Source organism: Candidatus Eisenbacteria bacterium (assembly GCA_005893275.1).
GTDB lineage: Bacteria > Eisenbacteria > RBG-16-71-46 > SZUA-252 > SZUA-252 > WS-7.
In genome coordinates this window covers 1-55,155 of the sequence record VBOW01000070.1, presented here as the reverse complement: position 1 = coordinate 55,155, position 55,155 = coordinate 1, and the positions used below count along the sequence as shown (strand labels likewise).

The following is a 55,155-nucleotide window of genomic DNA, read 5'->3' as shown; positions in this document are numbered from 1 at the left end:
TCTTAAAGTACGTCTACGAATATCCGAGTTAGGTAGACCCAGACCTACGAGGAGTGTTTGGCCGAATAGTCCATTGACGCCCTCCACCAATCCCCTACCCTAACGACTAGGAACCGAACCGTTCGGGATCCGAGCCCCCTTTATGTTGACGGCGAGCGCACCCTCTCCGTTAGGGTCGCAGCGAGCCCCAACCACACCCTAATCACAGGAGGTAAAACGTGCCGGAGAAGAGGCCAGCAACTAAGTGGGAGAAGCCGGGAGCATCCAAGACACCCTGGAAGAAGCCCGAGGCCCCACAGACGCCCGGGAAGAAGCGGGATCCGAAGAATCCGGCAGCACCGAAGCAGTCGTAACTCGCAGCGCGGGGCCGGCCAAAGCGCCGGCCCCTCTCCGTTTGACCGCTCCCGCTACTCCTCGGTGCTCTCCGGAGTCTCCGGATTCAATTCTTCCGTTTCGGCGCGGTACCGGTACAGCACGTTGCCCTTGAGCGCTTCCTCGAGCGCGACGTTCGTCACCTTGGCGCCGAGGCTGAGCCCCGTCTGGCGGCTGAGCTCATTGAGGCGGCGCGCCTCCTTGGCGGCCACGACGATCAGCTCGTACTTGTTGGGGATGTTGCTTGACCGAAGCACGCCCTTTTCGTCCGACACAGGTTCCTCCTAATGCATCGAGATTCGCGTAGATAGTTCGCTGCCGAGCGGGGTCGACGTACCGCGGGCGCCCGTGCGGCCCTCCCTCACCGCCTCCTCGGTTTGCTCGCCTTCTTGATCAAGTTGGTCGCGATCTGGGCTTCCTCCTCCGTCTCGAACCCGAAGACGGCTGAATACCTCCGTCCAACGACCTGGGCGACCATGAAGCTGATGTTGATCCCGGCCCCCGCAATCGCCTCCGCGATCTCGCTCCCGAGCCCCGGCCGATCATCTCCCATAGCCAGCAGCGTTGGAATGGACGAGCGGTCGAGGCCTGCTGTCTGCGCCGCCGCTTGCGACTTCTTTCCCGGCCCCGGCGCGTCCGTCATCCGACAACCGTCGGCGATCCGACGCCCGGAAAGAGGACCGCCCCACAGGCCTGGGAACCGGAGTATCCTGGCCCTGTCCCTCCGGGGTTCGCTCCTTGCAGCTCAGAAACCCGCCATGCCTCCCCCATGGAAGGGGCGCGGACCCCGCGGGCGAAATGGAAGGGTGGCCCAAACATCGGCCACCCTTCTCGCAAGTTCCTCCCGGCGAGGACCGATATGCGGGTCGCGTTTGCGACATTGGTGATCCTGCTGTTGCTGCCATCCGTGGCGTGCGCTCATCGGGACGATTATCTGGACGAGACTTTTGTTTACGTCACCCTCGGCCGCCACGAGGTCGAAATCGAGGGGTGGGCAGAGGCCCGCCGCGACACGGACCACCGGACGGTCGGCTGGTATACGGGCGCATTCGAGTATGGGATCTCATCGCACTGGATGGCGGATGGGGCCGCACAGATCCTCCACCGGGGTGACGAGTTTCAGTTCGGGCGGCTGCGCCTCGAAACCCGCGCTCGATTCGCCGAGGAGGGAAGGTGGCCACTGGACGTCGCCGCATCCACGGAGTTTGAGCACGAGACGCGTGCTTCCACAGGGGGAGAGAGCGAAGATGTCCTCACCCCCCGCCTCGTACTCTCGCGCGACGTGTCGCGTGAACTCAACACTACCCTGAACCTCGATTTTCCCGTCAGGCTCTCAGGCGCCCGAGAAGCCACGTTCGCCTACGCCCTGGGCGTTCGCTACCCGGCGGAGACCGTCGTGCGCGTCGGCACCGAGCTCAAGGGTGATCCCTCCGAGCACAGGGCAACGGTCTTCCCTCAGGCCTGGTTCGCTCTTCCTAAGGGGCTGACGCTGAAGTTCGGCACTGGGATCGGCCTCACGTCCCGGACCGACCGTTGGGTCGCGCGCGCCGTGGCCGAGATCGAATTGTAGGTCGGACGTGTCGGAGCGCCGACCGTGTCGGACTTGAGGGTATAGAAGCGCTCCAAAGCCCCGGCCGCTATCTACAGCCTTCGCTTGGCGAAGGCTCTCTCTTGCTGGCTCCCCGAACGTACCCCTGTCGCTGTCAGACGTTGCCTGACACAAAATTCCGATATGCGCCGATGTGACTCCGCAGGCACTCCTTCGTAGGATTCTCGCCCAGATCTCGGTCATGCTTCCGGAATTCGGCATGGTGGTCGCCGACTTCATCGGGAACCCGGGCGGTGGCCAGGCGGCGGTCCAGACACCTTGACGTTCCACAACGCCCCGCGAGCGGTTCTCGTTGGTTGCGCGCTGGAAGTTGGTAACGCACCCCGGCGGAAACATCTCTCCAGCTCGCGCATTTATGGCGTACTGGAAAGGAGGTGAACAAGGAGGGCACCCGTGTGAAGTGATGCGCAAGAGCGCATCGGGCCGTTGTCACAACGCGAGCCACGACACCTCGAAAGGTCGACCTGTGACGCTGACAGATTACCGTGAGGAGGTTCCCCATGTCGAGAATGCTCGGACTGTTCACGTTTGCGGCTCTCTCTGGAACGCTTTTCATCGCTGCAGGCCCTGCGAACGCCACCCACTCTTGGAACGGCTATCACTGGAGTCGGGCCAGCAACCCGTTCACCGTCACGCTTGGCGATAACCTCTCAGCCAACTGGACCCCCTATCTGGCCACGGCGGCGTCGGATTGGAGCATCACGTCCGGGGCCTGCAATAACCCACAGAATCCAATACGGTGCACCGTCGCGGCGGGCGGCAGTCATGGCAAGAGGTGTAGGCCTACCGCGGGACGGGTTGAGGTGTGCAACGGGAGCTACGGCAACAACGGATGGCTCGGCATCGCCCAGATCTGGATCAGTGGTGTTCACATCACGCAGGGCACGGTCAGAGTGAACGACACTTATTTCGACACGCCTCAGTACAATACACCCGCCTGGCACAGCTTCGTGATGGACCAGGAAGTCGGGCACGAGTTCGGTCTCGCCCACCAGGACGAGGACTTCAACAACGCCGATTTGCTTGACGCCTGCGGTAGAGGCTCGTGCATGGACTATTCGGCGGACCCCAGCAACAACACCATGCCGAACCAGCACGACTACGACGAGCTAGTAATTATCTACAGTCACTCGGACGGTGCCGCCGCCGTCGCCAGCGCCCCCGTCTCGTCGGGCCAGGATCTGGATGAGGACATGGGAGGTCCCAATGCCTGGGGGAACCCCGTCCATTTTGAGAACGGTCGTGCGGATGTTTACGAGCGAGATCTCGGCAGTGGAAACAAGGTGCTCACGCGCGTGATTTGGGCGCAGTAGCGCAAGTAGAATCAAATTTGGCTCGCGTTCGGGGGGCTCCGATTCAAAAGTCGGAGCCTTCCGTGTCTTCGAGCGTATTCGGCACTTCATCCCGGCGAGGTTCAGATGAAGGGCGCGTTTGCGGTAGTGGTAACTCTCCTGTTGTTCCCGTCCGTGACCTTCGCTCATCGGGACGACTATCTGGACGAGACCTTCGTCTACCTCACCCTCGGCCGCCACGAGGTCGAAATCGAGGGATGGGCAGAAGCTCGCCGCGACACGGACCACCGGACGGCCGGCTGGTATACGGGCGCATTCGAGTACGGGATCTCATCCCACTGGATGGCGGATGGGGCCGCACAGATCTTCCACCGGGGTGACGGTCTCCAGTTCGGACGGCTGCGCATCGAAACCCGCGCTCGATTCGCCGAGGAGGGAAGGTGGCCGCTGGACGTCGCCGCATCCACGGAGTACGAGCACGAGACGCGGGCTTCCACGGGGGTAGAGAACGAGGACGTGCTCACCCCTCGCCTCGTACTCTCACGCGATGTCTCGCGCGATCTCAACACCACCCTGAACCTCGATTTCCCCGTCAGGCTCTCAGGCGAGCGGGATATCACATTCGCCTACGCTCTGGGCGTCCGCTACCCGGCCGAGACCGTCGTGCGCGTGGGCACCGAGCTCAAGGGCGATCCATCCGAGCACACCGCCATCGTGTTTCCTCAAGTCTGGTTCGCCCTTCCCAAAGAGCTGACGCTCAAGTTCGGCACCGGAATCGGCCTCACGCCCCGGACCGACCGTTGGGTGGCGCGGGCCGTGGCCGAGATCGAATTGTAGGTCGGACGTGTCGGAGCGCCGAAACCGCGTCGGACGTCTGAAGCCGGCCCGCGGCGAGGTCGAGTGATTTCTACGAACTGGAGGAGAGATGCGAGACCAATCTTCGAGGCCGCACGTGGGCGTGGCTGGGATGAGACCTGGCCTTTCGGTGTTGTACGCTGCTGTGGCCCGTGCGGTCATCTGCCTCGCACTCCTCGGCGTCCCCTGCAGAGCCCGAGGCCAAAGCGATGCCCCGATGCAATCGGTGCATCCCGAACTTCGGTTGCGGGTCGAAGCGCCGCTCCTCGCGGCCGGCGCGACGCTCCTCGTTGTAGGGAAGAATTTGAGCATCGCCCGCAGGTCCGTCCCGCCCGGGGGCCTCGATCCCAGCGACATCCGCTGGTCTTTCGACCGGGGGGTCATCGGCGAGCGCAGCACGCGCGCCGATACACAGAGCGACTATTTCCGCGACGCGGCCCTGGCCTATCCCATGGCGCTTGCGTTCGCCTCCCAGCCTTCCGGGACGCGCGTGATCAGTACTCTGCGGCGTTCGCTCCTGTACGCGGAGGCGCTCTTCGTCGCGGAGGGATTATCCAAGGTCATGAAAGGGGCCATCGATCGCCCGCGGCCCTTCACTTATCTACCCGCCAATCAGCGGCCGAACAATCCCGCGTACGATGTCAGCGCCGATCATGCCTTCCAATCGATGCCTTCGGGGCATGCAATCAGTACGTTCTGCTCGGCCGGCTTCGCGATGGCCGATCACCTCATCTCACGGCCAGATGCGAGTTGGAAAGAGCGTGTCGGGAGTGCATTTGTCGGTGGCTTCCTGGCGGGCACGACGGCGGGCTTGCGCATTGAGGCAGGGCAGCACTTCCCCTCCGACACGATCGCCGGCGGGCTCATCGGCACCGCTACGGGCGTGGCGGTACCACTCGTGCATTATTACATCGGTCCCGCGGACCGACGGACCGCGCTGCCGTCGGGGCGTGCCTGGCGGCAGGCCATACTTGGCGAAACCGTCGGAATCGCCGTCGGTATCCTCGTCGCGGAAACATACTGATCGCACGCGGGCCGTCGCCGCGGATATCAGGCCCAGAGCCCGCATCGAGACCACCTGCTGGGGTATAGAGCCTGGGACCGAACTCTCATTCATTCCCTTGACTCCCCCGAACACAGAGGGAACATGGGCCTGCCGAAAAGGGGCCGCATGTACCCGAAGTTCGCCACACCCAAGACGCTCACCAAGGCCGAGCAGCGGCGCCTTCTACGCGCAGTTCGTGCCCACGGCTCCCCTAGAGACCGGGCGCTCCTGTCGCTGGCCCTCAGCACCGGGCTCAGGCTCCGTGAGCTCGCAGGCCTCAATGTGGGCGACGTCAGCGTCGGGAAGGCGGGGACCGCTTGGAGGATCCAGTTCGTGTTTCGGGAGTGGCAGGCAGCGGCGAGATTCGAGTCCGTCTATCCCTTCCATGCGCTCCGGCATTCGGCGATCACGAACGTCTACCGGGCCACGCGTGACCTTTATCTGACCCAGCGCTTCGCTCGCCACTCTAGTCCGCTCACGACCACCATTTACACTCATCCTTCTGACGAGGAGCTCTACGCGGCGCTCCGCGGGATCAAGACGTGATCCGTCGCTGGGAGCCGATGCGCGCTTGTGCCTGAGGCTCGCGAGACGTACGATCGTTGCCGCTTGATTCTGAGCCAGGGAGGGGGTGGTAGCCGTGACGCGGATCATTTCCGCGCTGGTAGATCCATCCCCGACGCTGCAATCCTGACCGGCCACGTTTTTCGGTTGTCGTGCGTACGAGCACTTCGCGCGGGGTTGGGAATTGCGAGGCTCGGACCGGTCACCGAGGCGGCAGCATCAGATCCAAGGATCTGAGGCCCATGACATGGACTGGCGTGGAAACGAGTTGAACAACCGGAAGGCGCCCATCCCGCAATGGGGTGGGCGTCCCACTTTTCCTAGCGCTCCAATTCGGAGCCACCTCAATACTCTCGCAACCCTTGTGACGCTCCTTTCCCTGGCCAGTCTTGATGCCTATGGAGGAATTCGACATGCTCCGTTTGACCCCAAGGCTTATGCACCGTATGTGTCTCGAGGTACGGCCCGCATATCGGGCCAAGGATTCGCGAGAACCAAGGGTGGCGACATCAAAAGCGCGGCGGGATGCAAAGTCCTCTTAACGCCATTGACGTCCACTTCTCAGGCCTGGCTCGAGTCAATTGCTGAGGGTGGATTCGATTTGGATCTGCTGGGACCTCGTGTTCTCCACTACAGCTTGCTTACTACAGCTGACGCTGAAGGGCGATTCAAGTTTTCGCGGCTTGCAGGTGGATCCTATCTGATCGTCACCAGCATTTCTTGGCAATACGGACTAGGCGATAAAGAGAGCGTCGAGGTTATCTTGGCGGGTCGGGTAAGGGTGGCTCGAGCAGAACACGCCGACGGGATCGTGCTGGAACCGGTCGGCTCGCGCACCGGGGTCCTTGCCGAATGACCCGGTTCGCAGAGGTACGTTAGGCCCGCTGGAAAGGATCTCCCTCTTCATCTCGAGAAAGCTCTCTTGAGTTCATTCGACCTGGCCGCCAACGAAACGCCAAGACGCTACGTGGCTTTTCTAGACATTCTTGGATGGTCAAGCCACGTTCTGAGTGATTTCGAATCGGCTCGCGGCACTTACGATTCCATGCTCGAATTCTTTCGGCTCGGCACAGATAGCTTCGCAGGGGTGGATGCGGTGAGGATCGTCTCTGACTCCATCCTCGTCGTTGCACCAAAGCCCTGGCCTTTGCTGCGCGCGGTGAATGTCCTGCACCACGCTACTTTGATTAACGATTGCCTATTGCGGGGCGGTATTGCCTTCGGACGTCATGCCGAGCTTGGACAGCTCCCCGAGAGCCGCATTGTGAGTGAGCCGCTGATTGTCGCGGCGCGCCTTGAGAAAACCATACGGCACCCATGTGTCGCCATCGATTCATCTGCTCTGCCCGAGGTAGACTGTAAGGAGCTCTTGGCTGCCGATGTCTTCCTTCGCCCATTGCTATTCTACGAGGGACGCTGGATTGTCAAACCATTCAACATCATGTGGGGATTCTCTGCCGCCACCAGAGTCACACAACTACGCGAGAAATATCCAGAGCACACCCCGAAGTACGACTGGTTCCTGCGCCTGTATGAGGCCGTCAAGAGCCGCCAACCTCTTGTCCCCTAGGTATCCTTGTCCCGCTAGAACTCCCGGTCCCGCCGCGGCGGCCACTCAATGCCCTCGTTCCGCATCGCGCGGATATACGGCCACATAATGGGCCGCATGGAATCATCATCCTCGTCGAAGACGTTGATGAAGCAGTCCCCGCATGATCTTCGCTCCTGCTCCGAGGCGAGCCAATCGTAGGTGAATGCTAGGGAATAGTGATTCGTACCCGTACGGGATGTACCGATAGGACTTCGCCCCGGTCTCCTCGTCCTCGATCAGCTTCTTCGCGTCGGAGGCCAGGTGCTCTGCGAAGGTATCGAGGAGCGGCACCCACCTCGCCGGCGTTCTGCCAGGGCAGCGTGACCCCCACCACGACCGCCGCGGGGCCGCCTAGGGCCTCAATATCGCATACCAAGGGCCAAAGCACTGGACCCCGGCAGCTCTCGGCACCGGGGCCACCTATCTCGACCGCGAACCGGAAAGTTCCCGTTTCAGTGATCTGGGGTTCTCTCAGTAGATGTAGCTGACCCCAACCTGAGTCTGCAGATGTTCCACGACTCCAAGCTGCACGTACGGGTCCAGGTGCCCCCACAGGGCGAGGCTCGCCCCGCATATAGCGCCGAGGTTGTTACTGGACGCGAGTGCGGATTCAGGATAGATGCCGCGATGTTCGGATGTGCGGTCCCTCAGGTATGCAGGCGCGACCCAAACGAGTGCATTCAGTAATCTCCTCTTGAATCCTCGTTCGACCTGCAGGGCAACTGAGGTGCCCTCGGCCGCCTTGTCGAAGTGCTGTATGGACTGATCGAGCCAGGTGTGCCGATACCACCTGAAGCTGGCCCCGATGCGATAAGCGCCCGCGATGACGGGGTAGAAGGTAGCACCTCCACCGATCCCTAGCCCTTGGTAGATCCTGCCGGGATAGCGCGAATCCGTATACGGGCGTTCATAACTGCCCGTCGCCATGAATACGACACGGTGCGCAACCGTCGCATGAACGAGTAGGCCATTACGGGTCCAGCGTGCACTCCACCGGTCTCCATTCGACAGCTTGAAATCCCGATAAGTCCGGTGGGCGAAGACACCGACCCCGGCCGAACCCACGTCGGGTACGGCTATCGGCTGGGCGCTGGCATGAGTCGGCGCCAGGGTCAACCCGATGACCAAGAGTGCGAGTCTATTCACCCTACCTCCGATCGCGCTCCGGTCCGCGCACCCACCCACTCAGGTGACGAGAGAGCCAGAGATCAAGAGAGCCGCATTGTGGCGGATGGGCCCTTCCGGTAGCAAGTCCCCGAGGCTGCATCGGAACGCCGTTTCGCGGCCAACAAACCCACTCGTGCCGCTACACTGCGCCAAGCCGCGCCCTGACGCGTAGATACGTGAAGGCCCCGATGCGTTCCCGCGCCGGGGCCCCTATCTCCACCGCGAACCCAAGAGTTCGCGTTTCAGTGATCTGGCTCCCCGAACGTAACCCTCTTCAAACTCGCTTACTCGGGCTTGAGGCTCTGCCGTCCGCCGACTTTCCTTGAGGGACCATCCACAGATCGGACCCCATCGGATTGAGGGGCAGGTATTGCGCTATTTCAGAACTACACACCTCCCTTGTTTCATCCCCTCCGAGGTCTCGATCCTGTAGAAGTACACGCCGGAACCAAGACGCTTTCCTTGTCTATTCAGCCCGTCGATGCGCACCGATTGAGTACCCTGGCCGAGATCCTGCCTGTCCAGAAGTGTCCTCACGAGACGTCCGTTCGTGTCGAAGAGAGTAACACGTGCGAATCCAGGGAGCTTCATCGTAAATGTGATCCACCCTTGCGGGTTTAGTGGGTTTGGCGAGACTCCATCGGGGTGCGGTGCTTGGCTTTGGGAACTCGATTCCAAGCCGGACGCGAGTGCCGCGCCGGCAGGAGCGTTCGTGCCGTCAGCCCCGGTCCAGTCGCCAGCGACCTCCTGGGGAGCAACGCCCACCTGTGACGGATCATCCGTATACTTGAGCGTGTGGTCGCCGTCCTTCCCGATGCACAACGATCCGAATGAGGTGTGGAGGTCGGGGCGGATCGACGTCGTTGATGCAAACGAGAGGCGGGGGTCACCTGAGGCGGCCGTCACTGTTAGGGTCCCGAGCTGGTGCTTCCCGGGCGGCAGCGGTGTCAGGCCCCCGTGCCCGGTGTAGAAATCGGTGGCGTTGCTGAATTCTCCAAATCCGTCCCCCATGGTGGCGATGAGATTGGTATACGCGCCCCATTTGACCGTCCCGCCGGCCGCATGAAGGATGAATTCATAGGAGAACATCGTCAGCGGTTGAGATGGGGAACGCGCGTACACGGCTTTGGATCCGTCCTTGTTCGTATCGGTTCTAAGCCAAATCGAGACCCTTGTCGGGCCGGTCGCGTTTAGCCGGTCGCTCGCCGTAGAGAGGCCATCGCCGTTGCTATCGACGTACAGATACTGCGCTTTGGCTGGGTTCTGCGCAGTGACCATGACGATCACCGCACAAGCTAGGAATAACACCGATGTCTTCCTCATAGTAGGTTACCTCCCGCAAACATCGTTCCAGTCGCGATTCGTTCGTTCATGGGTTGTTCGGAACGTCACACTTGTGATTCGCGTGCGCGTTCACGAAATTGAGGTCGATTGAGTTTACAAACCCACTATTGTCAAAGTCGCGCCACCAGTTTAATGGGTCTGCAGAATCTGGCTCATTATAAATAGCATGGGAGGCGACATCGTTGTAATCCAGGCTATTAACGACTTCACCTTGATTTGCAAGGGTTGTAAGCCCGGCGACGAGGTCTGCGTTCTTCATCGACAGTTTGTAAGACCCGTTTGCAGAGCCGCTCGTGAGCCTTCCCTGGAGCTTCACACCGCGCACATATACCGGAATCTCAGAATCGTAGTGGCCCCACTTGCGCTGGGGGTCGCGCAAGCCAACGCCAGGGCTTCCGGGGGCGCTACCGATCAGGGTGATGTATGCGTTCCCGCTCGCGTCTGTTGCGGCATCTGCGCTGATTGTTCGCAGGTCCGGGCAAGCGGCCAGGGGATTGTACTGGGAATTGGCTATCACGGAGTCGGACCCGGCGCCCGAAAACCCCTGAGCCGCCGTCCCGCCATTAAGGAGAGCAAATATCTCTGCAGGATCGATCCCCGCGATTCCGGCACCCAGCGAATCGCGCACGACGATGTGGAGACGGGCGCTGTGATTAGAGACGTCCACGTTGGGGCATGTATAGAAATACTTAAGAGCATTGGTGCCCACTGTCGGGTTGGCTACGGCATCGGCCTCCGGAACAAAGAAGGACTGAGAGGCGTTCGGCGCGGTCAGGGTGGGCGCTGCCACAACTGGGGAATACCCGCCCCACCGGAACACAACCTGTGACGGCTGACAAGGATACCAGCCAATCCACTCTAGCAGGGTTGTGTACACCTCATAGACGTATGTACGCAACGTGACGGTGGTCGGACCATAGGCGGCCGGCTCACACCACCCGGTGTTGTACAGGGCCCGCTGCGAAGCCGGAAGCACCTGGTCGGCAATCGGCCACCCTTGCGTTGTCTCCAGACCCCAAACGTGCGCTTGACCCATGTTGACTGTCTTCTGTACCTCGTGCCGTCGGACTGCGTAGGTTCCAGGAGCGAGACCGGGGACATTATGGATCACGCAGGTGTAGGGACTCGGCGGGCCACCTAGGTCAGTACCGCCCACAGCTTCGTATCGTTGAAAATACGCATTCGTGAACTCCTTCAGCAGCCGACGCGCGTTCAGCCTGCCGTACCCGGTCGCTTGGTCAAATCCAGACGCCCCGATGTCATCAGCTCCGCTGATCCTAAGATACGCTCGGACATCGGTGCCGTAGATATCACCTGGGGCCCAGCCCTGTTGATAGGCACGCCCAATCAGAAGCGCTGCTGCCCCCGCCACATGCGGGGCCGCATACGAAGTTCCATTTCCAAAAGCATAGGACCCCGATTGCACTGGAATTGCGTGATAGATGTCGGCGGCTTCCAACCCGGCAATTCGATTACCGCCAGGTGCCATGAGGTCAACGTAGGGTGCCTGGTTTGAATATGTCGCAGCGTTTCCATCGTTGCCGAGGGCGCCGACGTTCAATACCCCCATCTCCTGGAACTTGTTCGGCCATTCACCGTCACGATGAGGCTCCGGCATCGCACAAACTACGAGCACGTGGTTCATGTATGCGTACGCAATCGCATCCCCAAGTAGCGTGTAATAGTTCGTCATTCCCCAGCTGACGTCAATCACCTGGCATCCCAAGTCGACAGCATTGACTATTGCATCATGAACCGTAGCGGCATCAGAGAGGGTTATGACTTCGGAGATAATGGGATTATTCCACACGATACCAGCCATACCCTGAGCGTTGGACCCGGCAGCGGCAGCAATACTGGCTACACCGGTCGCGTGGATATCGGAGCCCGTGGTGCCAGTTACACGGCCTCCGAACTCCGGATGGAGAGGGTCGACGCCCAAGTCGACGACTCCAATCCGGACGAGCGGTGAGCCAGTCGAGTAGGCCCAAGCCTGCTCGACACCGATATCCGCTCCAGGTCTTCCGGACGCCTGACCCGTATTCTTTACAGCCCATTGGAGCTTGAGATCGGGGTCGTTGGGGAGGCTTCGCAGTTCGATACTCTGGTTCGGGTCAGCGAAGACAACGTCCTCAGTAACCCGGAGCTGCTCAATGAGCCGTTCGCGCATGGCTGACGTCGCAACTCGTATCCGATAGACATTAGACATGTCGATCGTCCGCACTGCCCGGCCGTCGCGTGTTACATGGTATGATTCCGACCTCTTTGCATCCGGGCTTACTCGCTCGATCTGCAGCACGTTCGGATGCGCCAACACGTCGCGCAAATCACTTCTGAGACTTGCAAGTTGCGGTGCTACCGCGGCATGCGGGCTCGGAAGACCTACGGCACCATCCCGGACCTGTATTATGATTTCCAAGTTGGGATCACGTTCGGCCGCCGCAGCCGCGCCCGCAAGTACTCCTAGTACTGCGACCGTCACACTGATCAAGGCTGATCGCGAGAACATTGGAACACCTCTCCTCTTTTTGAAACGAACAATCCCGAACCGTCCCGAAGGAATTGGGCGTCCTGCAGTGACTGCGCCAGGATTCAGCCGAGCCAAGGTGCTGATATCGCGGTCGGATGGAGATCGCACGGTGGTTCCCTTGCGCTGTGTTGAATTGTCGAACGTTTCATGCAATGTGACTCTCTTGGCACGGCTAGCATTCTCCGAATGCGCGGCGCGCATGACTTCGTCGGCATGTGGACTGAACTGTCCTTCACAGATGAGAGGGGAAGCTTAACGCCCGGGACGGTGGGGGGGGAAATAGTCCGACAGATGCAATTTGGATCTATGATGGCCGGTGATTCCCTTCTAGACCGGTCTAGACCGTAGTTGCAGCCAAAATACTCACGTCCGCGCCTGCTATTGAACTGAGCTAGAGGAAAGCCGAGAGAGGGGCCGACGCGGAGGAAACGAAGCTGATTAGGGCCTACGATTGAATGTTACTTGGTAGCGATCAAGGGTCATAGGATCGATGAGCCAAATGGTTCCGTTGACGTAGGACGTATCGTTGTCGATGAATCGTACGTAGGCAATGCGAGTGCCGTCCGGGCTCCAGTTGAACTCGGGGGCTACGCTTTCGGTAGTCAGTTGGCGAACTCCTGATCCGTCACGATTCATTAGCCAGAGCTTGTCACGAGTATTGAGGTCACTGCCTCGTGAGAGGAATGCGATGTGGGTGCCGTCCGGTGACCACTTCGGTGAATTAGCATTGGCCTGAATACTCACAGGTTGAACGCCGAATGTGTCGACGACAGCAATGCTCGTCGCGCTCGAGCCGAATCGTACGAATGCGAAAGAACTGTCATTCGGCTGCCAATCTGGTGAGATCCATCCTTCCGACGGACCGACGAAATGGTCTCCTCCGCCCGATGCAGCGCTGATGCGTATGCCTCCTCGCCCAGTGCCAACATAGTAGAGGAGTCGGGTTCCGGAATTGCTGACCGACGGTCCGAACGCCCCCTCGGATGAATTCGTCACCTGCATTTCCGAACCAACAATTAAAGAGTCTGCCTGGACCGTGATTCTCCATACCTGCCCTTGAGCTTCGTAATAGAGGAATTGCCCATCGTGGCTGAGTTCAAGCCCGCCCAGCTGGGCGGGATAGACGCGCCGCATTGTCTCTGAAGCCAAATCGAGAGCACCGATTCCAGCGCCTGTCGAATCTCCGATGTAGTAGTACAGGTGAGAACCAGGAGGAATCTCCTGGATCCGTGCGAGCGGACGATGGTTAAAAAGTAGATGCTGGCCGTCTGCTGCCCAAATGACGCTGCCGTAGGGAGCAAACGACTCTACTACGACGATGGGGAAATCGTGCTGCCGGAAGCGGGACGTCTGATCACATCCAAGGGCCAGAATGAGAGAGAGCGGAGGTAACCATCGTAACCTCATCGGGTTTGCTCCCATCGATGGGCCTGTGGAGTCACACGTCTGTTAACGCTGATAGTAGCAATATACACACGAACGAACCGTGCGGTCCACGTAGTCGAGTGATGGAACGAACCCGGCGCCTTCCACTTACCCCTTCCGGTTATCACGCAATGGAGTGCCGGGATGCATGGCCGCGGCTTCCGACCGGCTCGGGACCTTCAGTTTCGCAAGAACGTGGTGGACATGATTCTTGACAGTCGCAGTTTGGATGAAGAGCCTGTTGGCGATCTCCTTGTTCGAGAGCCCCTCGCTTATTAAGCTCAGCACCTGCTGCTCGCGTCGGGTGAGATGGCCTAGAACTGATCCCCTCGGGCGTCCCCGTGATAGTAACGAAACCCGATGCGCCAATTCTGCCGCTACCTTTGGGGAACACTGCAGCTCCCCATCTAGCGTGTGCCTAATCACAGCTATTAACTCATTGAAGGTTGCATGACGCGGAACGAACGCCGCGACGCCAATCTCAGCAAGTGCCACAATCTGTTCATCACTTCCCTCTAAGCCCAACGCAACGATCCGGGTTGAAGGGGCCCGGCATCGAATCTTGCGTGTAATCCCGGGAAGTTCTGCAAGACCCGTATCAATGATGATCACGTCGGGCGGCTTTCGGGCAAAGAAGTCTTTTGAAGCGCTTTGTTGGTTCGAAAGGTCGGCACAGTCGATATTTAATTTGTGGGATATGGCCGAGAGCAGAATCTCGCGGTACGCACGAACGGGTGAAATGACTCCGAGCGTCGCCCCGTGGGGACTCTTGGCGCCCATGGAACCCCCTGCTGGTCATGTCACATGGTGGACGGCGTTCCAATAGCAAGAGGGGACCAAGCCAAAGTTCCCGAACTAGAGGTTTTTAAGGTGTACAAGTGGGAAGTTCGGCGGCTTATGCGCACATCCTGAGCCAGCTGCGATCGCGAGAGCGGCAGCTAACACTCCCGAGCGCACAACCCTGATCTCCGCAGCCCCGGGCAGGGGCGCTTCCCGAGAGAACGTGACTAACAGTGTAACTCTTCGCGGCTCGAGAATCAAGGTAGAATCGCCCAGTCCGTGCATGGAGTTGCTGCCCGGAGCCGACATTCGTCTTTCGTATAAAAGACGAGCGTTGGGCATCCATCCAGCGTTCTTGGGAACAGTCAAGCTAAGGAACCGGCATCCCAGCGGCAGTTTTGGCGGCTAAAACACGGGCATCCTGGATCGGTGCGAAAACGCGGTCGCGCCTAGTACGCGACGGAACTAGGAATTGCGCCAGTCCGGCGGACACGGCATAGACCTCCCCGCAGGGGAGAAAAGTGCCACATAAACGCCCCCAGGCGCCCAAAACGTGCGGCATTTCTGCACCGGAGAGCGGCAGACGGGGGGTATTTCTGCCCCGGAGCCTCCCAAAACACCAGTATTTCTGCACCGGCGGCGAGCGTCGGAGCTTTGGCGTCTCGAGCCCTCCCGGTCTCGCCGATTCTCAACGGAGCCCACTGATCACTCTCACGGGGTCGATGTGAAGCGAGAACCCATTCCGCTTCACGTCAGCCAGGTAGACGGACTGCGGAACGGTCGCATGGTCGTACTGCACCCCGGCGAGATCCCCAAGGTGGAGGCCGATGCCCCAGCCGAACGTTTGCCCTATGACGGTACTAGTCGGATCATCAACATGGCCTTCCCGATAGGAGAATATGTTGGCGACCGTGATTTCCCAACCACGCCTGTTCACCTCGTCACCGGCAACGGTGCCCCTCAGGTAACGCTGTGAGCGCTCGGACGTGCTGCCATAGGAAACGAGAGGGGTCAGGAGCTCGTAGATCCAGGTCCTCCCCGCTCTATGCCAGCTATTCTCGACGGACAGCGGGAGCGCAATTCCGACGCGAAACGCCCTACCCTGGCGGTGATCCTGGATGACGGGGAGAGTGGTGCCGGTGCTGTACGTCACGACCCTGTCCCCGTCGTTCTGCTCGGCCGCGCCGTAGCTCGCCTCGATTTTCACGCGGAGGATTGATTCGAGCCCCGGAATCATTCCCGGGTAACCGATCGCATCATACGGCGTCACGCGGAGTAGGTAGCCGCGGTCTCTCTCGTTCACGCTTGCCGAGCCGAAGAATGCTGCTGTTCCCTCTTCGTGGTACTTGACCCGCTTCCAGGTATGGCCAAGCGACACGTCCCCGAAGCGGCCAATTGGCGGCAGATGGTGCCCAAGTGCGAGCCCCGCGTTTTCCAGAGCCTGAGCCACGTTCATGCCGACGCCAATCGTATTGTCGTCTTCGGTCGTATGGACTTTCCCCACGTCGTTCCCATTGGCATCAGTCACGACCGTGATCCCGTAGTCGACCTCGTTCCCTCCGACCGCGTCGATCGGCCACCCTGCCATAGCTAGGCCGATTCCCCAGCGGCCCCAAAGCATTCGATTGGTCGTGAAGAAGACGTCCTTCGCCAGATCGGGCACGAGCTGAGTCTTGCTTCGCTCGTATCGGAGTCCGCGGTTATAGGGTAGAAGGGCCGGATTTGCCCAGTCATTCAGATCGCTACCCCACAATACCGCCGTTCCAGTACGCCCCATCCCGGAGAGACGAACAGATGGATCGATGCCGGTAGACTGAGCTGCGGTGAAGCCGAATTGTGCCTCGGACCGCGTCCCGATGAGGGCAATCGGCAGTATCGCAATGAGAAGAAGGATCCGGGCCACGAACGCCTCCTTGAGTGCCCCCCGTTCTTAGGGCCACGAATTATGGCAGGATACTCCGGTCCGAGGAGGGTCCTGCATGCGAAAGAGCCGGTTCAGCGAGGAGCAGATCGTTGCCATCGTGCGTGAGAGCGAGCGGGAGGGGGCGACGGTCGCCCAGGTGGCGAAGAAGCACGGGATCACGGAGACGACGCTGTTTCGCTGGAGGAAGCGGTTCGGGGGTCTGACGCCGAGCCAGGCCGCGGAGCTGCGGCAGCTGCAGCACGAGAACGCCCGCCTGAAGAAGTTAGTGGCCCAGCAGGCGCTGGACATCGATATCCTGAAGGACATCAACGCAAAAAAATGGTGAGCGCACGGGCTCGCCGCGATCAGGTGGACTACGCCGTGGGATTTGGGGCGTCGGTCCGCCGGGCCTGTGCGCTGCTTCAGGTGAGCCGGTCGGCCCTTCGCTACGAGAGCCGGATGCCGGATCGAGACGCGGAGTTGGGGTCGGTGTTAGAGAAGATCTCGGAACGCCATCCTCGGTACGGGCACCGGTTCGCGTGGGCGCTTCTGCGTCGCGAGGGTCGGCGGGTAAACCGTAAGCGAGTGCGGCGGGTGTGGAGAGCGTTGGGGCTTTGCGTTCGGAGAAGGAAGCGTCGGAAGATCCGCACGGGGATCCCGAGGGTCTTGACGCCGACGGGGCCGAACCAGGTATGGGCCTATGATTTTGTGCACGACACCTGCGCGAACGGGCAGACGCTGAAGGCGCTGACGGTGGTGGATGAGTGGACGCGGGAGTGCCTGGCGATCGAGGTGGCGAGTTCCCTGAATGCGTCGCGGGTGATCGCGGTGCTCGAGGGACTGTTCGAGAAGCACGGTGCGCCTTCGGTCTTGAGGAGCGACAATGGGCCGGAGTTCATCGCTCGGGCGCTGAAGATCTGGGTGATGATGAATCACAGCGAGACGGCGACGATCGCGCCGGGGAAACCGTGGCAGAACGGGAGCGTCGAGAGCTTCAACGGGACGTTCCGAGGGGAGAAGCTGGATGCGGAGTGGTTCTCGAATCTCCGAGAGGCAAAGATCGTGATCGAGCAGTGGCGGCGCGAGTACAATGAGCAGCGGCCGCACAGCAGTCTGGGCTACTGGACGCCAGCGGAGATCGGCGCCGAGTCCCGCCATGGGATATCCCGGATGGGCCGAGGAGCGATCGTGGCTCTGAGGGCTTCCCACGAGGTCGAGTTCAAGCGAAGCGAGGCAGAAGTTCACCCCAACACGACGGGGAGCCTGTCATAACCGCTGGTCCGAAGAACGGGGGGCACTCCACTGCCCCTCTGAATCTGGGACCTTAGTTGCTATGTTGTCCGAGTCGACCCAGTTGATGGACAAATCGGAGAATATGATATCGGCTTCCACCCACTCAGCTGCGCGCAAATAGGCAACGGTTTCCGCGTACCTCCCTTTTGTGACCGTGCCCTCCGTAATATTGTTTACAAGGTTACCGCCACCCGGCGCCTCGGTACTAGTCGTCCACGAGAAGCTGAAATTACTAACTGGTACGTTCGTCTTGTCCCAGGAGACGATACCGCTACCTATCCCTGACTGCGTTGATGCGTTTGAGAAGACATTGGAGTCGATCTTGAAGGCGATCGATTTGGTGGGCCATCGCTTATCGGAATACCCGTCAACGTAGCCCGCAGCTTGATCTGAGCAACTGCTGGTAACGAGTAGAGCAAGGAGACCGGAGACCATTCCTCGTATTACGAGCGAATGGTCTTCTCTCAACGTGCGGTTACTTCTGTCTCGCAAAAGCGCGAATGACATCGAGAAACTCCTCCTCCGACATCCGCGTACCTGGGTCCTTGTCATGCCGAACTAGTTCCCTTGGAATGCGACCTTCTTGCATGATTTGACGGAGTAACACAGCTTTGGGATCCGCCCCGCTAGGAGGAGGTGGAAGCATTCCCGTGATCGTGCGCTTCGGACGAGGAGTCGGCTCGGTGGAAGCTGCCTCATCGTTCCTCGGGCTCCACAAAGTATCTTTGCGGGACGACCCTGTTGCTGCATCGAACGTGGTTACGATCGTGGGAGCTCTGAGTTGTCTGGCGGACGGCGGCTCCGTGACAACACCCACGTGGTTGTCACGTACGAAGGCGACCGGACGTCCTTCGGCATCATGCACAACGGGCCTAGATACTTTCTTGTCAACGCGAACCGGAAATACCCCTTGTGATGCGCCGATCACCGGCAGGTAATAGTCGGATGGGGAACCGAGGCCTTCCGTGGTTAACACGATATACCGGTGGTTAATTTCAAATCTCGGCTCTCCGTCCGGAACACTGGTTAGCGACCCTACTGTCCCGCCGAGCATAGTGAGGAACAACTGCCGGTCCGCTCCCATCCCCTTTGCGAAATTCAGATTGGAAAATGTATAGCGCGAGACAATTCCATACTTCGGAATCATCTTAGAAGTTACTTCAGTCACGGTGCCCGCAAAGACGATATCTGCGAGCCTCACGGTTTGCTCCAAATCAAGAGGGATCACCAGCGAAGCGTGTGCCGGGGCCGAGGTGTAGAGGCACAGCACTGCGAGTATTACGGGCCAGCCCAGAAGACCACGGGCTCTTGTTCTCTCGCCTGCTTGGTGCGGGATGGAGGAGGTGCTCTTGAGGGACCCGGAAGGACGTTCTATGCGCTGATGATCGGCGTCAAAATCGTGCCCTAGGAGGTTCAGCTTCGACATGCGCGAGACCTCAGTCTTGGGGGACGCTGGCCATTCTACGCCTGCATCATGCTGGCCGGCATCCCGATTCGCGTCCAGTGTCCGAGCCGTCAGAGTCCGACGCTGACGAAAGGGATCTCGTCGCGCACCTCCTCCGCGGTCGGACGTCAACCATTGGAGCCTAGCAGGGGGCCGTCTCACAGCCGTCTGCAGAACCGTCTTTTTCGATTCTGGAATGCCCAAGCCGTTCGGGTGTCTCCTTGTGACCGATCGCCCCCGAGACGCGAGCGCGTCGGACGTCCGACGCCGTCAGAATTCGACGCTGCCGATGGGTTTGACCTAGGGGAGCTATCACATCGGAGACCTCAGAACGGGCACTTGATCTCGAAGCAATTGATGGTTCCATCCTTGCTCTTATAGCAGTGCCAGCAACGGATTCGCCGAGCGACAGTCCGCCTGTAGAGTTTCGTCTTTACCAGTGCGCCATTCTCATTTCTCACGATCCAACTCGAGACCTTCCCCGACTTGACTAAAGCCGTGACCGTGTAGCCATCTGGAGCAGTGAAGACCGTGTTCTCACCCTCCTTTAGCGTCGTTTTCTCCGCAACCTTGGTCAGATCGGTGATTGAGTGTTTCGCCGGATTCAATTGGGCTCTTGCAGCCAAGGCCGAGGTCGCACCGCAGAGGAAAACCAGGGTTACGACCAGCGGGAGGCTAAGTCTGCTTGCGTTGATTTTCATTCAAGTCCCTCCTTTTTGGGTCCCGAAACCGAACCGTGGTTCCGGTCTAACACTAGATGTCCTCGGTGCTCTGCAAGGGCCGACAACGACGCCGGAGATCTAACCGCTTCCAAGCGCGCATCGCAGACTTCGGCCTCGCCGGGCTCGCGAAGAACATCCGCAGTGCGGAGGTCCGGGCGGGGACCCCTGCCTACATTGGCACCGGAGCAATTCCTCGGCACGGAGGTCACGAAGCGCAGCGACTTGTATTCCCTCGGACTCTTGCTCTACGAGCTGTTTTCTGGACGCCCCGCGTTCGATGCCAAGACCCCCGAAGCCTCGCGATCCTTCGCCAGGAATCGAAAGTCCCGTCATTGCGAACACTCGTGCCCGACGTCGATCCGGTTGTGGATCGCGTCGTTACGTGGTGCCTGGAGAAGGATGGAAGCGCAGCCGGATCGCGCTTCTACCGCACGAAGGTCCACTTGACGCGCGCCGCTTGGCCTGAGTCGGTCACCAGGCGGACCACATACGTCCCTGGACCTATCGAAGCGGGGTCCCATCGGATCGCGTGATATCCGCCCGTCGCGAACGACTCGAACGCGCGCGCCGACCGCAGACGTCCCTGAGCGTCGAAGATCTCCACGCGCACGCCGCCCGCCCGCGAGAGGGTGAACCCGAAGGTTGCTCCCCCCGCGCCTACGCGCGGATTGGGGTACGGTGCCGCCGCCGCGAACTTCGGGGGCGACTGCCCGTCCGCGATGCCGGTCACTTGCGGCGAATCGGTCCCGAGGGCCACGACATTGAGCTGATTGATCGCGCCTACCCATGTCCACGAGGCACCGTTCGAAGAGGCGGCGACTTCGCCCTCCCTCGTGGCCGCCATGAGCTGGGCGTCGAGGTCGACAAGCGCGCTCATGTTCCCCTGCGAAAGTGCCCCCACGGGAGTCCAGCTCACCCCGTAGTTGATGCTTCGATAAATCTCCCCGGTCGAGGCGAGCACAAAGAGCTGAGCGCCGAGCCGCCTAATCGATACCGCGTCGGACGTCCTGATCACTCCAACCGTGGTCCAAGTCGAGCCCTGATTCTGACTCTCCGCGACTTGACCCGTTTTGGTCACGGCATAGAGCCTTCCCAACGGACCCCGCGCCAAGCCCACCCAATCCGACCCGACGAGTGCGGCGATCGCCGTGAACGTAGTCCCCTGGTTACTTGAGGAATAGAGCGTCCCCGTGCGGGTCAGGACCAGCACGTTGCCGAACGGGGAGAGGGTGAACCCTACGACGCCCGAAGCGACGACCGCGCCCACGGCGGTCCAGTTCGACCCCCCGTCGCTTGAGCGATAAACGGTCCCTGACCGTGACGCGAGATAAAGCTCCGAGCTACTGGAGCCAGCTGCGAACCCGACGGCGTCCCGGACCGGGATCGCAGCGACGGCCGACCACGTCGCGCCGTTGTTCGTAGACTTGTAGAGCTCCCCAGTATCAATGAGGCCGAAGAGATTCGTCGCTCCAAGCGGTGCGGCGATTGTAACGAGAAATCCACCGCTCAGAACAAGTGCCGTGATGAAACGAGTCAGGCGTAGCATGGGCGGGGCTACCTCAACGAACAACGACAAACTTGATCGCCCGATCCTCACCCGCTGTCGTAGAGCGCAGGAAGTAAATGCCTGAGGCCGCCCTCCTCCCCTGTAGGTCGCGGCCATCCCAAATCGCGGATTGATAACCCGCGGGGTACTGCCCTCTCGCGATCGTACGCACCAGTCGGCCCGAGACATCGTAGAGCGATACCTCCGCGGAGCCCGGTCCGCCGCCAAGCGCGCCGTGCGTCGCAAACGCGATCGAGAGATTCCCACCGCGATACGGCAACGGCCAAGCGGCGAGCGGGGCTGCAGGGCGGAAAAAGGTTTCGCCTAGTAAGAGCTCCTCGCCGAACCCGTTCACCGCGAAGAGACGATATCGGGTCGCGGGGCCTGAGGAGGGATCCAAATAGCTCGTCTCGCGCGTCAGCGTGACGAGCGTCCGCCACTCGGCGCCGCCCAACGCGTGCTCGAGTCTGTAGCCCGCTAGATCCTCCGGCCCTGGGTCGGTCTGCCAGGAGATTACTGCGCCGCGGGCGCCGTTCGGCGCGGGTGCCGCCAAGAGCGCCAACAACGCCACCGAAGTCTGAATCGTGAAGGTCGAGTCGGACTCGTCCTGGCCGCCCACGGTCGAGAGACTCGGTAGGATTCTGACGCGCGCGAATTTGGTCGGTGAGTGGGGGACGCGAAGCGGGATTGTGTTTTGAGGCGCACCGCCCACGCCGGAGCGGAGAAGATCATAGGTCTTACCGCCGTCCGTGGAGAGCAGGACATCCGCCGGCTCGGCCCCGAGCCACGAAATGCTCTTCGCGGCGCCCACGTTCCACGTCTCGCCCCCATTGGGGGAGAGCACGAAGTAGCGGTTGAGGTCGTAGAGGTACGCTGCGCCCGCGTCGCCCCCCCCGGCATCGTTCTGGTACGCCCCCACGATCACATCGGCATACCCGTCCCCGTTCACGTCCCCAGCCGAGGACACCGAAATGCCGAAGGCATCACCGGCAGCGGCGCCTGTCAGCGTCAGGTCCGCTACTGCGTCCGCCCCCGGACCCCCGTAGTACACGTACGCCCGGCCCGCGTTCGCCCCCCCAGCGTCGTTCGCGTTCGCCCCTACGATCACATCGGCGTACCCGTCCCCATTCACGTCCCCCGCCGAGGACACCCGATAGCCGAACCAGTCAAACGCCGCGGCGCCAGTCAGCGTCAGGTCCGCCACCGCGTCCGCCCCCGGACCCCCGTAGTACACGTAGGCGCGGCCGGCCTGCGCCCCCCCGGCAGAGTTCCCGAACGCTCCCACGATCACGTCGGCGTAGCCATCCCCGTTCACGTCCCCCGCCGAGGACACCGCCCAGCTGAAGCGATCATTAGCCACGGCGCCCGTCAGCGTCAGGTCCGCCACCGCGTCCGCCCCAGGCCCCCCGTAGTACACGTACGCCCGGCCCGCGTCCGCCCCTCCGGCATCATTTAGGTACGCTCCTACGATCACATCGGCGTAACTGTCCCCGTTCACATCTCCCGCCGAGGACACCGAATAGCCGAAGCTATCGCCCGCCGCGGCGCCCGTCAGCGTCAGGTCCGCCACCGCGTCCGCCCCCGGGCCCCCGTAGTAGACGTATGCCCGGCCCGCGTCCGTCCCCCCGGCATCATTTAGGTACGCTCCTACGATCACGTCGGCGTACCCGTCCCCGTTCACGTCCCCGGCCGAGGACACCGAATTGCCGAAGGCATCACCCGCCGCGGCGCCCGTCAGCGTCAGGTCCGCCACCGCGTCCGCCCCCGGACCCCCGTAGAACACGTACGCCCGGCCCGCGCCCGGCCCCCCGGCAGCGTTCAAGTCCGCCCCCACGATCACGTCGGCGTACCCGTCCCCGTTCACGTCCCCAGCCGAGGACACCGAAATGCCGAACTCATCACCCGCCGCGGCGCCCGTCAGCGTCAGGTCCGCCACGGCGTCTGCCCCCGGGCCCCCGTAGTACACGTATGCTCGGCCCGCGTTCGCTCCTCCGGCATCGTTAAAGTACGCCCCGACGATCACATCCGCGTACCCGTCCCCGTTCATGTCCCCCGCCGAGGACACCGACCAGCCGAACCAGTCAGACCCCGCGGCGCCTACGAATGTCCGCTGAAGGCGATATGCCGCCGCCGGAGGCACCACCGGGAGCACGATCCGGAACACCCCGTCGCTCAAATCGGAATTCGAGCGCTTCGAAGCCAGACCAGAGTATGTCAGCCTCACCTTCGCCAGGTCTGTCGCAGGCCCGGGAGCGGTCAGCGTGAACTCGTTCTCCTCGAGCCCGCCGACGCCGCTCGCCATTGTGCTCCACGTTGAGCCTCCATCGGAGGAGACGGCGAGATCGGCAGGGTCATGTCCGAGCCAGCGCACCGTAGACGGATGCCCCGCGACCCACTGCTCTCCTCCGTTGGGGGAGAGAACCTGGTAGGGATAAATGGCTGTGACTTGCGCCCAGCCCGCGCCCAACCCCCCGGTTGCTCCCACGATCACATCGGCGTACTCATCCCCGTTCACGTCCCCCGCCGAGGACACCGAAACGCCGAAGAGATCATTCGCCGCAGCGCCGGTCAGCGTCAGGTCCGCCACCGCGTCCGCACCCGGACCCCCGTAGTACACGTACGCCCGGCCCGCGTGGGACCCCCCGGCATTGTTGAAGTCTGCCCCCACGATCACATCAGCGTACCCGTCCCCATTTACGTCTCCCGCCGAGGACACCGAATTGCCGAAGAGATCACCCGCCGCGGCGCCCGTTAGCGTCAGGTCCGCCACCGCGTCCGCACCCGGACCCCCGTAGTACACGTACGCCCGGCCCGCGTCAGTCCCCCCGGCGTCGTTACGAAGTGCATCGGCGTACCCGTCCCCGGTCACGTCCCCCGCTGACGACACTCGACCACCGAAATTGTCCCCCGCCGCGGTGCCCGTCAGGATCAGGTCCGCCACCGCGTCCGCCCCAGGACCCCCGTAGTACACGTAAGCACGGCCCGCCTCTGCCCCCCCGGTGTCGTTAAAAGGCGCCCCCACGATCACATCGGCGTACCCGTCCCCGTTCACGTCTCCCGCCGAGGACACCGAAGTGCCGAAACGGTCAAACGCCGCGGCGCCCGTCAGCGTCAGGTCCGTCACCGCGTCCGCTCCAGGACCTCCGTAGTACACGTACGCCCGGCCCGCGTCCGGGCCCCCGGCATCGTTGAAGTAGGCCCCCACGATCACGTCGGCGTACCCGTCCCCGTTCACGTCCCCAGCTGAGGACACCGAAGAGCCGAAGCGATCACCCGCCGCCGCGCCCGTCGGCGCGATCAGCGTCCGACTCGAGATGGCGAGAGCATTGCCCGCAAGGACAGCCGAAGAAGCCAGAACTACTGCGGTGATAGCAATCCGGGTCCGAAGATCGGCTTGCATGACCCCCTCCAATGCGCAGCGGCATCACGCCACTGTGCGCGTCAATTCTCAGGACCGCGCAGGCGCGAGCCCTCAAGTGTCGCGACGCCGCCGAGAATCAGCGCCGCTTGAATTCTCCCCACCCAGACGCCGGCAACAAGGCAAGCGTGCTGGAGGAAATCAGAACGGCTGAAGAGACTGACTGAACGTGGATGACTAGATGTTGCGCGACTGCGGAATGAACTCAGCAGGATGAAGCGCATTGACCATGCCTCCCTGTTCGGTCTGCGCCCCGGAGCTTTGAGCTAGACCACTACTGCGCCACCACGACCTTTGCGCTTCTGACTTGCCCCTCGAACTGTAAGCGCAGGAAGTAGACGCCAGAGGCGGCCCAACGCTTCCTGATTAAGGACGTTTAGGTCTCGAAATGACACATACTCGCCCGCGTCCTGCGTCGCCTCGAGCCCGTCCACGAGATCGAGATTCTTGATCCGCAACACATAGGACCCGAGGGCCGACGTGGTTGTTAGACACCCCGACAACGTCACGCCGATCACGGCCACGGGAAGTTCCGAGTCGTAGTGCCCCCACTTTCGGGCGGGATCACGCACGGCCACGCCTGGAACGCCAGGCGCTGTCCCGGCGAAGGTGGCATTCGAGCCCGCTGACGACCACGATCTATACCCATGTATCCGATGAGGAGCTCTATGAGGGGATTCGGCGACTGCGGGGCTAGCTCCCCTTCCCCGTTTCGACGCTCCTATTGGGTGCAGGCGCTTTATTTACCGAACGACAACCATCTTCCGAGTGCGGGTGACTTTTTGGTTCGGGAAGCGGAGACTCTCTGTATCCAGCTTCACGAAATAGACCCCGCTCGAAAACCTAATAGAGGGAAACCTGACGGAGTGCCTACCAGCTGGGTACGCTCGACTTGTCAGAAGGCGAACGACCAGACGTCCGGATACATCGTGTACAGCGAGTGAGACTCGGGCGTCGAATGAGAGTGAGAATTGAATCTCGCGTGCTCGCCGGCACCGCAGGATCCTCCCGCGTTGTATCACACACGGTTCTTCAGGCTCCGCTTCTTGTCAAGGTCAGCCCGGCGTATTTTCAGATGGGGTCTCATCGAGGATAGATATTTCGGTGGATCAACCTATGTGCGCGGATAGACAGGTGCTCCAGCTCAAGGACGACTGCCTACACCGAAGGCACCGCGCTAGCGGTGATCGTTCTTGTTTCTTGACGTACGCAATGAATACTGACACCAACCGAATAGTGCCAGTTAAGGGCTCGTAGGGTCAGCGTAGCGAAACCCTGTCCCGGTCCCACCGCGGCGGCCACTCGATGCCCTCGTTCCGCATCGCGCGGATATACGGCCACATGATCGGCCGCATGGAATCGTCATCGTCGTCGAGAACGTCTATGAAGCGGTCCCCGCAGGACCTTCGCTCCTGCTCCGAGGCGAGCCAATTGACCTGCTCCCCTTCTTTCCACCACCTCGAGATGCCAATCTCTGCTTCCTGTGTTGAGTGATGAGCTCTCTCCGTAATTTCCCGACGTTCTCTCAAACCGCGACCTCATAAGAAGGGACGCAGGTACGCGAGGAACGCCCCAGGGCGGTCTGCTTCGAAGGTGTCTATATGGTTCAAGGCTCGAACGAGCGTTTCCTGCACAAGTCGAGTAGGAGCCGCGTGCTCTGGTAGGGGTTCGACTGTTGGGTGACGGCCATCTCCTGCAACGGCACCTCCTCGTCGGTCTCCCAGAGAAGGATCGCGCCCGAGGGGTACCCGCGATAGAGCGAGTCGAGCAGATCACGCACGCGGGTGGAGCGCCAGACGTAGCGGCGCTGCATCTCCGGAAGACGCAACTCGCCGCGTTCGATCATTCCAACAAGTTCTTCGACGGAAGCTTCGGCTTTGGCCATGTGAGGGTTCCCAGGATACCAGGTCGCGGCTCTCGCGCTTAGCCTTCGTTGGGGCGGCAGCCGCGCACTCGGCCTTCGATTCAGTGTGGGGAGCCCCTCGTCCCTGCGGAGGAGCATCGAGGGGGCGACTCACGCTGCAGGGGTAGGCTTGTGCGGGCCCACGCGTCAGCGGCGGCAGTGGGGTTCGCCGGGCATTCCCTATCACGGTATGTCCTACTTCGAGCTACTCTTGATCTTTTCCGCGCTGATCACCTGCGAGCCAGAAACCCAGTCCGTGTAAGGGATATCGCTGGCCTCGACCCGGAACCACAAATAGATTTCGCGCACGATCCCGAACGCGACGGCCGCGGGATCAAACCCTTCGGCTCGGACTTGAATGTCGGGAGCGTAGTACTCTTCCGGCGCCGGAAACTGACGGTGCTCTAGAAACTGGAGTGCGGAGGCCGCCGGATACGGATTGAGCCGGATCGGCTTGTCCGTGGCTGAATGCATCTTTCCGAGCCGAATGGCGAAGGTGATAGTCTTCGGCGGAATAGCGAGGTCCTTGATCACCTCTGCGTAGAACAGACAGAAGAGGTACGTCACCTCGATGATCGCCAGGGAAATGATTCGAGGGCTCTGGCGGTACTCCTCCGGACTCCCCCACCCCAGGAAGTCCTCACCCGCTGATACCGCATGGAGCAGCATCCCATCCCGATAGAGGCGGAGTACCTTTCGATCCCCGTTCGTTACTTGTCTGTACTTTCCCTCAACGATGCCCATGGCATGATCGAACGTTTCCAGACTCCACCCAGCGTAGCGCAGGCTCGGGGGGTTCTCGAGAAGCGCTGTAATCGTATCCGGACCGGTCTGGAGGATCGTCCGGGGCTCGGACTTGGGCGCGGGCCACGCCGCGAGCACGTAGTGGGGTCGGTTCACGAGACCCGTGGCCCCAAGGGCGTCGTCAAGCCGGACCTGGGCGACCGCGGGATCTATGGCCGCGTCTCCCGCCTCGCCCCCGCTCGTTCCTCCGCTCTGAATCTTCTCAAGCCTCGCCCTAATGTCGGCGAGTTCCGTTCCAACCCGGCCCTGGTAGTTCCGTCCGTCCCGGAGCCACTGCGCGACCTCGTGCGGAGCCGCGGGCTGGCTCACATCGCGCTTCCGTTGAACGTACCCGACCAGCAGCCCCCGTCGACGTCCATCCTCCTGGACAGTGTGCACGAGCACGAATGGCCTGTGAACCTCCCTCTGCGGTGGAATCTCGATGATACCGAACCCTTCCATGCTTCCCGGTGACTTCGGAACCCAGCGGATGCTCAAACCGTCGATGTCGGGCAGGACCCAGTCGCGTAGGATGGCGTAGTACCGGCTGGCGTCCAGATGCTCGCTGCCAAACGGTCGGAGGGACTCGACCTCATCCGCCGGATGGGTGGCGCTGGGCTTTGTTTCGAAGCCGAGGAGAACAAATCCGCCCTGCGCATTTGCGAAGGATGAGACATCCTTCACCAGCTCCTCGCGCTGCCGGTTCTCTTCGAGTCGGTAAGCCGTCCTCTTGCAGTCGAAAAAGTCCCCTTCGGTCTGCCCGATTAGTAATTCCCACGACCCCTGTGAGACGATTCGTTGGACTTCCTCGATTGATAGCATGAAGCGAAGGATACACCGACTACTCGGACCGAGAAACCATGCGGCGCAAGGTGGACCAGCGGTGGCAGGACAGGGTTGCGGGTGACGTTCGAACCTAGGTTAAGGATCGGACTGCGGCTCACCGCCAGCCACGTCCCTTGACCGCGAATCCCCTGCATGCCTACCCTTCCCAGCGTGCATCCCGATTCGCAGCCGCCGCCACGGCTAGAGTACGACCTTGAGCGCCCCTGGAATCAGGGTGTTCAAGGTACGCAAGCCCTTCCGCTGATCAATGATGATGTATCCGTCATGCGAGTGGAGGCGGGACCGGGGACCGGGAAGACCTTTGGCCTAGTCCGCCGGGTCCAACGGCTCCTCCACCCGGATGGGTTGGCGGCGCGAGGGCGGGAGGTCCTCGTGGTGGCGTTCAATCGAGTCATCGCGAAACAGCTCGAGACAGGCATCAACGAGGCGCTGGCCGCTTCTCCGCATGATGGTAACCCCGCAATCCGCACAGTTCACGCGCTCTGTCTCGGCGTTATCGGCGGCGACCTCCGCCTCCTCATGGATCATGAGCGTGAGGCCATGCTCTACGACGTGCTAGAGGAGCATCCGGAGCTCCGGGCGCGACTCCGTCGGCAGCCCGCCGCCAATCAGGCGCTCCACGATCATGAAGCAAGGCACGTCGAGGATGTAGCCCTTTGGCAGGCGGTCTTCCGATGGCTGACGCGCCATCAAGCCAGGTTGATAAGCGAGTTGCCCGGACTGTTGCTTGATAGCATCAACCAGGGTGACTACTCCGATCTTCAGTTCAAGTACATCATCGTTGATGAATTCCAGGACCTCACACCCGGAGAACAGAATCTCTTCTTCCGGTTGCGCCGCGATGGAGGCCAGTTCCTGGCCCTCGGTGATCCGCGACAGTCCATCTACGCCTTTCGCGGCAACGATCGCGAGGGCTTACAAAAGCTGGGTGCTATGGCCGCCCAGGCGGGCCAGGTAGTGCGCGACGTGCACCTACCCGACTGCCAGAGATGCCCGGTCCCTGTGGTGGTGGCAGCGAACTATCTCATGTCACACTATCCACCCCCGATGACGGGTGGATCCGAACAGGCCGCCAACATTCACGTCGTCACCTGGGCCACCCCGCAAGACGAGGCACGCGGCATGGCAAAGGCGATCGTGGATAACATCCGCCGATGTCCCGCGGAACGGCACTTGGCAATGGTGACCCGGCGCAGGTTTGGCTACTGGCTTAGGGATCGCATGCTGGAAATCCAGGGAGATCTGGGTATCGATCTCAGTTTCTCCGAGAGCATTCTGGAGAGTTGGCCCACGCGAGAGGCATTCCTGTTCGCGTCCCTTCTCCACGATGCGGACCCCGTGACTTGGCGCATGTGGCTGGCGTATGCGAACTCAACGGACGGAGAGCACTTCAAGGCTCCAAAGCGAAACGCCCCTGCATACCTCCGCTTCCTTCGCGCATGCAACGATACGATTACTGAAAGGAAAGTTGTGCAGATGGCGGACCAACGACCGCCTGGTCAGGGAGGTGCAAATCTCCTCGATCGCGGCCAGCGGTTCAAAGAGCTGCGGGCTGGCTTCGTGGAACCGCATGTGAGTTTCGAGGAGAGAATTCGCGCACTGTTCAGCCCCGACCTGTGGATCGGCACCGCCACCGGAGACGCGGAAACAGCTCGGGCCGACCTAGAATTGTTGACCGATAAGACGATTGCCCTCGCTCAAGAGCGCTTAGCGGACCATCCAGAGTCCGACGTATCCGACCTAATGCGCTACGCAATTAGGCAAATGCGCTACCTGGTAGCAACGCGTGAGCCGTTCGTACCTAAGACGGGGGTTCAGCTCCAAGTCACAACGCTCTGGGGAGCGAAGGGCGTAACAGCGGAGCACGTCTATATTCTCGGAATGTGCGATGAAGCGATCCCCGGGGAATACCGCGATGGATACCCGGGAACGCGAGAAGAATTCATTGAGGAGCAGCGCAGGCTTTTGTATGTCTCCCTGACGCGGGCGCGCAAGACACTCATATTCTCGCGCGCCAGATCAACGACCTTCGGAGAAGCCAAACAAATCGGCCTCTTCATTCGGGCCTCGGAGCGGGGCTCTGGCCGGCGGCCCCGCCTCTTTGCCTCTACGCTCCTTCGCGAATTAGTGGGGCACCTTCCAAATGCAGTTCGTGGAGAAAACTGGGCAGGGTGCTAACGCTTCCGTGAAGCGCCAGGATGCAATACGCCAGTCGAAATCTCCGGTGCCTAACTTCACGAAATGCGACCGTGACTAGGTGGCGAGCTTGCGTGCCCGCGCAATCGCTGCTCTGACCCCCTTCTTCGCACGGAGGGCCCGCACCTCCGCCTTCCTCAAAGCCGGGAGACCTTGTAGCCGGCCCAAATGCCGAGCAGCCCGCCGATTCCTCCAATTAGAACGGAGGCGATCGACAGCCAGCCAGCGCCCCACAAAGCCGGAACGTAGCTTCCAACGATGGATCCGACCACAAGTCCGATCATGATCAGCGATTTCGAATTCATGGCAATCATTGGCCCCTGAGCTTGCGACTGGCGTGGGCAATCGCTGCATTAAACACCGCGACGCTGGCGCAACGCACGCACCTCCGCCGCTCCTACCTGCCGGCCAGCTTGCGTGCCTGCTTGATCGCCGCCATGACCCCCTTCTCCTCACGCAGTCGCCGCACCTTCGCCTTCTGCTTGGGCTTCAGGTGCCGGAGGTAGCCCAAGTACTTGCCGTGGAGCCGGAGGGCTTTGAGGCGGGCGGGCAATAACTTGAGCTTGCGGCAGGGCTTACCCTTCGGCGTGGCGGAATTGTTCCGGCCGATGTTGCGCACCTGCGCCGCCAACCGCTTCGGCGTTTGTTCCAAAGCACGAAGTGACCGGCGCGCTGATACGAGCTCTCCTCCGATCGAGACCTTTTTCCCGCCCCTTGGCATTCGGGCTCCTTTCACGAACGACTAATTGGGAGCTCTCTTCAACCTAAGGGCACTCCAAGCCACGAGTCCGCAGATCGTTCTCCCAGTAAGTGATGACACCGTGTAGGAACTCCCACATGTCATGATGCGTTCCATTATCGAGTACGACCTCAATGACTGGAGCGTTCTCGCGGAGCTCTGGGAACAGATCCCCTTTCTCATTCGCATAGACGTCTACGACGCCCCTCTTGGAAATACGAACCTCTCGGGTTGTAGCTTTCTTGTCGAGCTGGAAGTGCTTCGTTCTATTCGCAATGTCGCGACACGCTGCTATCAAGGGGTTGCCAAGCCATACGGAGTAGGCGTTCTGCTCTGCCGCGCCCAAGAGGTGGAAGGCGTGTTTGACATAGTCACCGAGAGCCCAGCCTGTAATGCAAAAGTTCAGAAAGTGATCGACGATTTCAACATCATTGGTAGCACCTAGTACTCGAAGGCGCTCCCTTGCCAATTTGTCTAACGCGTCGCACGGATCTCGAAGGTCTGGCAGCACTGGCATCTACGCCACCATCTCCATGTGCAGCCCGCGGTCGTAGTACTCCGCGTGCTCGGGGACCGAGATCGACTCACCCGCCCTCACCCGTCGCGCCGTCCAGAGCATCGAGAAGGCAGATCTGCTCCTATTTTGGACCGATCTCCGGGAGTCAGACACGTCACTTCGTGGTATGGATGAGCGAGAGGGGCGAATCTGCTCTCGTCAGCGTATTATTGCTGAGCAGAATCTTCGTGCCTTGCCTTGCATTCTCAGGAATTCGGACAAGCCAGAAGTAGTCCTCGGTGGCACCGAATACGTGGCGCTGTGCGCGGGCAGCTAGAACGAAATGACCCTGCGGCGGGACTTTAATCAGGAATTCTCCGTCCGCGTCGGTCTGCGCAGTGGCAAGTGGCATTGGCAGATCGCTGAAATAATACGCCCCTGAATCCCAAACCTCGCTGCCCGATTGAAGAGCGACTAGCGCACCCGCACGCCTTCTCACTTCTTTGAGGCTCCGCTCCTCGGCCAGCCGACTTGAATGGGCTCTCACTCTCAATGATTCCGGTGACGGTGGCTTATCGAGAGACTCTCGGGCCCCAGCCTTACCAACCTGAATCTCCTCGAGCACTGACTCATATTCCGCCAACCTCTTGTCGAACGCTGCCTCTTGGGCATTTGCGACCCGCAGAGCGTTCTCATACTTCGCCTGGGCTGTCTCGAGTGCAGCCTTCGCCTCAGAGACTTTGGACGGCAAGGCAGCTCGATTCGCATTCGCCACTGCTTGTCTCGCGGCTATGTGATCTCGGACGGCTGCCTCTGAGAATAAGGCTACCGTGACCAACCCGAGCTTTACATTCTCGCGCCCTTGGGTGACGATGAAGACCTGCCCCTTGATGGTATCTTGCTTTGAAACGATGAGGGTCTGCCCCTTTGCGGTTTCTTGCTTGGAACCACAGCCCGCCGCTGCAATCCCAAGTGTGAGCACAAGGCCGAGCGCTGATACGGCAGATGCCCGCTTCGCGTCCCACCAGAGTTTCAGCTTATCGATTATGGCCATTGGTTCCTCACCTTACCCGCCTGCCAGCTTCCGTGCCCGTTTGATCGCCGCCTTGACCCCTTCTTCGTGCGGAGGGCACGCACCTCCGCCTTCGCCCTCGTCTTGAGGTGGCGCATATAACCAAGGTACCTGCCTTGGAGGCGCATGGCCTTGAGGCGGGCTGGAGATAGCTTGAGCTTGCCGCGAGCCGGCACCCCACAATGTCGGGACGTAGCTTCCAAGGGTGGATCCGACCACAAGTCCGATCATGATCAGCGACTTCGAATTCATGACAACCGCTCTCCGTCGCCATCGTTCTACTGCGCGCTCGACGCGCAGGATCCGAGCTTCCATGACTACGCCACCATCTCCATCCGCGGCCCGCGGGAGTCGCGCTCGGGCCATCACGTTGCCCGATTCCGCGAAGACCGGACTGGTTCGGTAGCGGTTCTCGAGCTTCTCTCGGAGTGCGTACTCAGCGCCAGCCAACTCACGATCCGCGCTGTTGATAGAATAATGCGAACGCCCTCAAAGCGGCCAGCCATGCTCCTAACACGATCGCGTGACGCAGAAAGTTGAGGTTCCACCACTGTGTCGCGACCGAGACCGACCTCGGTGAATCCGTCGCTCCCATCAGCCCGACCATCGTCGGTATGAAATAGGAGAAAGTGAACACTCGGTCGAGCAGTGCAGCAAGTCCCGCCGCAAGCCACCAGCCTCGAACGGCGCCCGAAGCTCGCCATGCAGCAAGCAGGTTTGCCAGGGTAAGCAGCGTGAGCGGCAGCGTCGTGACGAACGCCCAGAACCTTCGCCCGGTGTCATCCAGACGGGCGGCTTCGGCATTCCAGTGGGCGCCGGTTTCACGGGAGAAACTGATCCACTTGGACACGACGATTCGGTGCTCGTACAGCCCTGCGCCGAACGCGATACCGAGATTCATGACGAACAGCCACAACAAAATCACCGACATTGCGTCTGATCTCTCCATTGATTCCCCTCCCAGCACGCTGCGCTTCTGCGACACGTGGCGGTGGCATCGCGAGATCAACGCGCTTGCGGCCCAATGCACTAATGTTACGATACACGGTCACGAGGCCGACTGTGGCGGTGTACGCGGCACGGACTAGTCCGAAATTCGAACGACCAGCGGTGTTCGACCACGCCTTGGTCGCGGCGACCACCCGCTACGCGGTCGCGCAATGAGCGAGGCGAAGAAGCGCGCGTCGAAGCCCCGCAGTGTACTCCGATCGATCGCCGCGGCCTGGCTCGTCGCCGGCACCCTGGACATTCTCGTAGCGATCGTCTACTACGGCGTCACCGTCGGCGTCCCGGCGACCCGGATCCTGCAGGGAATCGCGAGCGGCATCTTGGGGGTCCGGGCCTTCCACGAAGGCCCCGCGTCGGCCGCGCTCGGCCTCGCATGCCACTATACGATCGCGCTCCTCTGGACGCTGTTCTTCTTTGTCGTCTATCCGCGGATCGGGAGGGTCACCGAGCGCAAATGGGCCACCGCGGTCCTCTACGGCATCTTCGTGTCGCTTGTCATGAACCTGGCGGTCGTGCCGCTCAGCAACGTCCCGTCGCGACCGTTCTCGCTCTCCCATCTCGTCGTGGCGACGGTGATTCTGATCTTCACCATTGGCCTGCCGCTCACCATTATTGTCGGCCGGTATTACGACGGTCACCTGCACGCACCCTAAATACATATCCGTATACCCGCCGCCGTGCGGGGCAGGAAAGGAAGGATGCAACGATGCCCACCTTTAGAGCTCCAATGATAAATCTCTACTCGCGCGATCCTTCTCGGGCGGTGGCATTCTATTCGGAACTCGGCTTTGTTGAGTCTTTTCGCACTCCGGCGTCAGGCGAACCGGTCCATATCGAACTCACGAAGGATGGGTTCAACCTCGGAATCGCGACAGTGGAGGCCGCCAAAAAACACCACGGCCTTCGACCGGTGGGAGAAGGGCGCTGGATCGAAATCGTCCTTTGGACCGACGACACTGATGCCGCATTGAACGACTTAGTTGCTAAGGGCGCGCCTGTTCTCTCTCCTGCCCATGACTTTCTTGACGGCAAGCTGCACGCTGCTTGGATCGCTGATCCGGATGACAATCCCATCCAACTTGTTCAACGGACAGATTGAAACGGCGACGCGCGGAATGGCCGCCCAAACGGATGTGCATTAGGCGCACACCTCCAGTTGAAATCGGTAATTCGCAGCGCTCACGGTATACCGTGCCGAGGAGACTTCGGGCTTGCCGTGATCCTCGTGGCCAAGATCGATCGCTTCGCACAACACCACAACCGCCGTGGCCGACCCTTCGACTGGACCGCCACGGCCGACCCTATCCTCGAAAAGATCGAACGACTTTGTAAAGCCGTCGCTGGGACATCACACTAGCGTGAACCTACAATCCGCGCTCCCGACGCTCGGCGCCGCGACCATCGGGGAAATGCTGGCGGCGAAACGCGCTGAGGAGTTCCTCTCGCGGCACAACGGGCATGCGCTCGGCGCAGCGTCGGTTCGGGACTCGTAAGTGAGATCGATGATGCGCCGACCGGTCGGGGTCGTGCTCGAAATCACGGACGTGAATCTGGACGGCACCCGCCCGCATCAGCAACCGGCGCGGCCTCAGACACGCCGGCCATTGTCGTCCGGAAACGGATATTCCATGTGGCGCGCCGTCGCTCGACCGACTACATCGCCGAAGTAGCGGGCGATCACGAGCAGCGCCATGTCGATACCGGCTGAGATCCCAGCGGACGTTAGCACCTGGCCGTCCTCGACGACGTGAAACTTGTCTTCCACCGTGACAGCCGGGAAGGACCGTCGCATCCAGTCGAGCGAGCGCCAGTGCGTGGTCGCCCGCCGTCCATCGAGCAATCCTGCCTGCCCGAGCAGCATGGCGCCAGTGCAGACCGATGTGAGTGTCTCGACCTCCTTCGCGCGGTTCGCGATCCACGTCAACACACGCTGGTTGCTGATCTCCTTGCGCGTTCCCCATCCGCCCGGCACGACGAGGATGTCGAGGGGCGGACAGGTCTCAAGCGTCGCGTCGGGAATAACGCGCAGCCCCCCGGTTGCCACCACGGGGTCAGCACTCTCGGCAAGCAGAAGGACCTCGAAGGGCGAGGACTCCTCGCAGCGCCGCTCTTCACCGAGACGGGCTACGGAGAAGACCTCGTACGGGCCGCAGAAGTCGAGCACCTCGACGTTGGGGAAGACGAGGATGCCAACGCGCTTGCGCTTCATCTCACACCACTGGTGTTCACGCGATGAGCGAGACCTTCTTCACGGTCCTCTGACGCCGGCAAGGGGCCGGGCCTGACCACCGACGAGCGGGCACGATTGAAGCAGCTCGAGCGCGAGAATGAGCAGCACGCTCTCCCTGCCTTACCCAGCTGCGCAACGTCTCCGGCGCGCAGCCGATCTTCTCGGCGATCGACTTGATCGCCGCCCACTGTGATCCGTATTCCTCTGCATGCTCCAGGACCATTCGCACCGCACGGTCCCGGACCTCCGGGGAAAACCTGCTCGTTCGTGCCATGACTCCATTCTCTCAAGGAATGGAGCCTCCGGCAATCCCGGGGCGGTTCATCCTCGTCCAGTCAAAGGGTTGACTATGGGGCCGGCTTTCGCACAAGACGACCCTCACGCACCAGGATGGACTTGTGGAGCTCACCCTGAATTCTGCCAAGCATGTGCTGGGTGTACCTCTCGCGGCGCTCGTTCTCGAGCTGGTTCTCCTCGCCACGCTCAGCCGCTGGATCCCAATCCGTGCCGGATATCACCCATGGATGGATTCGTGAGGTTGGCTCCGGGGGGTCTTCGTTGCGTCGAGAAAATCGAGGCGGATCTCACATGGGAACCCATCCCCTTGCCGCCCCTTATTCGTGTACCGAATATCCTTGGCAAGGTCGTTGGGCATGACCCGGAGCGTTAAGCGTTAGGACTCCTGGCGACCAGGTGATTCGTGTGTTTGGGCAGAGAGCCAGAGATCAAGAGAGCCGCATTGTGGCTGACGGGCCCTGCCGGGCGCAAGTGCTCGAGGTGAGCACCAACAGGCCATCCGGCCGCCAACTGCCCAACTAGGGCCACCGCGTCGCGCCAAGCCGTGTCCTGGTGCACAGATAGAAGAAGGCCCCGGCAGCTCGCGCCACCGGGGCCGCTATCTTCACCGCGAACCCCAAAAGTTCGCGTTTCCGTGATCTGGCTCCTGAGGTAGGACTCGAACCTACAACCCTCCGGTTAACAGCCGGATGCTCTGCCATTGAGCTACTCAGGAATGGTAGTGAAGGGGGCGAATGCGACCGGCGCGACACATCTCGGAAGCGGCCCCCAACCTCTTGAAGCTCAGCGGCTTATCGACCTACGGCCGCCGAACTTGAGCCACGAATTCTACCCCAAGCCGCCTGCGCCGGGCAAGCACTTCCCCGCCCGCTTCGGCGGTTCCAAAACAAGCGATTCCCCGATGGAGCAATTCATCTCGGAGGGTGTAATAATTAGCGTCCGTCTCTCGACGGCCGCAACCGCCCCGCACATACGCCCAACTCAATCATGGAGGATTCCGCCGATGGCCAACGTGAAACCAATCCCACCTGGCTACACCAGCGTCACGCCGTCGATCACCGTGAAGGACACGCCGCGCGTGATCGAGTTCTACAAGAAGGCGCTCGGCGCGACGGAGCGAATGCGAATGCCGGGCCCCGACGGCAAGATCATGCACGCCGAGATCCAGATTGGAAACTCCATCATCATGATGAACGACGAGGTAATGGGCTCACGTTCGGCGCAGACTGTCGGCGGCTGTCCCATCAGCCTCTATCTCTACGTCGAGAACGTGGATTCAGCGTTCAAGAAGGCGATCGAGGCGGGCGGCAAGCAGATCTACCCCGTCACGGACATGTTCTGGGGGGACCGCATGGGCAGCTTCGAGGATCCCTTCGGCCACAAGTGGACGATCGCGACCCATGTCAAAGATGTCTCGCCGCAAGAGATGAAAAAGGGCCAGGAGGAGTTCATGAAGCAGATGGCGGGAGCGAGGTGAGCTAGCGCCCTCGCTGCACTGGAACGCCGGCCCCGGTAGCCCGCCTACCGGGGCCGCATCATTTTTTCCACTCCATCGGCTTCGGCTCCGCCGGCTCGCGAAACGACCACGTCTTGAGCGCCCGCGCGTAGCCGGTGCGCGCGGCCAGCGCGTCGTAGGAGAAGAGCGCGATCCCGTCCACGCCGAGCTCCCGCGCGCGACGGATCTTGTCCGCGGCATCTCGCGCCCCCTCGTTATAGATCGCGATTCCGGCGTACAGATGATGCTCTGTGGGGATCGAGCGCGCGGCCGAGAGCTGGCGCACGACCGTGGTGGTGTTGGTCGAGTAGGCCATCGGGATCGCCGCATCCAGGAGCCCGGTGCGGAGCCAGGTCGGCCACTCTTGCAGATACCGGTTCAGCGCCGCGGTCTGGTCGGCGATCACCGCGGCGGTGAGCTTGAGCTTGGGGTTGATCAGATCCAGGTCGTTCCTCACGTCGCGCACGAGCGCCGTCACCTGCTCGCGCTGCCACTGCATCCAGCGCGCCCTCAGGTCCGTGATGCCTTCCGTGCCGACCACGGCAAGCAGGGTGGTATCGGGAGAGGCGATCTGGGCCGGATCGACCCCGAACTCGCGCATGAACGCGGTGCGGGTACCGGTGTCGTAGCCTACGTCGGGCTCCGGATTCCGCACGTAATCGAGATGGATTCCGTCGACCGGATAGCGGGTGACGATCTCGCGGACGATCTCGCGCAGGTGCCGGCGGACCTCGGGGTTTCCCGGCGCGAGATACATCCCCTCGACGCGCTCCTCCTCGAATTCCTCCGGGACCATCTCGACGAGTTTCTTGCCGTCGGAGCGCACGGCGATCCAGTCGGGATGCGCGTTCACGACGTGGAGCTGAGACCGCGGCGGGCGGCCCGCCGACCACACCAAATACACGTTGATCCAGGCCTGCACCTCGAGCCCCTGCGCGTGGGCGCGCTCGATCATGCGCATGAAAGGATCGTAATCGCGCGGCATCGCCTCGAGCTCCTCGCCCCGAGGCGCCAGATCCGACTGGTAGTAGGCGTCCCCGCGGCCGCGAACCTGGACGAGCAGCGTGTTCGCGTTCATCTGGGTCGCGATCTCGACCACGCGGTCCACGCTCCCCATGGTGTTGAGCGAGTAGCGCACGACCCAGATCGCGCGCGTCTCCTCGGCGATATCGCGGCGACCCGCCTCGGTCGTACGCACGCCCAGCGCGGCCAGGACGACCGCCGTGGCGATCGCCGCCAAAAAAATCGGGCGGGATAGCCTCCCGCCCGTCCGTATCGATCCGATTTTCTGCGGCGCCACGGCGCTGCGATTCAGGCGCTACTCGCCCGACTTCCCTTTCTGCCTCGCACGGGTCGGCGCCTTGCCGGTCTTCGGAGGCGCCACGCCCTTGCCGGGACGGTCGGGCTTCGTGGGGGCCGCCTTCTTCTCCCTCGCGCCACGGCCCTTCCTCTCTTCGGCCGCGCCGCCCACCCCTCCACCGGCCGCGGCGCCTTCCGCGGCCGCTTCCTTGGCCCCTTTGCCTCGTGCCGGCGCCAATTTTCCCGCGGCCTTCGCGGCCTTCGCCGCGGCTTCCTCTTCCTTGCGGAGCTTCTCTTTCAGCTCGGGAGATTTCACGAGCTCGAGGAGCGCCATTTCGCCCGCGTCGCCGAGGCGGCGGCCGATCTTCAAGATGCGCGTGTACCCGCCGTTCCGGGTCTCGTACCAGGGCGCGACCGTCTCGAACAGCTTCCGGACGTTGTCCCCGCCGTGGACGAATCGCGCCACCTGGCGCCGCGCCGAGAGATCGCCCCGCTTTGCGAAGGTGATCATGCGCTCGCCGACACGGCGCGCCTCCTTCGCCTTGGCGAGCGTGGTCTCGATCCGCTCGTGCTGGATCAAGCTCGTCACGAGATTCCGGAGGAGAGCCCTGCGGTGCGAGTGGGTGCGGCTGAGCTTACGATGGTCTTTGCGGTGGCGCATCAGGCAGCCTCGATTTTCTCCCCGAGTTTGTACTTCGAAACGTCCATGCCGAAGTGAAGGCCCATGCCGGCCAGGATGTCCGCGATCTCCTTGAGCGACTTCCGGCCGAAATTGCGGTACTTGAGCATCTCCGGCTCCGACTTCTGCACCAGATCGCCGATCGTTTTGATGTCGGCCGCCTTCAGGCAATTGGACGAGCGCACCGAAAGCTCCAGCTCCTCGACGCTCCGCTCGAGCAGGGTCTTGATGCGCAGGAACTCCTCGTCCACTTCCTCTTCCACCTCTTCGACGATCTCCTCCTCGAAGTGCACGAAGAGGGCGAAGTGGTCCTTCAGAATTTTCGCCGCGTAGGCGAGCGCGTCCGAGGGGAGCACGCTCCCGTCGGTCCAGATCTCGAGCGTCAGCTTGTCGTAGTCGATGCGCTGGCCGATCCGGGTGTTCTCAACCTCGAAGTTGACCTTCGTGACCGGCGAGAAGAGCGAATCCACCGGGACGACCCCGATCGGGCGGTCGACCGTGGGCTGATTCTCCGCGGCGACGTAGCCGCGCCCGGCGCCGATCTCGACCTCGGCGCGGAACTCGCCGTCTTTGTTCAGCGTCGCGATGTGAAGCTCGGGGTTCAGCAGCTCGATATCCGGATCCGCCTTCAAGTCGCCCGCCTTCACCTCCCCCGCGCCCCGCGCGTCGAACGTCGCGGTCTTCGGCCCCTCGCTGTGGATCTTGAAGCGCATCTGCTTCAAGTTGAGCAGGATCTCGGGCACGTCTTCCTTGATGCCGGGCATGGTCGAGAACTCGTGCTGGACGCTGTCGATCTTGACGGCGGTCACCGCCGCGCCAGGAAGCGAAGACAGAAGCGCCCGGCGCAACGCGTTCGCCAGCGTGACACCGAATCCCCGCTCGAGCGGCTCGACGGTGAACTTGCCGTAACGGTTCGTCGAGGCCTTGTCGTCCACCTCGACGTTCTTCGGCATTTGCAGATTCTTCCACTTCATAATGGTCTCCTACCTCCGTGAGACTCCGGTTATTTCGAGTAAAGCTCGACGATGAGCTGCTCCGAGACTTTCGTCGGAATATTGGCGCGCGTCGGATACTCGAGGATGCGGCCGGCGAACTTTTCGTAGTCCACCGAGATCCAGTTCATCATCTCGCGCCCCTTGCTCTGCTCGATCGATCCCAAGATGAACGGCACGTTCTTGCTGTTTGGGCGCACGCGGACCTCGTCCCCAATCTTCACCTCGAAGCTCGGGATATCCACGATCCGCTCGTTCACCGTAAAATGCCGGTGCCGCACGAGCTGCCGGGCCGCCGATCGGGAGGAGGCGAACCCCATCCGGAACACGATGTTGTCGAGGCGCCGCTCGAGCTTCAAAAGCAGGTTTTCGCCGGTGACGCCCTTCTGACCCTCCGCCTTCGCGAAGTAATTCCGGAACTGCCGCTCCAGAACGCCGTAGATACGCCGCGTCTTTTGCTTCATTCGGAGCTGGAGACCGTAGCTCGTTTCCTTGGAGCGGCGGTCCTTCCCGTGCTCACCGGGCGCGTAGCCGCGGCGTTCGAACGCGCACTTCTCCGTGAAGCAGCGCGTTCCTTTGAGGAAGAGCTTCTCTCCCTCCCGGCGGCAGAGCCGGCACTTTGCTTCGCGATACGTCGCCATAGGTTGTGCTTTAAACCTCCTTCTTTCTCTCTTCGCCGCTCTTCGTCACGAGGCGTTCGCCCACTAGACGCGACGCCTCTTGGGCGGGCGGCAACCATTGTGAGGAATGGGCGTGACGTCCTTGATGGCGGAAATGTCGAGCCCCGCCGCCTGCAACGATCGGATCGCCGCCTCGCGGCCGGAGCCCGGTCCCTTCACCCACACTTCGACTTTCTTCAAACCCAGCGAGATCGCCTCTTTCGCGGCCGACTCGGCGGAGATCTGCGCCGCGAACGGCGTGCTCTTGCGCGAGCCCTTGAACCCGACCTTCCCGGCGCTGGCCCAGGCCACGGTGTGCCCGTCCATGTCGGTGATCGTCACGATCGTGTTGTTGAACGTGGATTGGACGTGGGCGATTCCGTTGATGCCCACCTTCCGCTCGCGCTTCTTCTTTGGCTTCGGTGCTACCGCGGGTGCTGTTGCTGGTGCTTCCGCCACTCGGTTCTCCTCTCGATCAGGCTGACGGCTTCGGCGCCGGACGCTTCGGAGCGGCCGCGATCCTCTTCATCGCGCCCGCGGTCTTCTTGGGACCCTTCCGGGTCCGCGCGTTCGTCCGGGTGCGCTGCCCTCGGACCGGAAGATTCTTCCGGTGCCGGAGGCCCCGATAGGCGCCGATATCCATCAGGCGCTTGATGTTCATCGCGACCTCGCTGCGCCGCGCTCCTTCGACCTTGAGCTGCGACTCGATCACCTGGCGCAGGCGGCCGGTTTCCTCTTCGGTGAGACCTTTCACGCGCGTGTCGGGGCTGACGCCGGTCATCGCGAGAATCTTCTGCGACGTCGGCCGTCCGATCCCAAAGATGTACGTCAGCGCGATTTCAATGCGCTTTTCGTTCGGCAGATCGACTCCGGCGATACGAGCCAAGACGCTCCTCCTTGCCTAACCCTGACGCTGCTTGTGGCGCGGGTTCTTGCAGATGATGCGCACGACCCCCTTGCGCCGGACGACCTTGCAGTGCTCGCAAATCCTCGTAACGGATGCTTTCACTTTCATGCCCGCTCTCCTCCGAGCGCTACCCGTCTATTTGTATCGGTAGATGATCCGCCCGCGATTCAGATCGTAGGGCGAAAGCTCCACCGTGACCTTGTCCCCGGGCAGGATCTTGATGAAGTTCATCCTCATCTTGCCCGAGATGTGGGCCAGAACCTTGTGGCCGTTTTCCAGCTCCACACGAAACATGGCGTTCGGGAGCGGCTCGACGACCGTTCCTTCGACCTGGACCCCTTCTTCTTTCGCCATTCCCCTAGTCGGCCTCGACCCTGGAGAGGATCACCGGCCCGGCGGCGCCGATCGCGACGGTGTGCTCGAAGTGGGCCGAAAGACCCCGGTCCGCCGTCACGACCGTCCACTGGTCCGGCAGGGTCAGCACTTCCGCGGTGCCCGCGTTCACCATCGGTTCGATCGCGAGCACCATCCCTTCCTGGAGCTTTGGCCCCTCCCCCGTGCGCCCGTAATTGGGCACCTGGGGCTCCTCGTGAAGCTCCCGTCCGATCCCGTGCCCGACGAGCGCGCGGACCACGCGGAATCGGTGGCGCGTCGCTTCCCGCTCGATCGCGGCCGAGATATCCGAAACGCGGTTTCCCGGTCTTGCCTGTTCGATCCCCGCCTCCAGAGCGCGCCTCGTCGCCTCGAGGAGCATCGTCGCGGTCGGGCTCACCTGCCCGACCGGGTACGTGTGCGCGGCGTCCCCGAAGAAACCCGCGCGCTTCACGCCGATATCCAGCGAGATGATGTCCCCCTCGCGGAGGATTCGGCTCGCGCTCGGAATGCCATGCACCACTTCCTCGTTGATCGAGGCGCAGATGCTCGCGGGAAACCCGCGATATCCCTTGAACGCCGGCTCGCCTCCCGAGTCCCGGATGAACGCCTCGGCTCGACGGTCCAGATCCAACGTGCTCACGCCGGGGCGGATCTCACGCGAGAGCATCAACAGACATCGCCCCACGATTTGGGCGCTCTCGCGGATGAACTCCACCTCGTCCAGCTCGTGGATCTGGATCACCGTTTCCTCGACCCGGACGCCGCTCAGGCGGCCTTCCCGATGATGCGCTGGATCGCCGCGTAGACATCCGCGGCGGGTCCCGACGCATCCACGTTTCGGAGGACGCCTTCCCGTTCGTAGTATGCCACGAGGGGCGCGGTCTCCCGCGCGTACACTTCGAGGCGCTTCCGCACCGTCTCGGGCTCGTCGTCCGCCCTCTGTGTGAGCGCGCCTCCGCACACATCGCAGCGTCCTGCGACCTTGGGCCGAGCCGTGCTCGTATTGTAGATGGCCCCGCAATTCGCGCAGAGCCAGCGGTCCTTCAGACGATTCACGACGACCTCGGTCGGGACCACGAGGTTCAGGACCCGGTCGAGCGGCCCCTCCCCGAGGAGGCCCTTCAGCCCCTCGGCCTGGGCGACGGTGCGCGGGAATCCGTCCAGGATAAACCCGCGCTGCGCGTCACGGCGCCCGAGCCTCGTCTCGATGAGGCCGAGCACGGTCTCGTCGGGAACGAGCCGCCCCGATTTGACCTGCTCCTGCGCGCTCTTGCCGAGCGCGGTGCCTTCCGCGATCGCCTGGCGCAGAATGTCCCCGGTCGCGACCAGCGGCACCCCGAGCGATTCCGAGAGCCGCTTGCCGTGTGTGCCCTTGCCGCTCCCCGGCGGTCCGAGGAGCACCACTCTCATCGGCGGCCCCGGAGCTTGCCGCTCTTGACGAAACCTTCATAGTGGCGCATCAGCAGATGGGATTCCATCTGCTGTAACGTGTCGAGCGCTACGCCGACCACGATCAGGACGCTGGTCCCGCCGAAATAGAACGGAACGTTGAATCGGCGGATCAGGATGTCCGGGAGCACCGCGATCAGCGCCAGGAAAACGGCCCCCGGCAGCGTGATGCGAGAGAGGACCCGGTCGATGTACTCGGAGGTCTTCCGCCCGGGGCGGATCCCCGGGATGAAGCCGCCGTACTTTTTCATGTTGTCCGCCATGTCGGTCGGATTGAGGACGATGGCGGTGTAGAAATACGTGAAGAAGATGATCGTGACCGAGTAGACCACGACGTGAACGATGCTCCCGACCGAGAAAAGGGTCGAGAGCCCCTGGATCACGGCGTTCCCGTGAAAATAGAGCGCGAGCGTGCTCGGGAGCATGATCACCGACTGCGCAAAGATGATCGGAATCACGCCCGCCGTGTTCACCCGGAGCGGAATGTGGGTGCTCTGCCCGCCGTACATCTTCCGGCCCACGACCCGCTTCGCGTATTGCACCGGAATCTTGCGCTGTGCCTGGGTCATCGCGACGACCGCGGCGATCACCGCCACCATGATCGCCACCACGAGGATCGCCACGATCGGCGAGAGCGTCCCGACCCGCAGCGCCCGGATGCTGTTCACGATGTCGGCCGGGAACCGCGCCACAATCCCTATGAAGATGATCAGCGAGATCCCGTTTCCGATCCCGCGCTCGGTGATCTGCTCGCCCAACCACATGATGAGGATCGTCCCGGCGGTCTGGGTGATCATCGTCATGAGCTCGAACGCGGGACCCGGGTGCGGCACGACCGGCACGCCCTGGGCGCCCAGGGATTCCAGGAACTTCGCGAACGCGATCGACTGAACCGCCGAGAGACCCACCGTGCCGACGCGCGTGTACTGCGTGATCTTCTTCCGGCCTTCCTCCCCCTCCTTCTGGAGCTTCTCGAAGTACGGCACGACCGCTCCGAGGAGCTGGAGAATGATCGAAGCCGAGATGTACGGCATGATCCCGAGCGCGAAGACCGTCGCCTTGGCGAAGCTCCCGCCGACGAAGAGGTCGTAGAGGCCGAAGAGCGAGTTGGCCTGGCTCGCGAACGCGGTGACCAGCGCTTCGCTGTTCACGCCCGGCGTGGGCACGTGCCCGCCCAGGCGGTAGACGCAAAGAAGCGCGACCGTGAACAAAACCCGGCGCTTCAGCTCCGGGATGCGAAATACGTTCTGGAAACTCTCGAGCATCGCCTCGATCAGCCCCCGGTTCTCGTCTTACGCTCGCCCCGCGCGCGACGGGCCTTGGGCGCGGGAAGCGTGATCGTCCCGCCCGCGGCCTCGATCTTGGCCCGCGCCGTGGCGCTCGCCGCGTCGACGGTGATCTGAAACGCCGCCTTGACCTCCCCCTCCCCCAAGAGCTTGACCGGCCGGTCGCCGCGGTCGATGAGGCGTTTCGCCGTCAGCGATTCGCGGTTCACAGCCTCGCCCGCGGCGAAGCGCTCCAGGGACCCCACGTTCACCGCCTGGTAGCTCACCCGCGTCGGGTTCACGAACCCACGCTTGGGGACCCGGCGCTGAATCGGCATCTGTCCGCCTTCGAACCACCGCGGCACCTTGGAGCCCTTGCCCGCGCGCGCTCTCTGACCCTTGTGGCCGCGCCCGGCGGTTCCGCCCAGGCCCGACGCCGGGCCCAATCCACGGCGCTTCTTCGCGCGGGTCGCTCCGCGCGCCGGCTTCAGCTGTCCCACCTTCATGGGTTCTGTTCCTTCTTCCGGCCCTGCGCGGCCTCGACTCGAACCAGGTAGCGTACCTGGTGAACCATGCCTCGGATCTGAGGCGTGTCCTCGTGAACGACTGAATGGTTAATACGGCGCAGCCCCAACGCGGCGAGCGTGCGTTTGTGTTTCTTGAGGCAGCGGATCTTGCTCCGCTCCTGGGTGATCTTAACGAGTGCCATCACCCTGCACCGCGTTCTTCCGCCGGATTCCCAAAAGCTCATCCACCGTCTTTCCGCGCGTCGCCGCGACGTCGCTTGCGTGCCGCAGGCTCTGAAGACCCTGGACCGTGGCCTTCACCACGTTGTGCGGATTCCCCGAGCCGAGCGATTTCGTGAGCACGTCGTGGATGCCCGCCGCCTCGAGGACCGCGCGCACCGTTCCCCCGGCGATCACGCCGGTTCCCGGCGTGGCGGGCTTCAGGATCACGACCCCCGCGCCGAAGTGCCCTTCGACCTGGTGGGGAATCGTGGCCCGCTTCAGCGGAACCGTGAACATGCCCTTCTTCGCCGCTTCACCCGCTTTGCGGATCGCGTCCGAGACTTCGTTCGCCTTGCCGAGGCCCACGCCGACGCGCCCCTTGCCGTCCCCGACCGCGACGATCGCGTTGAAGCTGAACCGGCGTCCGCCCTTCACCACCTTGGCGACGCGATTCACGTGGATCACGCGCTCGATGAACTCGGAGTCCTGCTGGGACTGCATGCGTCCGCGCATTCCTGGATAGGCCATGAAATCTCCTAGAAGTTCAGGCCGCCCTCGCGGGCGCCCTCGGCGACCGCCTTGACCCGGCCGTGATAGAGATAGCCGCTGCGGTCGAAACACACACGTTCGATACCCTTCTCCTTCGCCTTCGCCGCGATCTGCTTTCCGACAAGCTTGCCGGCTTCGATCTTCCCCTTCGCCGACTTGAGCTTCGGCGCCACCTCTTTGTCCATCGAGGAGACGGTGAGGATCGTCCGGCCGGTGAGATCATCGACCAGCTGCGCGTAGATATGATTCAGGCTCCGGAACACGCTGAGGCGCGGCCGCTCGGCCGTCCCCATGATCTTCTTCCGGATTCTCATATGTCGCCGGCCTCGACCCTCGAGCCGGGGTGTCGCTTTCGATTTCATCGTTCCGTCCCTACCTCATGCGACGCCGCGCCGCGGGGCGCTACGCCGCCGTCTTGCCGCCCGCGGCCTTGCCCGCCTTGCGCCGCACGTATTCGCCGACGTAGCGGATTCCCTTGCCCTTGTAGGGCTCGGGCGGCCGGAAGTCGCGAATGATCGCGGCCACCTGCCCGACCAGCTCCTTGTTGTATCCGCTCACGACGACCTTGGTCTGCGATTCGGTCGCGATCGTAATGCCCGCGGGGGGCTCGTACTCGATCGGGTGCGAATAGCCGAGCTGCATCGTGAGCTTCTTGCCGCTCATCTGGGCGCGGTAGCCCGTGCCCTGGATCTCGAGCGCCTTCGAAAACCCCTTCGTGACGCCCTCGATCATGTTCGCGAGAACCGCGCGCGTCGTGCCGTGCAGCGCAAGCGCCTGCTTGCCCCCTCCCACCTGGGCGACCCGGATCTCGCCCGGCTCGACCTTCACGTCGACGCCGTGGGCGAGGCGGAATTCCATCTCCCCCTTCGGCCCTTTGACGTGGATCGCGAGCTGGTCCCGCTTGACCTGGACGCCCGCGGGAATCTGGATCGGTACTTTTCCTACTCGCGACGGCATGGCTCTCTCCTACCAGACGCGGAAGAGGTACTCGCCACCGAGCCCCTCGTCGCGCGCTTCGATATCGGTCATGATGCCGCTCGGCGTGGATACGATCGCCGTCCCCATCCCGCCCTGAACTTTGGGAATCTCGTGGCGGCGCAGGTACACGCGGCGGCCGGGCTTGCTCACGCGCTCGATCCCCTGGATGACGCTTTTTTCCTTCGCGTCATACTTGAGATAGATGCGGAGAATTCCCTGCTTCTTGTCGTCGATCGCCTTGTAGTTATTGATGAACTTCTCCTTGAGCAGCACCCGCACCAGCTCGGTTTTCAAGTTCGAAGCCGGAACGTCCACCTTCTTGTGTTTTGCCTTGCACGCGTTGCGGATGCACGTCAAGAGATCCGCCACGGGATCGCTAACCGACATAGTCCCCTTTCAACGGCGGGCGCTCGGCCCGGATTTCGGGCCCTCGGCCCGGATTACCAGCTCGCCTTGACCACGCCCGGGATCTGGCCCATGAGGGCGAGCTCCCGGAAGCAAATGCGGCAGATTCCAAAGTCGCGCAGGAACGCGCGCGACCGGCCGCAGCGGTGGCATCGGTTGTAGCGGCGAACCTTGAACTTGGGTGGCCGCCTCCACTTCTCCATCAGCGATTTCTTGGCCAACCTCGCTCCTTTGCCGTCAGGCCTGACGCAGGCGGAAGGGCATGTTCATGAGCCTCAGAAGCTCCTGCCCTTCCTCGTCGTTCTCGGCCGACGTGACGAACGTGATATCCATCCCCCGGATCTTCTCGACCTTGTCGTAGTTGATCTCCGGGAAGATGATTTGCTCGGTGATCCCGAGCGTGTAGTTGCCCTGCCCGTCGAACGATTTCATGGGCACGCCGCGGAAGTCGCGGATCCGGGGCAGCGCCACGTTGATCAGCCGGTCGTAGAACTCGTACATTCTCGGGCCGCGCAGCGTCACCATGCAGCCGATCGGCTGACCCTCGCGCAGCTTGAAGTTGGCGATCGACTTCTTCGCCTTGCGAATCGAAGGCTTCTGACCCGTGATCGTGGCCAGCTCGGCCACCGCCGCGTCCAGCATCTTGATGTTCTGGAGCGCGTCCCCTACGCCCATGTTCACCACGATCTTCTTGAGCCGCGGCACCTGCATGGGGTTCCTGTACTGGAAACGCTTCATCAGCTCGGGGAGGACGCGCTTCTCGAAGTGCTCCCTCAGCCGGGGAATCCGCGCCGGAGGCTCGGCCTCGCCGATCGCCGGCCCGGCGGGCGCTTCCTTCCCCCCCTTCCTCCTCGAATCCCCTTTGGCCTTGCCTCCGCCTTTCGCCTTCGCCTCGCCCTTCGGTTTCGCGTCCCCTTTGGGCTTGGCTTCGAGCTTGGGCTTCGCCTGCTTCTTTTCTTTGGGCTCTTTCTCGTCCGCCATCAGCGCACTCTCGGGATCGTCTCGCCGCACCGCGCGCAATAGCGCTCGCGCTTGCCGTCCGACGTCCGCTTCATCGTCACGCGAACGCCCATCTGGCACTTGGGGCAGAGATGCATCACGTTGGAGATATGGATCGGGGCCTCGCGCTCGAGGATTCCCCCCTGAATCTTCTGTCCTCGCGGCTTGGTGTGCCGCTTGACGAAGTTGACCTTCTCGACGATCAGCCGTTCCTCCTCGAGAAGAACCTTGAGCACGCGGCCGGACTTGCCGCGGTCGTCCCCGGCGATCACCACCACCTGATCGTTTTTCGCGAAATGAGCCATCGAACCCTCAAATCACCTCGGGTGCCAACGAGATGATCTTCATGAATTCCCGCTCGCGCAGCTCGCGGGCCACGGGCCCGAAGATGCGCGTCCCTTTCGGTTCCTTCTGGTCGTCGATCAGCACCGCCGCATTCTGGTCGAATCGGATGTAGGAACCGTCCTTCCGGCGGACTTCCTTGACGGTGCGGATGAGCACCGCCTTGTGGACGTCCCCTTTCTTGATCTGCGCGCCGGGGAGCGCGTCCTGGATCGAAACGACGATCACGTCGCCCAATCGTCCGTAACGCTTCCGGGTGCCTCCGAGCACTTTCACCACGCGGGCGACCCGCGCTCCGGAGTTATCCGATATCGTGATGATGCTGCGTGGCTGAACCATGCGCGCTCTCCCCCTCCCGGTCCGCTCAGCGTTCGACGCGCTTGACGAAATCGAGAAGGCGCCAGCACTTATCCTTGCTCAGCGGGCGCGTTTCCATGAAACGGATCACATCCCCCACCTTGCACTCGTTTTTCTCGTCGTGGATCTTGAAGCGGCTCCGGCGACGGACGTACTTGCCGTAGTCCTGATCCTTGACGAGGCGCTCGATCTTGGCCACTACGGTCTTCTGCATGGCCGCGCTGACGACCGTGCCGGTCATCACCTTCCTGCGGCCGCGACCTTTCCCTTCCTGTGTCACGCCTTGGGCTCCCCTTGACCGCCGAGCTTGCGAACGCCCGTCCGGTGCTCCGCCAAAATCGTCTTGAGGCGCGCGATGTCCCGCCGCCGCTCTCGAATCAACAGGGGGTTCTGGAGCTGCCGCATCCCGTTCCGGAAGCGCAGGTTGAAAATCTCCTCGTGCAGCTCGCCGATCCTGTGCCCGATCTCATCCTCGGTCATGTCGCGGATCTTCTCCGCCTTGAGCTCTCTCATCTCAGCTCCCCGCCAGATCCTGCCGCTCGACGAACTTCGTCCTCATCGGCAGCTTGCTCGCGCCCAATTTCATCGCCTTCTTCGCCAGCTCCGCGGTGATTCCCTCGAGCTCGAAGAGGACGCGCCCCGGCTTCACGACCGCCACCCAGTACTCGGGCGAGCCCTTGCCCTTGCCCATTCGCGTCTCCGCCGGCTTCACCGTCACCGGCTTGTCCGGAAAGATGCGTATCCACATCTTGCCGCCGCGCTTGATGAAGCGCGTGATCGCGACGCGCGCCGCCTCGATCTGGCGGTTCGTGACCCACGCCGCCTCGAGCGCCTGAAGCCCGAACTCGCCGAAGGAGACGGTCGAGCCGCGGTAGGCCATGCCCTTCCGGCGCCCCCGCATCTGCTTCCTGTGCTTGACCCGCTTCGGTACGAGCATGCCGCCTTATCCCGCGGCCGGCGCCGCGGAGCGGGTCTGGCTGGGCGCAAGGACCGGTGGTGCCTCCTTCTTGTCCAGCACCTCTCCCTTGAAGATCCACACCTTCACGCCCACCGTCCCGTAGATCGTCCGGGCCGTGGCGCGCGCGAAATCGATATCGGCGCGCAGCGTGTGAAGCGGCACGCGTCCCTCGCGGTATCCCTCGGTCCGCGCCATCTCGGCGCCCCCCAGGCGGCCGGAGCACACGATGCGTATGCCTCCCGCCCCCGAGCGCATCGTCGAGGCGATCGCCTTCTTCATCGCGCGCCGGAAGGAGACGCGCTGCTCGAGCTGGCGCGCGACGTGCTCCGAAACCAGGATCGAGTCGAGGTCCGGCTTCTTCACTTCGTCGATATTGAGGAAGATCTCCTTCTTCGTGATGTGCTGAAGCTCATCGCGAAGCTGATCCACCTGCTGACCCCGGCGTCCGATGACGAGCCCGGGACGCGCGGTCGAAATATTGATCGTCACCTTGGCGATCGCCCGCTGGATGATGATCCTCGAGATCCCGGCCTGCGCGAGACGCCGCTTCAAATACCGCCGAATGAATATGTCCTCTTCGAGGAGCTTCGGATAATCCTTGCGCGCGAACCAACGCGAATCCCACGTGGCGATGATCCCGAGCCGCATCCCGATCGGATTCGTTTTCTGACCCACTACTTGGCCTCCTTCGGCGCGGGCGAACGACGCCGCCCGCGGCGCGCGGGGGCTGCCGGCTCTTCGACCGGTGCTTCCCCTTCGACGATGATCGTGATGTGGCTCGTCCGCTTGATGATCGGCGTGGCCCGTCCTTGCGCTCGCGGGAGAAACCGCTTGAGCGAAGGCCCCGCGCCGGCCACGGCCTCCTTCACGCGGAGGTGCTCGACGTTGATCTTCCCTTCGATCGCCACCGCGTTGGCCACGGCGGACTTCAAGACCTTGCCGATCACTTTCGCGACATGCTTCGGCGTGAAGTCCAGGATCTCGGTGACCTGGTCGACCCGCTTGCCGCGGATCAGCTGGAGCACCTGATCCGCCTTGCGCGGGGTGACCCGGACGTATTTGGCGATCGCTTTCGCTTCCATGTCGCTATTTCGCGGGCGGCGCGCCGACGGGTGCGCCAGCCGGAGTCGTCGTCTTTTCCACGTGGGAGCCATGCCCGCGGAAGATCCGCGTCGGCGCGAACTCGCCGAGCTTGTGCCCCACCATGTTCTCGGTGATATACACCGGGATGAACTTGTTTCCGTTGTGCACGGCGAGCGTGTGTCCCACGAACTCCGGAGAGATCGTGGAACGCCGCGCCCATGTCTTGAGCACCCGGCGCTCGTTCACCTTGTTCAGCGCCTCGAGCTTCTTGAGAAGCTTCGGCTCGACGAACGGACCCTTTTTGACCGAACGGCTCATGACGTTTTCGTCGCTCCCGGCCCGCTAGCCCTGCTTCCGCCGGCGTATGATGAGCCGGTCGGAGAGCTTCCGCTTGCGGGTCTTCTTGCCCTTCGCCAATAGCCCCCACGGCGAGCACGGATGCCGGCCGCCCGAGGATTTGCCTTCACCGCCGCCCATCGGATGATCCACCGGATTCATCGCCACGCCGCGGACGTTCGGCCTGCGCCCGAGCCAGCGCGTCTTCCCCGCCTTTCCGATCACGACGTTCTGGTGGTCTTCGTTCCCCACCTGGCCGATCGTGCACGCGCACTCGACGGAAACCTTCCGCGTCTCGCCCGAGGGAAGCCTCAACACCGCTTCCTCTCCTTCCTTCGCCATCACCTGGCAGAAGGTGCCCGCGCTGCGCGAGATCTGCCCGCCCTTGCCGGGCGTCATCTCCACGTTGTATACGAACGTGCCCAGCGGAACCGCGCGCAGGGACATGGCGTTCCCGGGCTTGATCTCCGCCTCGGGCCCCGAGATCACGCTGTCCCCGACCCGGAGCTGCTGGGGCGCGACGATGTAGCGCTTCTCGCCGTCGACATAATGGAGAAGCGCGATCCGGGCGCTCCGGTTCGGGTCGTATTCGATATGGGCAACCGTCGCCAGGATCCCCTTCTTGTCCCGCCTGAAATCGATCCGGCGGTAATTGCGACGGTGACCGCCTCCGCGCTGCCAGGAGGAGATATGCCCCTTGTTGTCGCGGCCCCCGGTTTTCTTCAGCCGCTCGACGAGCCGGCGCTCCGGGCGGGAGCGCGTGATCTCCTCGAACGTCGGAACGGTCTTGAACCGCGTGGCCGGCGTGAGCGGTCGATATTTGCGTAGCGGCATCGGCTATACCTGCTCGAAGAGCTCGATCGTCTGACCCTTCTTGAGGGTGACGAGAGCCTTCTTCCAATCGGGTCGATGGCCCGCGAACCGGCCCATGCGCTTCGGCTTGCCGTGCACGCGGATGGTGCGCACCGAATCCACCTTCACGTTGAAGATCGATTCGATGGCGCGCTTGATCTCGATCTTGTTCGCGTCGCGCGAGACCTCGAAGAGATACCCGTTCTGTTTCTCGCGGAGGCGGGTCCCCTTCTCGGAGATCATCGCCCGGCGCACGATGGTGCGGGGTTCGCGGTTCATGCGTTCACCCGCTCCGCCAGGCTCTTGAGACCGCCTTCCGTGAGAACGAGACAATCGCAGTTCATGAGCGCGTACGTGTGCAGCGTGCGGCTCTCGGCGGTGCTGACCCGCGCGAGGTTCCGCGTGGACCGGAGCGCGGCGTTGTCGATCCGGTCGAAGACCCATAGGATCTTCTTGTCCTCGAGGCCGATTTTCCGGATCAGCTCCGCCATCGTCTTGGTCTTCGGCTGATCGAGCAACGGCGGATTCACGATGATGACCCCGCCGTCCTTCGCGCGGGCGGTCAGCGCGCCGCAGAGCGCCTTCATCTTGGCCTTGGCGTTCAAGCGGGTCGTGTAGTCCCGCGGCCGCGGCGGGAACGCCACCCCGCCGCCCGGCCAAAGCGGGGACGTGTTGGAGCCCGCGCGCGCGCGCCCGGTGCCCTTCTGCTTCCAGGGCTTCCGACCGCCGCCGCTCACCTTGGCGCGGTTCTTCGCCGCCGCGGTGCCCTGGCGCTGATTTCCCAAGTAGCTCTTCACCGCCTCCCAGATCAAATGCTCGTGGATCGGGGCCTCGAAAAGCTCTTTGGGAAGATCGACCGAGCCAAGCTCTTTTCCGTCGCTCCCGTATCGTTTCGCCTTCGCCATCGTCTTACCCGTTCTTCCGGATCAGGACCGTGCTTTTGGGCGGCCCCGGAATCGAGCCGCGGACCCAGATCAGATGCTGCTCGGGGTCGACGCCCACCACGTGGAGGTTCTTCACCGTCACGCGCGCGCCGCCCATACGGCCCGGCAGTCGCTTCCCCTTGATCACGCGGCTTGGATAGGCGCTCGCGCCGATCGAGCCCGGCTGCTTGTGCGTCACGCACCCGTGGGTCTCCCTCCCGCACGTAAAGTGGTGCCGCCGGATCACGCCCGCGAATCCGCGCCCTTTCGAAACGCCGATGACGTCGACCTTGCTGCCGACCTCGAAGAGCGAGACGGTCAGCTCCTGGCCGACTTGGAACTCCGATGTGTCCTCGACGCGGACTTCCTTGAGCGCGCGGACGCCGGCCGCGTTGTGCTTCTTCAAATGCCCTTGCAGCCCCTTCGGGATCAATGACTCGCGCTTCCGGCCGAAGCCGATCTGGAGCGCGGCGTAGCCGTCCGTTTCCGGCGTCTTGACCTGGACGATCGGGCACGGCCCGGCCGCCAGCACCGTCACCGGCGTGACGCGCCCCTGCTCGTCGAAGAGCTGGGTCATCCCGATTTTTTCCGCGAGCAAGCCGATCATGGTTGGTCCCGGTTAGAGCTTGATTTCAATGTCGACCCCCGCCGGGAGATCGAGCTTCATCAAGGCGTCGATCGTCTGCGGGGTCGACTTCACGATATCGATGAGCCGCTTGTGGACGCGGACCTCGAATTGCTCCCGCGATTTCTTGTCCACGTGCGGCGAACGAAGCACGGTGTACACGGAACGCTGCGTCGGAAGCGGAATGGGCCCCGCGGTGCGGGCGCCGGTACGCTTCGCGGTGCGCACGATCTCGCCCGCCGACTGATCGAGCACGGCGTGGTCGTACGACCGCAAACGAATGCGGATTCTCTGTCCTGCCGGCGCGGTCGTTGGCATTACTCGAGGATCTCCGTTACGACGCCGGCGCCGACGGTGCGACCGCCCTCGCGGATCGCGAACCGAAGCTCCTTCTCCATCGCGATCGGCGTGATCAGCTCCACCGACATGT

Annotated in this window: 63 protein-coding genes, 1 tRNA gene and 3 pseudogenes; 13 read left to right on the top strand and 54 right to left on the bottom strand. The window is 62.3% G+C overall.

What is annotated here, in order from left to right:
* Positions 1-407 precede the first annotated feature (407 nt).
* Together rpoZ and E6K76_11635 are read right to left on the bottom strand one after the other, a co-directional pair.
* Positions 408-647, bottom strand: a complete 240-nt coding sequence (gene rpoZ / locus E6K76_11640; protein ID TMQ57077.1) for a DNA-directed RNA polymerase subunit omega — start codon at positions 645-647, stop codon at positions 408-410.
* Between the two features lie 86 nt (positions 648-733).
* Positions 734-1,015 carry a hypothetical protein gene (locus tag E6K76_11635; protein ID TMQ57076.1) on the bottom strand — a complete coding sequence of 94 codons (282 nt, stop codon included), beginning with the start codon at positions 1,013-1,015 and terminating at the stop codon, positions 734-736.
* Positions 1,016-1,231: 216 nt separating this feature from the next.
* On the opposite strand from E6K76_11635, the gene E6K76_11630 reads away from it, so the two are divergent.
* The 6 genes from E6K76_11630 (at position 1,232) to E6K76_11605 (ending at position 7,307) form a co-directional block, all read left to right on the top strand.
* On the top strand, positions 1,232-1,942 hold the full coding sequence (locus tag E6K76_11630; GenBank protein TMQ57075.1) for a hypothetical protein: 711 nt from the start codon (positions 1,232-1,234) through the stop codon (positions 1,940-1,942).
* 539 nt (positions 1,943-2,481) lie between these two features.
* Positions 2,482-3,294: a hypothetical protein gene (locus E6K76_11625; GenBank protein ID TMQ57074.1), complete on the top strand. Its 813-nt coding sequence runs from the start codon at positions 2,482-2,484 to the stop codon at positions 3,292-3,294.
* A 105-nt stretch (positions 3,295-3,399) separates the two neighbouring features.
* On the top strand, positions 3,400-4,110 hold the full coding sequence (locus E6K76_11620) for a hypothetical protein (GenBank protein TMQ57073.1): 711 nt from the start codon (positions 3,400-3,402) through the stop codon (positions 4,108-4,110).
* Between the two features lie 88 nt (positions 4,111-4,198).
* Positions 4,199-5,152: a phosphatase PAP2 family protein gene (locus E6K76_11615; protein ID TMQ57072.1), complete on the top strand. Its 954-nt coding sequence runs from the start codon at positions 4,199-4,201 to the stop codon at positions 5,150-5,152.
* A gap of 147 nt (positions 5,153-5,299) precedes the next feature.
* On the top strand, positions 5,300-5,719 hold the full coding sequence (locus tag E6K76_11610; GenBank protein ID TMQ57088.1) for a hypothetical protein: 420 nt from the start codon (positions 5,300-5,302) through the stop codon (positions 5,717-5,719).
* A 940-nt stretch (positions 5,720-6,659) separates the two neighbouring features.
* A complete protein-coding gene (locus E6K76_11605) occupies positions 6,660-7,307 on the top strand; it encodes a hypothetical protein (protein TMQ57071.1) in 648 nt (215 codons plus the stop codon).
* A 492-nt stretch (positions 7,308-7,799) separates the two neighbouring features.
* Here E6K76_11605 and E6K76_11600 read toward each other — a convergent pair whose 3' ends face one another.
* The 6 genes from E6K76_11600 to E6K76_11575 form a co-directional block, all read right to left on the bottom strand.
* Positions 7,800-8,474: a hypothetical protein gene (locus E6K76_11600; GenBank protein ID TMQ57070.1), complete on the bottom strand. Its 675-nt coding sequence runs from the start codon at positions 8,472-8,474 to the stop codon at positions 7,800-7,802.
* A 396-nt stretch (positions 8,475-8,870) separates the two neighbouring features.
* On the bottom strand, positions 8,871-9,818 hold the full coding sequence (locus E6K76_11595; GenBank protein ID TMQ57069.1) for a T9SS type A sorting domain-containing protein: 948 nt from the start codon (positions 9,816-9,818) through the stop codon (positions 8,871-8,873).
* Positions 9,819-9,864: 46 nt separating this feature from the next.
* The gene (locus tag E6K76_11590; GenBank protein TMQ57068.1) at positions 9,865-12,570 is read right to left on the bottom strand and encodes a hypothetical protein; all 2,706 of its coding nucleotides are present in this window, start codon (positions 12,568-12,570) and stop codon (positions 9,865-9,867) included.
* Between the two features lie 237 nt (positions 12,571-12,807).
* The gene (locus tag E6K76_11585) at positions 12,808-13,791 is read right to left on the bottom strand and encodes a hypothetical protein (GenBank protein ID TMQ57067.1); all 984 of its coding nucleotides are present in this window, start codon (positions 13,789-13,791) and stop codon (positions 12,808-12,810) included.
* A gap of 111 nt (positions 13,792-13,902) precedes the next feature.
* Positions 13,903-14,574, bottom strand: coding sequence for a response regulator transcription factor (locus E6K76_11580; GenBank protein ID TMQ57066.1), 672 nt, complete (start codon positions 14,572-14,574; stop codon positions 13,903-13,905).
* Positions 14,575-15,262: 688 nt separating this feature from the next.
* Positions 15,263-16,477, bottom strand: coding sequence for a hypothetical protein (locus E6K76_11575; protein TMQ57065.1), 1,215 nt, complete (start codon positions 16,475-16,477; stop codon positions 15,263-15,265).
* A gap of 76 nt (positions 16,478-16,553) precedes the next feature.
* Between E6K76_11575 and E6K76_11570 the strand changes: the two are divergent.
* Positions 16,554-17,614, top strand: a pseudogene (locus E6K76_11570) (IS3 family transposase).
* Between the two features lie 631 nt (positions 17,615-18,245).
* Here E6K76_11570 and E6K76_11565 read toward each other — a convergent pair.
* The gene (locus tag E6K76_11565; protein ID TMQ57064.1) at positions 18,246-19,196 is read right to left on the bottom strand and encodes a hypothetical protein; all 951 of its coding nucleotides are present in this window, start codon (positions 19,194-19,196) and stop codon (positions 18,246-18,248) included.
* Between the two features lie 608 nt (positions 19,197-19,804).
* Between E6K76_11565 and E6K76_11560 the strand changes: the two genes are divergently transcribed.
* Positions 19,805-20,383 (top strand): hypothetical protein, encoded by a 579-nt coding sequence (locus E6K76_11560; protein ID TMQ57063.1) that lies wholly within the window; start codon positions 19,805-19,807, stop codon positions 20,381-20,383.
* On the opposite strand, the gene E6K76_11555 is transcribed toward E6K76_11560, so the two are convergent.
* From E6K76_11555 to E6K76_11530, 6 genes and pseudogenes are all read right to left on the bottom strand, one after another.
* Positions 20,361-21,599: a T9SS type A sorting domain-containing protein gene (locus E6K76_11555; protein TMQ57062.1), complete on the bottom strand. Its 1,239-nt coding sequence runs from the start codon at positions 21,597-21,599 to the stop codon at positions 20,361-20,363. The genes E6K76_11560 and E6K76_11555 overlap by 23 nt on opposite strands.
* Entirely contained in the window at positions 21,496-24,882 is a 3,387-nt protein-coding gene (locus E6K76_11550) for a hypothetical protein (GenBank protein ID TMQ57061.1), read from the bottom strand. Before E6K76_11550 ends, E6K76_11555 begins: the two co-directional genes overlap by 104 nt.
* Positions 24,883-25,643: 761 nt before the next feature.
* Positions 25,644-25,922 (bottom strand): T9SS type A sorting domain-containing protein, encoded by a 279-nt coding sequence (locus E6K76_11545; protein ID TMQ57060.1) that lies wholly within the window; start codon positions 25,920-25,922, stop codon positions 25,644-25,646.
* A 516-nt stretch (positions 25,923-26,438) separates the two neighbouring features.
* Positions 26,439-26,624, bottom strand: coding sequence for a hypothetical protein (locus E6K76_11540; protein TMQ57087.1), 186 nt, complete (start codon positions 26,622-26,624; stop codon positions 26,439-26,441).
* Positions 26,537-26,785 (bottom strand): annotated as a pseudogene (locus E6K76_11535) (DUF262 domain-containing protein). Before E6K76_11535 ends, E6K76_11540 begins: the two are co-directional and overlap by 88 nt.
* Positions 26,786-26,998: 213 nt before the next feature.
* On the bottom strand, positions 26,999-28,408 hold the full coding sequence (locus tag E6K76_11530; protein ID TMQ57059.1) for a hypothetical protein: 1,410 nt from the start codon (positions 28,406-28,408) through the stop codon (positions 26,999-27,001).
* Positions 28,409-28,564: 156 nt separating this feature from the next.
* On the opposite strand from E6K76_11530, the gene E6K76_11525 reads away from it, so the two are divergent.
* On the top strand, positions 28,565-30,610 hold the full coding sequence (locus tag E6K76_11525) for an ATP-dependent helicase (protein TMQ57058.1): 2,046 nt from the start codon (positions 28,565-28,567) through the stop codon (positions 30,608-30,610).
* A gap of 415 nt (positions 30,611-31,025) precedes the next feature.
* On the opposite strand, the gene E6K76_11520 is transcribed toward E6K76_11525, so the two are convergent.
* On the bottom strand, positions 31,026-31,349 hold the full coding sequence (locus E6K76_11520; GenBank protein ID TMQ57057.1) for a hypothetical protein: 324 nt from the start codon (positions 31,347-31,349) through the stop codon (positions 31,026-31,028).
* Between the two features lie 121 nt (positions 31,350-31,470).
* Between E6K76_11520 and E6K76_11515 the strand changes: the two genes are divergently transcribed.
* Positions 31,471-31,812, top strand: a complete 342-nt coding sequence (locus E6K76_11515; protein ID TMQ57056.1) for a hypothetical protein — start codon at positions 31,471-31,473, stop codon at positions 31,810-31,812.
* 226 nt (positions 31,813-32,038) lie between these two features.
* On the opposite strand, the gene E6K76_11510 is transcribed toward E6K76_11515, so the two are convergent.
* A complete protein-coding gene (locus E6K76_11510) occupies positions 32,039-32,917 on the bottom strand; it encodes a hypothetical protein (GenBank protein TMQ57055.1) in 879 nt (292 codons plus the stop codon).
* A gap of 469 nt (positions 32,918-33,386) precedes the next feature.
* Positions 33,387-33,884 carry a DUF1772 domain-containing protein gene (locus E6K76_11505; GenBank protein TMQ57086.1) on the bottom strand — a complete coding sequence of 166 codons (498 nt, stop codon included), beginning with the start codon at positions 33,882-33,884 and terminating at the stop codon, positions 33,387-33,389.
* Positions 33,885-34,095: 211 nt separating this feature from the next.
* Here E6K76_11505 and E6K76_11500 point away from each other — a divergent pair, with 211 nt between their 5' ends.
* Entirely contained in the window at positions 34,096-34,596 is a 501-nt protein-coding gene (locus tag E6K76_11500; GenBank protein ID TMQ57054.1) for a hypothetical protein, read from the top strand.
* A 53-nt stretch (positions 34,597-34,649) separates the two neighbouring features.
* A complete protein-coding gene (locus E6K76_11495; protein ID TMQ57053.1) occupies positions 34,650-35,042 on the top strand; it encodes a glyoxalase/bleomycin resistance/dioxygenase family protein in 393 nt (130 codons plus the stop codon).
* A 489-nt stretch (positions 35,043-35,531) separates the two neighbouring features.
* Here the strand turns inward: E6K76_11495 and E6K76_11490 are convergent, their stop codons facing one another.
* From E6K76_11490 to E6K76_11480, 3 genes and pseudogenes are all read right to left on the bottom strand, one after another.
* A complete protein-coding gene (locus E6K76_11490) occupies positions 35,532-36,152 on the bottom strand; it encodes a DJ-1/PfpI family protein (GenBank protein ID TMQ57052.1) in 621 nt (206 codons plus the stop codon).
* Between the two features lie 127 nt (positions 36,153-36,279).
* Positions 36,280-36,447 (bottom strand): annotated as a pseudogene (locus E6K76_11485) (IS3 family transposase).
* A 663-nt stretch (positions 36,448-37,110) separates the two neighbouring features.
* Positions 37,111-37,185, bottom strand: a tRNA-Asn gene (locus E6K76_11480).
* A gap of 288 nt (positions 37,186-37,473) precedes the next feature.
* Between E6K76_11480 and E6K76_11475 the strand changes: the two genes are divergently transcribed.
* On the top strand, positions 37,474-37,947 hold the full coding sequence (locus E6K76_11475) for a VOC family protein (GenBank protein ID TMQ57051.1): 474 nt from the start codon (positions 37,474-37,476) through the stop codon (positions 37,945-37,947).
* Positions 37,948-38,005: 58 nt separating this feature from the next.
* On the opposite strand, the gene E6K76_11470 is transcribed toward E6K76_11475, so the two are convergent.
* From E6K76_11470 to E6K76_11310, 33 genes are all read right to left on the bottom strand, one after another.
* Positions 38,006-39,265, bottom strand: a complete 1,260-nt coding sequence (locus E6K76_11470) for a hypothetical protein (protein TMQ57050.1) — start codon at positions 39,263-39,265, stop codon at positions 38,006-38,008.
* 18 nt (positions 39,266-39,283) lie between these two features.
* The gene (locus E6K76_11465; GenBank protein ID TMQ57049.1) at positions 39,284-39,925 is read right to left on the bottom strand and encodes a 50S ribosomal protein L17; all 642 of its coding nucleotides are present in this window, start codon (positions 39,923-39,925) and stop codon (positions 39,284-39,286) included.
* The gene (locus E6K76_11460) at positions 39,925-40,917 is read right to left on the bottom strand and encodes a DNA-directed RNA polymerase subunit alpha (protein ID TMQ57048.1); all 993 of its coding nucleotides are present in this window, start codon (positions 40,915-40,917) and stop codon (positions 39,925-39,927) included. Before E6K76_11460 ends, E6K76_11465 begins: the two co-directional genes overlap by 1 nt.
* A gap of 29 nt (positions 40,918-40,946) precedes the next feature.
* A complete protein-coding gene (gene rpsD, locus E6K76_11455; protein ID TMQ57047.1) occupies positions 40,947-41,576 on the bottom strand; it encodes a 30S ribosomal protein S4 in 630 nt (209 codons plus the stop codon).
* Positions 41,577-41,639: 63 nt separating this feature from the next.
* Entirely contained in the window at positions 41,640-42,053 is a 414-nt protein-coding gene (gene rpsK / locus E6K76_11450; protein ID TMQ57046.1) for a 30S ribosomal protein S11, read from the bottom strand.
* Positions 42,054-42,069: 16 nt separating this feature from the next.
* Positions 42,070-42,480, bottom strand: coding sequence for a 30S ribosomal protein S13 (rpsM, locus tag E6K76_11445; protein ID TMQ57045.1), 411 nt, complete (start codon positions 42,478-42,480; stop codon positions 42,070-42,072).
* A gap of 15 nt (positions 42,481-42,495) precedes the next feature.
* Positions 42,496-42,609, bottom strand: a complete 114-nt coding sequence (gene rpmJ, locus E6K76_11440; GenBank protein TMQ57044.1) for a 50S ribosomal protein L36 — start codon at positions 42,607-42,609, stop codon at positions 42,496-42,498.
* Between the two features lie 27 nt (positions 42,610-42,636).
* Complete coding sequence (infA, locus tag E6K76_11435; GenBank protein TMQ57043.1) at positions 42,637-42,855, bottom strand: translation initiation factor IF-1; 219 nt, start codon at positions 42,853-42,855, stop codon at positions 42,637-42,639.
* A gap of 4 nt (positions 42,856-42,859) precedes the next feature.
* Positions 42,860-43,618, bottom strand: coding sequence for a type I methionyl aminopeptidase (gene map, locus E6K76_11430; GenBank protein TMQ57042.1), 759 nt, complete (start codon positions 43,616-43,618; stop codon positions 42,860-42,862).
* A gap of 23 nt (positions 43,619-43,641) precedes the next feature.
* Positions 43,642-44,286: an adenylate kinase gene (locus tag E6K76_11425; GenBank protein ID TMQ57041.1), complete on the bottom strand. Its 645-nt coding sequence runs from the start codon at positions 44,284-44,286 to the stop codon at positions 43,642-43,644.
* A complete protein-coding gene (secY, locus tag E6K76_11420; protein ID TMQ57040.1) occupies positions 44,283-45,590 on the bottom strand; it encodes a preprotein translocase subunit SecY in 1,308 nt (435 codons plus the stop codon). Before secY ends, E6K76_11425 begins: the two co-directional genes overlap by 4 nt.
* 8 nt (positions 45,591-45,598) lie before the next feature.
* Complete coding sequence (locus tag E6K76_11415) at positions 45,599-46,096, bottom strand: 50S ribosomal protein L15 (GenBank protein ID TMQ57039.1); 498 nt, start codon at positions 46,094-46,096, stop codon at positions 45,599-45,601.
* Complete coding sequence (gene rpmD, locus E6K76_11410) at positions 46,093-46,302, bottom strand: 50S ribosomal protein L30 (protein TMQ57038.1); 210 nt, start codon at positions 46,300-46,302, stop codon at positions 46,093-46,095. Before rpmD ends, E6K76_11415 begins: the two co-directional genes overlap by 4 nt.
* Positions 46,286-46,819, bottom strand: coding sequence for a 30S ribosomal protein S5 (locus tag E6K76_11405; protein ID TMQ57085.1), 534 nt, complete (start codon positions 46,817-46,819; stop codon positions 46,286-46,288). The genes rpmD and E6K76_11405 overlap by 17 nt, the downstream gene beginning before the upstream one ends.
* A 35-nt stretch (positions 46,820-46,854) precedes the next feature.
* On the bottom strand, positions 46,855-47,229 hold the full coding sequence (locus E6K76_11400; GenBank protein ID TMQ57037.1) for a 50S ribosomal protein L18: 375 nt from the start codon (positions 47,227-47,229) through the stop codon (positions 46,855-46,857).
* Between the two features lie 40 nt (positions 47,230-47,269).
* Positions 47,270-47,824, bottom strand: a complete 555-nt coding sequence (locus E6K76_11395; protein ID TMQ57036.1) for a 50S ribosomal protein L6 — start codon at positions 47,822-47,824, stop codon at positions 47,270-47,272.
* 9 nt (positions 47,825-47,833) lie between these two features.
* The gene (rpsH, locus tag E6K76_11390) at positions 47,834-48,232 is read right to left on the bottom strand and encodes a 30S ribosomal protein S8 (GenBank protein TMQ57035.1); all 399 of its coding nucleotides are present in this window, start codon (positions 48,230-48,232) and stop codon (positions 47,834-47,836) included.
* Between the two features lie 53 nt (positions 48,233-48,285).
* Positions 48,286-48,471, bottom strand: coding sequence for a type Z 30S ribosomal protein S14 (locus tag E6K76_11385; protein TMQ57034.1), 186 nt, complete (start codon positions 48,469-48,471; stop codon positions 48,286-48,288).
* Between the two features lie 16 nt (positions 48,472-48,487).
* Positions 48,488-49,231, bottom strand: a complete 744-nt coding sequence (rplE, locus tag E6K76_11380) for a 50S ribosomal protein L5 (protein TMQ57033.1) — start codon at positions 49,229-49,231, stop codon at positions 48,488-48,490.
* Positions 49,231-49,554 (bottom strand): 50S ribosomal protein L24, encoded by a 324-nt coding sequence (locus E6K76_11375; GenBank protein ID TMQ57032.1) that lies wholly within the window; start codon positions 49,552-49,554, stop codon positions 49,231-49,233. The genes rplE and E6K76_11375 overlap by 1 nt, the downstream gene beginning before the upstream one ends.
* A 7-nt stretch (positions 49,555-49,561) precedes the next feature.
* Positions 49,562-49,930, bottom strand: a complete 369-nt coding sequence (gene rplN / locus E6K76_11370; protein TMQ57031.1) for a 50S ribosomal protein L14 — start codon at positions 49,928-49,930, stop codon at positions 49,562-49,564.
* 25 nt (positions 49,931-49,955) lie between these two features.
* On the bottom strand, positions 49,956-50,189 hold the full coding sequence (gene rpsQ, locus E6K76_11365; GenBank protein TMQ57084.1) for a 30S ribosomal protein S17: 234 nt from the start codon (positions 50,187-50,189) through the stop codon (positions 49,956-49,958).
* 35 nt (positions 50,190-50,224) lie between these two features.
* A complete protein-coding gene (locus tag E6K76_11360; GenBank protein TMQ57030.1) occupies positions 50,225-50,461 on the bottom strand; it encodes a 50S ribosomal protein L29 in 237 nt (78 codons plus the stop codon).
* Between the two features lies 1 nt (position 50,462).
* The gene (rplP, locus tag E6K76_11355) at positions 50,463-50,885 is read right to left on the bottom strand and encodes a 50S ribosomal protein L16 (GenBank protein TMQ57029.1); all 423 of its coding nucleotides are present in this window, start codon (positions 50,883-50,885) and stop codon (positions 50,463-50,465) included.
* Positions 50,886-50,891: 6 nt separating this feature from the next.
* The gene (rpsC, locus tag E6K76_11350; protein TMQ57028.1) at positions 50,892-51,581 is read right to left on the bottom strand and encodes a 30S ribosomal protein S3; all 690 of its coding nucleotides are present in this window, start codon (positions 51,579-51,581) and stop codon (positions 50,892-50,894) included.
* Complete coding sequence (locus E6K76_11345) at positions 51,581-51,988, bottom strand: 50S ribosomal protein L22 (GenBank protein TMQ57027.1); 408 nt, start codon at positions 51,986-51,988, stop codon at positions 51,581-51,583. The genes rpsC and E6K76_11345 overlap by 1 nt, the downstream gene beginning before the upstream one ends.
* A gap of 4 nt (positions 51,989-51,992) precedes the next feature.
* Positions 51,993-52,307 (bottom strand): 30S ribosomal protein S19, encoded by a 315-nt coding sequence (gene rpsS / locus E6K76_11340; GenBank protein ID TMQ57026.1) that lies wholly within the window; start codon positions 52,305-52,307, stop codon positions 51,993-51,995.
* Between the two features lie 24 nt (positions 52,308-52,331).
* A complete protein-coding gene (gene rplB, locus E6K76_11335; GenBank protein ID TMQ57025.1) occupies positions 52,332-53,159 on the bottom strand; it encodes a 50S ribosomal protein L2 in 828 nt (275 codons plus the stop codon).
* A gap of 3 nt (positions 53,160-53,162) precedes the next feature.
* Positions 53,163-53,456, bottom strand: a complete 294-nt coding sequence (locus E6K76_11330) for a 50S ribosomal protein L23 (protein ID TMQ57024.1) — start codon at positions 53,454-53,456, stop codon at positions 53,163-53,165.
* Entirely contained in the window at positions 53,453-54,082 is a 630-nt protein-coding gene (gene rplD, locus E6K76_11325; GenBank protein ID TMQ57023.1) for a 50S ribosomal protein L4, read from the bottom strand. The genes E6K76_11330 and rplD overlap by 4 nt, the downstream gene beginning before the upstream one ends.
* Positions 54,083-54,086: 4 nt before the next feature.
* Entirely contained in the window at positions 54,087-54,707 is a 621-nt protein-coding gene (locus E6K76_11320; protein TMQ57022.1) for a 50S ribosomal protein L3, read from the bottom strand.
* A gap of 12 nt (positions 54,708-54,719) precedes the next feature.
* The gene (rpsJ, locus tag E6K76_11315) at positions 54,720-55,043 is read right to left on the bottom strand and encodes a 30S ribosomal protein S10 (GenBank protein TMQ57021.1); all 324 of its coding nucleotides are present in this window, start codon (positions 55,041-55,043) and stop codon (positions 54,720-54,722) included.
* The coding region (locus E6K76_11310) for a hypothetical protein (protein TMQ57020.1) at positions 55,043-55,155 on the bottom strand (113 nt) is incomplete at its 5' end. The genes rpsJ and E6K76_11310, both read right to left, overlap by 1 nt.

What these genes read in the sequence shown, in the direction of transcription:
- E6K76_11635 (TMQ57076.1), bottom strand. Translation starts at nt 1,015, where the DNA reads ATGACGGACGCGCCGGGGCCGGGAAAGAAGTCGCAAGCGGCGGCGCAG.
- E6K76_11630 (TMQ57075.1), top strand. Translation starts at nt 1,232, where the DNA reads ATGCGGGTCGCGTTTGCGACATTGGTGATCCTGCTGTTGCTGCCATCC.
- E6K76_11625 (TMQ57074.1), top strand. Translation starts at nt 2,482, where the DNA reads ATGTCGAGAATGCTCGGACTGTTCACGTTTGCGGCTCTCTCTGGAACG.
- E6K76_11620 (TMQ57073.1), top strand. Translation starts at nt 3,400, where the DNA reads ATGAAGGGCGCGTTTGCGGTAGTGGTAACTCTCCTGTTGTTCCCGTCC.
- E6K76_11615 (TMQ57072.1), top strand. Translation starts at nt 4,199, where the DNA reads ATGCGAGACCAATCTTCGAGGCCGCACGTGGGCGTGGCTGGGATGAGA.
- E6K76_11610 (TMQ57088.1), top strand. Translation starts at nt 5,300, where the DNA reads ATGTACCCGAAGTTCGCCACACCCAAGACGCTCACCAAGGCCGAGCAG.
- E6K76_11595 (TMQ57069.1), bottom strand. Translation starts at nt 9,818, where the DNA reads ATGAGGAAGACATCGGTGTTATTCCTAGCTTGTGCGGTGATCGTCATG.
- E6K76_11590 (TMQ57068.1), bottom strand. Translation starts at nt 12,570, where the DNA reads ATGCGCGCCGCGCATTCGGAGAATGCTAGCCGTGCCAAGAGAGTCACA.
- E6K76_11585 (TMQ57067.1), bottom strand. Translation starts at nt 13,791, where the DNA reads ATGGGAGCAAACCCGATGAGGTTACGATGGTTACCTCCGCTCTCTCTC.
- E6K76_11580 (TMQ57066.1), bottom strand. Translation starts at nt 14,574, where the DNA reads ATGGGCGCCAAGAGTCCCCACGGGGCGACGCTCGGAGTCATTTCACCC.
- E6K76_11565 (TMQ57064.1), bottom strand. Translation starts at nt 19,196, where the DNA reads ATGTCGAAGCTGAACCTCCTAGGGCACGATTTTGACGCCGATCATCAG.
- E6K76_11555 (TMQ57062.1), bottom strand. Translation starts at nt 21,599, where the DNA reads ATGGCCGCGACCTACAGGGGAGGAGGGCGGCCTCAGGCATTTACTTCC.
- E6K76_11550 (TMQ57061.1), bottom strand. Translation starts at nt 24,882, where the DNA reads ATGCAAGCCGATCTTCGGACCCGGATTGCTATCACCGCAGTAGTTCTG.
- E6K76_11530 (TMQ57059.1), bottom strand. Translation starts at nt 28,408, where the DNA reads ATGCTATCAATCGAGGAAGTCCAACGAATCGTCTCACAGGGGTCGTGG.
- E6K76_11525 (TMQ57058.1), top strand. Translation starts at nt 28,565, where the DNA reads ATGCCTACCCTTCCCAGCGTGCATCCCGATTCGCAGCCGCCGCCACGG.
- E6K76_11520 (TMQ57057.1), bottom strand. Translation starts at nt 31,349, where the DNA reads ATGCCAAGGGGCGGGAAAAAGGTCTCGATCGGAGGAGAGCTCGTATCA.
- E6K76_11515 (TMQ57056.1), top strand. Translation starts at nt 31,471, where the DNA reads ATGATGCGTTCCATTATCGAGTACGACCTCAATGACTGGAGCGTTCTC.
- E6K76_11510 (TMQ57055.1), bottom strand. Translation starts at nt 32,917, where the DNA reads ATGGCCATAATCGATAAGCTGAAACTCTGGTGGGACGCGAAGCGGGCA.
- E6K76_11505 (TMQ57086.1), bottom strand. Translation starts at nt 33,884, where the DNA reads ATGGAGAGATCAGACGCAATGTCGGTGATTTTGTTGTGGCTGTTCGTC.
- E6K76_11500 (TMQ57054.1), top strand. Translation starts at nt 34,096, where the DNA reads ATGAGCGAGGCGAAGAAGCGCGCGTCGAAGCCCCGCAGTGTACTCCGA.
- E6K76_11495 (TMQ57053.1), top strand. Translation starts at nt 34,650, where the DNA reads ATGCCCACCTTTAGAGCTCCAATGATAAATCTCTACTCGCGCGATCCT.
- E6K76_11490 (TMQ57052.1), bottom strand. Translation starts at nt 36,152, where the DNA reads ATGAAGCGCAAGCGCGTTGGCATCCTCGTCTTCCCCAACGTCGAGGTG.
- E6K76_11475 (TMQ57051.1), top strand. Translation starts at nt 37,474, where the DNA reads ATGGCCAACGTGAAACCAATCCCACCTGGCTACACCAGCGTCACGCCG.
- E6K76_11465 (TMQ57049.1), bottom strand. Translation starts at nt 39,925, where the DNA reads ATGCGCCACCGCAAAGACCATCGTAAGCTCAGCCGCACCCACTCGCAC.
- E6K76_11460 (TMQ57048.1), bottom strand. Translation starts at nt 40,917, where the DNA reads ATGAAGTGGAAGAATCTGCAAATGCCGAAGAACGTCGAGGTGGACGAC.
- rpsD (TMQ57047.1), bottom strand. Translation starts at nt 41,576, where the DNA reads ATGGCGACGTATCGCGAAGCAAAGTGCCGGCTCTGCCGCCGGGAGGGA.
- rpmJ (TMQ57044.1), bottom strand. Translation starts at nt 42,609, where the DNA reads ATGAAAGTGAAAGCATCCGTTACGAGGATTTGCGAGCACTGCAAGGTC.
- infA (TMQ57043.1), bottom strand. Translation starts at nt 42,855, where the DNA reads ATGGCGAAAGAAGAAGGGGTCCAGGTCGAAGGAACGGTCGTCGAGCCG.
- E6K76_11425 (TMQ57041.1), bottom strand. Translation starts at nt 44,286, where the DNA reads ATGAGAGTGGTGCTCCTCGGACCGCCGGGGAGCGGCAAGGGCACACAC.
- secY (TMQ57040.1), bottom strand. Translation starts at nt 45,590, where the DNA reads ATGCTCGAGAGTTTCCAGAACGTATTTCGCATCCCGGAGCTGAAGCGC.
- E6K76_11415 (TMQ57039.1), bottom strand. Translation starts at nt 46,096, where the DNA reads ATGAAGGTGGGACAGCTGAAGCCGGCGCGCGGAGCGACCCGCGCGAAG.
- E6K76_11405 (TMQ57085.1), bottom strand. Translation starts at nt 46,819, where the DNA reads ATGCAGTCCCAGCAGGACTCCGAGTTCATCGAGCGCGTGATCCACGTG.
- E6K76_11400 (TMQ57037.1), bottom strand. Translation starts at nt 47,229, where the DNA reads ATGAAATCGAAAGCGACACCCCGGCTCGAGGGTCGAGGCCGGCGACAT.
- E6K76_11395 (TMQ57036.1), bottom strand. Translation starts at nt 47,824, where the DNA reads ATGCCGTCGCGAGTAGGAAAAGTACCGATCCAGATTCCCGCGGGCGTC.
- rpsH (TMQ57035.1), bottom strand. Translation starts at nt 48,232, where the DNA reads ATGTCGGTTAGCGATCCCGTGGCGGATCTCTTGACGTGCATCCGCAAC.
- rplE (TMQ57033.1), bottom strand. Translation starts at nt 49,231, where the DNA reads ATGGCGGACGAGAAAGAGCCCAAAGAAAAGAAGCAGGCGAAGCCCAAG.
- E6K76_11375 (TMQ57032.1), bottom strand. Translation starts at nt 49,554, where the DNA reads ATGGCTCATTTCGCGAAAAACGATCAGGTGGTGGTGATCGCCGGGGAC.
- rplN (TMQ57031.1), bottom strand. Translation starts at nt 49,930, where the DNA reads ATGGTTCAGCCACGCAGCATCATCACGATATCGGATAACTCCGGAGCG.
- rpsQ (TMQ57084.1), bottom strand. Translation starts at nt 50,189, where the DNA reads ATGACCGGCACGGTCGTCAGCGCGGCCATGCAGAAGACCGTAGTGGCC.
- E6K76_11360 (TMQ57030.1), bottom strand. Translation starts at nt 50,461, where the DNA reads ATGAGAGAGCTCAAGGCGGAGAAGATCCGCGACATGACCGAGGATGAG.
- rplP (TMQ57029.1), bottom strand. Translation starts at nt 50,885, where the DNA reads ATGCTCGTACCGAAGCGGGTCAAGCACAGGAAGCAGATGCGGGGGCGC.
- E6K76_11345 (TMQ57027.1), bottom strand. Translation starts at nt 51,988, where the DNA reads ATGGAAGCGAAAGCGATCGCCAAATACGTCCGGGTCACCCCGCGCAAG.
- rpsS (TMQ57026.1), bottom strand. Translation starts at nt 52,307, where the DNA reads ATGAGCCGTTCGGTCAAAAAGGGTCCGTTCGTCGAGCCGAAGCTTCTC.
- rplB (TMQ57025.1), bottom strand. Translation starts at nt 53,159, where the DNA reads ATGCCGCTACGCAAATATCGACCGCTCACGCCGGCCACGCGGTTCAAG.
- E6K76_11330 (TMQ57024.1), bottom strand. Translation starts at nt 53,456, where the DNA reads ATGAACCGCGAACCCCGCACCATCGTGCGCCGGGCGATGATCTCCGAG.
- rplD (TMQ57023.1), bottom strand. Translation starts at nt 54,082, where the DNA reads ATGGCGAAGGCGAAACGATACGGGAGCGACGGAAAAGAGCTTGGCTCG.
- E6K76_11320 (TMQ57022.1), bottom strand. Translation starts at nt 54,707, where the DNA reads ATGATCGGCTTGCTCGCGGAAAAAATCGGGATGACCCAGCTCTTCGAC.
- rpsJ (TMQ57021.1), bottom strand. Translation starts at nt 55,043, where the DNA reads ATGCCAACGACCGCGCCGGCAGGACAGAGAATCCGCATTCGTTTGCGG.